The organism is Prodigiosinella aquatilis, from assembly GCA_030388725.1.
Taxonomy (GTDB): domain Bacteria; phylum Pseudomonadota; class Gammaproteobacteria; order Enterobacterales; family Enterobacteriaceae; genus Prodigiosinella; species Prodigiosinella aquatilis.
This window is the reverse complement of record CP128857.1, coordinates 1-57,671: the sequence shown is the minus strand read 5'-3', so window position 1 is coordinate 57,671 and position 57,671 is coordinate 1. Positions and strand designations below refer to the sequence as shown.

General features: G+C 48.3%; 46 protein-coding genes, 2 tRNA genes and 3 rRNA genes (1 of these 51 running past the window's edge). 24 read left to right on the top strand and 27 right to left on the bottom strand.

The genetic code is table 11. From position 1 onward, the window contains the following. Both PCO85_00255 and PCO85_00250 read right to left on the bottom strand, forming a co-directional pair. Nucleotides 1-1,720, bottom strand: partial view of a protein-disulfide reductase DsbD family protein gene (locus PCO85_00255; GenBank protein ID WJV53965.1) — the 5' portion only. It extends 305 nt beyond the left edge of the window; only the first 1,720 of its 2,025 coding nucleotides appear in the window; its start codon is at nt 1,718-1,720; its stop codon lies off the left edge, out of view. 47 nt (nt 1,721-1,767) lie between these two features. After that, nucleotides 1,768-2,133 carry a copper resistance protein gene (locus PCO85_00250; GenBank protein ID WJV53964.1) on the bottom strand — a complete coding sequence of 122 codons (366 nt, stop codon included), beginning with the start codon at nt 2,131-2,133 and terminating at the stop codon, nt 1,768-1,770. A gap of 288 nt (nt 2,134-2,421) precedes the next feature. Between PCO85_00250 and PCO85_00245 the strand changes: the two genes are divergently transcribed. Next, complete coding sequence (locus PCO85_00245; GenBank protein ID WJV53963.1) at nt 2,422-3,696, top strand: histidine-type phosphatase; 1,275 nt, start codon at nt 2,422-2,424, stop codon at nt 3,694-3,696. On the opposite strand, the gene PCO85_00240 is transcribed toward PCO85_00245, so the two are convergent. Then, on the bottom strand, nt 3,653-4,342 hold the full coding sequence (locus PCO85_00240; GenBank protein WJV53962.1) for a LysR family transcriptional regulator: 690 nt from the start codon (nt 4,340-4,342) through the stop codon (nt 3,653-3,655). The genes PCO85_00245 and PCO85_00240 overlap by 44 nt on opposite strands. Before the next feature lie 131 nt (nt 4,343-4,473). Between PCO85_00240 and PCO85_00235 the strand changes: the two genes are divergently transcribed. Genes PCO85_00235 through PCO85_00215 form a run of 5 tightly spaced genes read left to right on the top strand, consistent with a single transcriptional unit; the run spans nt 4,474 to nt 8,619 of the window. Further along, nucleotides 4,474-5,130 carry a thermostable hemolysin gene (locus PCO85_00235; GenBank protein ID WJV53961.1) on the top strand — a complete coding sequence of 219 codons (657 nt, stop codon included), beginning with the start codon at nt 4,474-4,476 and terminating at the stop codon, nt 5,128-5,130. After that, nucleotides 5,108-6,535 (top strand): AMP-binding protein, encoded by a 1,428-nt coding sequence (locus PCO85_00230; GenBank protein ID WJV53960.1) that lies wholly within the window; start codon nt 5,108-5,110, stop codon nt 6,533-6,535. The genes PCO85_00235 and PCO85_00230 overlap by 23 nt, the downstream gene beginning before the upstream one ends. Before the next feature lie 3 nt (nt 6,536-6,538). After that, complete coding sequence (locus PCO85_00225; protein WJV53959.1) at nt 6,539-7,189, top strand: iron-containing redox enzyme family protein; 651 nt, start codon at nt 6,539-6,541, stop codon at nt 7,187-7,189. Nucleotides 7,190-7,192: 3 nt separating this feature from the next. Next, a complete protein-coding gene (locus tag PCO85_00220; GenBank protein WJV53958.1) occupies nt 7,193-7,987 on the top strand; it encodes an SDR family oxidoreductase in 795 nt (264 codons plus the stop codon). Between the two features lie 14 nt (nt 7,988-8,001). Next, nucleotides 8,002-8,619 carry a hypothetical protein gene (locus tag PCO85_00215; protein ID WJV53957.1) on the top strand — a complete coding sequence of 206 codons (618 nt, stop codon included), beginning with the start codon at nt 8,002-8,004 and terminating at the stop codon, nt 8,617-8,619. 302 nt (nt 8,620-8,921) lie between these two features. Here PCO85_00215 and PCO85_00210 read toward each other — a convergent pair. The 3 genes from PCO85_00210 to ligB all read right to left on the bottom strand — a co-directional run bounded on the left by PCO85_00210 (nt 8,922) and on the right by ligB (nt 11,009). Continuing rightward, nucleotides 8,922-8,998 (bottom strand) — tRNA-Pro (locus PCO85_00210). Nucleotides 8,999-9,046: 48 nt separating this feature from the next. Then, nucleotides 9,047-9,226, bottom strand: coding sequence for a hypothetical protein (locus PCO85_00205; protein ID WJV53956.1), 180 nt, complete (start codon nt 9,224-9,226; stop codon nt 9,047-9,049). Between the two features lie 112 nt (nt 9,227-9,338). Then, nucleotides 9,339-11,009 (bottom strand): NAD-dependent DNA ligase LigB, encoded by a 1,671-nt coding sequence (ligB, locus tag PCO85_00200; protein ID WJV55947.1) that lies wholly within the window; start codon nt 11,007-11,009, stop codon nt 9,339-9,341. Between the two features lie 395 nt (nt 11,010-11,404). Here ligB and gmk point away from each other — a divergent pair, with 395 nt between their 5' ends. The 7 genes from gmk (at nt 11,405) to PCO85_00165 (ending at nt 20,410) form a co-directional block, all read left to right on the top strand. After that, nucleotides 11,405-12,028 carry a guanylate kinase gene (gene gmk / locus PCO85_00195; GenBank protein WJV53955.1) on the top strand — a complete coding sequence of 208 codons (624 nt, stop codon included), beginning with the start codon at nt 11,405-11,407 and terminating at the stop codon, nt 12,026-12,028. Nucleotides 12,029-12,081: 53 nt separating this feature from the next. Further along, on the top strand, nt 12,082-12,357 hold the full coding sequence (gene rpoZ, locus PCO85_00190; protein ID WJV53954.1) for a DNA-directed RNA polymerase subunit omega: 276 nt from the start codon (nt 12,082-12,084) through the stop codon (nt 12,355-12,357). 18 nt (nt 12,358-12,375) lie between these two features. Beyond that, nucleotides 12,376-14,478 (top strand): bifunctional GTP diphosphokinase/guanosine-3',5'-bis pyrophosphate 3'-pyrophosphohydrolase, encoded by a 2,103-nt coding sequence (spoT, locus tag PCO85_00185; GenBank protein ID WJV53953.1) that lies wholly within the window; start codon nt 12,376-12,378, stop codon nt 14,476-14,478. A gap of 6 nt (nt 14,479-14,484) precedes the next feature. Continuing rightward, nucleotides 14,485-14,904 carry a hypothetical protein gene (locus PCO85_00180; protein WJV53952.1) on the top strand — a complete coding sequence of 140 codons (420 nt, stop codon included), beginning with the start codon at nt 14,485-14,487 and terminating at the stop codon, nt 14,902-14,904. Further along, a complete protein-coding gene (gene recG / locus PCO85_00175) occupies nt 14,904-16,985 on the top strand; it encodes an ATP-dependent DNA helicase RecG (GenBank protein WJV55946.1) in 2,082 nt (693 codons plus the stop codon). Before PCO85_00180 ends, recG begins: the two co-directional genes overlap by 1 nt. Nucleotides 16,986-17,140: 155 nt before the next feature. Then, nucleotides 17,141-18,532, top strand: coding sequence for a uracil-xanthine permease family protein (locus tag PCO85_00170; GenBank protein ID WJV53951.1), 1,392 nt, complete (start codon nt 17,141-17,143; stop codon nt 18,530-18,532). A 159-nt stretch (nt 18,533-18,691) separates the two neighbouring features. Then, nucleotides 18,692-20,410: an AsmA family protein gene (locus PCO85_00165; protein ID WJV53950.1), complete on the top strand. Its 1,719-nt coding sequence runs from the start codon at nt 18,692-18,694 to the stop codon at nt 20,408-20,410. 154 nt (nt 20,411-20,564) lie between these two features. On the opposite strand, the gene fabY is transcribed toward PCO85_00165, so the two are convergent. From fabY to typA, 4 genes are all read right to left on the bottom strand, one after another. After that, nucleotides 20,565-21,506 (bottom strand): fatty acid biosynthesis protein FabY, encoded by a 942-nt coding sequence (gene fabY, locus PCO85_00160; GenBank protein ID WJV53949.1) that lies wholly within the window; start codon nt 21,504-21,506, stop codon nt 20,565-20,567. Between the two features lie 39 nt (nt 21,507-21,545). Further along, nucleotides 21,546-21,983, bottom strand: a complete 438-nt coding sequence (gene dtd / locus PCO85_00155) for a D-aminoacyl-tRNA deacylase (protein ID WJV53948.1) — start codon at nt 21,981-21,983, stop codon at nt 21,546-21,548. Between the two features lie 79 nt (nt 21,984-22,062). Continuing rightward, on the bottom strand, nt 22,063-22,674 hold the full coding sequence (gene yihX, locus PCO85_00150) for a glucose-1-phosphatase (protein ID WJV53947.1): 612 nt from the start codon (nt 22,672-22,674) through the stop codon (nt 22,063-22,065). 172 nt (nt 22,675-22,846) lie between these two features. Continuing rightward, complete coding sequence (typA, locus tag PCO85_00145; GenBank protein ID WJV53946.1) at nt 22,847-24,673, bottom strand: ribosome-dependent GTPase TypA; 1,827 nt, start codon at nt 24,671-24,673, stop codon at nt 22,847-22,849. Between the two features lie 372 nt (nt 24,674-25,045). Between typA and glnA the strand changes: the two genes are divergently transcribed. The 4 genes from glnA (at nt 25,046) to PCO85_00125 (ending at nt 29,396) form a co-directional block, all read left to right on the top strand. After that, nucleotides 25,046-26,455 carry a glutamate--ammonia ligase gene (gene glnA / locus PCO85_00140; GenBank protein WJV53945.1) on the top strand — a complete coding sequence of 470 codons (1,410 nt, stop codon included), beginning with the start codon at nt 25,046-25,048 and terminating at the stop codon, nt 26,453-26,455. A 200-nt stretch (nt 26,456-26,655) separates the two neighbouring features. After that, on the top strand, nt 26,656-27,705 hold the full coding sequence (gene glnL / locus PCO85_00135; GenBank protein ID WJV53944.1) for a nitrogen regulation protein NR(II): 1,050 nt from the start codon (nt 26,656-26,658) through the stop codon (nt 27,703-27,705). An 8-nt stretch (nt 27,706-27,713) separates the two neighbouring features. Continuing rightward, nucleotides 27,714-29,126 carry a nitrogen regulation protein NR(I) gene (gene glnG, locus PCO85_00130; GenBank protein WJV55945.1) on the top strand — a complete coding sequence of 471 codons (1,413 nt, stop codon included), beginning with the start codon at nt 27,714-27,716 and terminating at the stop codon, nt 29,124-29,126. 147 nt (nt 29,127-29,273) lie between these two features. Continuing rightward, nucleotides 29,274-29,396 (top strand): YshB family small membrane protein, encoded by a 123-nt coding sequence (locus PCO85_00125; GenBank protein WJV53943.1) that lies wholly within the window; start codon nt 29,274-29,276, stop codon nt 29,394-29,396. Between the two features lie 56 nt (nt 29,397-29,452). On the opposite strand, the gene hemN is transcribed toward PCO85_00125, so the two are convergent. Both hemN and yihI read right to left on the bottom strand, forming a co-directional pair. Beyond that, a complete protein-coding gene (hemN, locus tag PCO85_00120) occupies nt 29,453-30,826 on the bottom strand; it encodes an oxygen-independent coproporphyrinogen III oxidase (protein WJV53942.1) in 1,374 nt (457 codons plus the stop codon). A gap of 181 nt (nt 30,827-31,007) precedes the next feature. Then, nucleotides 31,008-31,532 carry a Der GTPase-activating protein YihI gene (gene yihI, locus PCO85_00115; GenBank protein WJV53941.1) on the bottom strand — a complete coding sequence of 175 codons (525 nt, stop codon included), beginning with the start codon at nt 31,530-31,532 and terminating at the stop codon, nt 31,008-31,010. Nucleotides 31,533-31,757: 225 nt separating this feature from the next. On the opposite strand from yihI, the gene yihA reads away from it, so the two are divergent. Then, nucleotides 31,758-32,393, top strand: a complete 636-nt coding sequence (gene yihA, locus PCO85_00110; GenBank protein ID WJV53940.1) for a ribosome biogenesis GTP-binding protein YihA/YsxC — start codon at nt 31,758-31,760, stop codon at nt 32,391-32,393. A 448-nt stretch (nt 32,394-32,841) separates the two neighbouring features. On the opposite strand, the gene polA is transcribed toward yihA, so the two are convergent. The 4 genes from polA to PCO85_00090 all read right to left on the bottom strand — a co-directional run bounded on the left by polA (nt 32,842) and on the right by PCO85_00090 (nt 37,968). Further along, nucleotides 32,842-35,631, bottom strand: coding sequence for a DNA polymerase I (gene polA, locus PCO85_00105; GenBank protein ID WJV53939.1), 2,790 nt, complete (start codon nt 35,629-35,631; stop codon nt 32,842-32,844). Nucleotides 35,632-35,998: 367 nt separating this feature from the next. After that, the gene (gene dsbA, locus PCO85_00100) at nt 35,999-36,622 is read right to left on the bottom strand and encodes a thiol:disulfide interchange protein DsbA (protein ID WJV53938.1); all 624 of its coding nucleotides are present in this window, start codon (nt 36,620-36,622) and stop codon (nt 35,999-36,001) included. 26 nt (nt 36,623-36,648) lie between these two features. Beyond that, on the bottom strand, nt 36,649-37,635 hold the full coding sequence (locus PCO85_00095) for a serine/threonine protein kinase (protein ID WJV55944.1): 987 nt from the start codon (nt 37,633-37,635) through the stop codon (nt 36,649-36,651). A 63-nt stretch (nt 37,636-37,698) separates the two neighbouring features. Further along, nucleotides 37,699-37,968: a YihD family protein gene (locus PCO85_00090; protein WJV53937.1), complete on the bottom strand. Its 270-nt coding sequence runs from the start codon at nt 37,966-37,968 to the stop codon at nt 37,699-37,701. Between the two features lie 121 nt (nt 37,969-38,089). On the opposite strand from PCO85_00090, the gene mobA reads away from it, so the two are divergent. Next, entirely contained in the window at nt 38,090-38,668 is a 579-nt protein-coding gene (gene mobA / locus PCO85_00085) for a molybdenum cofactor guanylyltransferase MobA (GenBank protein WJV53936.1), read from the top strand. Next, on the top strand, nt 38,658-39,182 hold the full coding sequence (gene mobB / locus PCO85_00080) for a molybdopterin-guanine dinucleotide biosynthesis protein MobB (GenBank protein WJV53935.1): 525 nt from the start codon (nt 38,658-38,660) through the stop codon (nt 39,180-39,182). The genes mobA and mobB overlap by 11 nt, the downstream gene beginning before the upstream one ends. A gap of 160 nt (nt 39,183-39,342) precedes the next feature. Here the strand turns inward: mobB and rrf are convergent. From rrf to kup, 11 genes are all read right to left on the bottom strand, one after another. After that, nucleotides 39,343-39,458 (bottom strand): 5S ribosomal RNA (gene rrf, locus PCO85_00075). A gap of 109 nt (nt 39,459-39,567) precedes the next feature. Next, nucleotides 39,568-42,576 (bottom strand): 23S ribosomal RNA (locus PCO85_00070). A gap of 224 nt (nt 42,577-42,800) precedes the next feature. After that, a tRNA-Glu gene (locus PCO85_00065) sits at nt 42,801-42,876 on the bottom strand. An 81-nt stretch (nt 42,877-42,957) separates the two neighbouring features. Then, nucleotides 42,958-44,503 (bottom strand): 16S ribosomal RNA (locus tag PCO85_00060). The 16S, 23S and 5S rRNA genes sit together here with 1 tRNA gene alongside, the layout of an rRNA operon. A gap of 436 nt (nt 44,504-44,939) precedes the next feature. Then, the gene (gene rbsR, locus PCO85_00055) at nt 44,940-45,932 is read right to left on the bottom strand and encodes a ribose operon transcriptional repressor RbsR (protein WJV56186.1); all 993 of its coding nucleotides are present in this window, start codon (nt 45,930-45,932) and stop codon (nt 44,940-44,942) included. A gap of 12 nt (nt 45,933-45,944) precedes the next feature. Next, nucleotides 45,945-46,871, bottom strand: coding sequence for a ribokinase (gene rbsK, locus PCO85_00050; GenBank protein WJV53934.1), 927 nt, complete (start codon nt 46,869-46,871; stop codon nt 45,945-45,947). A 64-nt stretch (nt 46,872-46,935) separates the two neighbouring features. Beyond that, nucleotides 46,936-47,823 carry a ribose ABC transporter substrate-binding protein RbsB gene (gene rbsB / locus PCO85_00045; protein ID WJV53933.1) on the bottom strand — a complete coding sequence of 296 codons (888 nt, stop codon included), beginning with the start codon at nt 47,821-47,823 and terminating at the stop codon, nt 46,936-46,938. 25 nt (nt 47,824-47,848) lie between these two features. Next, entirely contained in the window at nt 47,849-48,817 is a 969-nt protein-coding gene (rbsC, locus tag PCO85_00040) for a ribose ABC transporter permease (protein ID WJV53932.1), read from the bottom strand. Between the two features lie 7 nt (nt 48,818-48,824). Continuing rightward, complete coding sequence (gene rbsA / locus PCO85_00035; protein WJV53931.1) at nt 48,825-50,330, bottom strand: ribose ABC transporter ATP-binding protein RbsA; 1,506 nt, start codon at nt 50,328-50,330, stop codon at nt 48,825-48,827. Between the two features lie 7 nt (nt 50,331-50,337). Further along, complete coding sequence (rbsD, locus tag PCO85_00030; GenBank protein WJV53930.1) at nt 50,338-50,757, bottom strand: D-ribose pyranase; 420 nt, start codon at nt 50,755-50,757, stop codon at nt 50,338-50,340. A 277-nt stretch (nt 50,758-51,034) separates the two neighbouring features. Next, nucleotides 51,035-52,903, bottom strand: coding sequence for a low affinity potassium transporter Kup (gene kup, locus PCO85_00025; GenBank protein ID WJV53929.1), 1,869 nt, complete (start codon nt 52,901-52,903; stop codon nt 51,035-51,037). Between the two features lie 257 nt (nt 52,904-53,160). On the opposite strand from kup, the gene ravA reads away from it, so the two are divergent. The 4 genes from ravA to mioC all read left to right on the top strand — a co-directional run bounded on the left by ravA (nt 53,161) and on the right by mioC (nt 57,295). After that, nucleotides 53,161-54,657 (top strand): ATPase RavA, encoded by a 1,497-nt coding sequence (gene ravA, locus PCO85_00020; GenBank protein ID WJV53928.1) that lies wholly within the window; start codon nt 53,161-53,163, stop codon nt 54,655-54,657. 5 nt (nt 54,658-54,662) lie between these two features. Then, nucleotides 54,663-56,138, top strand: coding sequence for an ATPase RavA stimulator ViaA (viaA, locus tag PCO85_00015; protein ID WJV53927.1), 1,476 nt, complete (start codon nt 54,663-54,665; stop codon nt 56,136-56,138). Between the two features lie 161 nt (nt 56,139-56,299). Next, nucleotides 56,300-56,761, top strand: coding sequence for a transcriptional regulator AsnC (asnC, locus tag PCO85_00010; protein WJV53926.1), 462 nt, complete (start codon nt 56,300-56,302; stop codon nt 56,759-56,761). 90 nt (nt 56,762-56,851) lie between these two features. After that, nucleotides 56,852-57,295, top strand: a complete 444-nt coding sequence (gene mioC / locus PCO85_00005; GenBank protein ID WJV53925.1) for an FMN-binding protein MioC — start codon at nt 56,852-56,854, stop codon at nt 57,293-57,295. Nucleotides 57,296-57,671 lie beyond the last annotated feature (376 nt).

The window sequence follows — 57,671 nt, the reverse complement described above, 5'->3', positions numbered from 1 at the left end:
TCATCAGCGCCTGATTAATTGCCTCTTCACTCAACGGTTGCCAGGCAATTTTTTCCCTGGCCTCTTTTTGGGATACACCTGAACCGGAAACGATAAGTGATTTGGTCAGATAACCACTCACAAACATCACAAGAAGCAACGCGATGTAAAACATCCGGGCATAGTTTTGGGTTTTCTTGCCGATAAGGATCGCGGTAAGTAACACCATAAATACCGCAATCATAATGACGATGTCAGTGCCGACATAGACATTTATCAAACTCAGCAACCACAAGCATGAACCGAACATCATAAGGCCAAGACCGATGCGTAACCCGTTCATCCAGCGTCCTGGTCCGGGTAGCCACATCGCCATTGCCGGCCACAATGCCACCAGCAACCAGGGGAAACTCATTCCGAGCCCCAGCGCCAAAAACACGACCCACAGCTGCGTCAAGGGAGCTGCGAGTGCAAACGCTACCGCCGTTCCCAAAAATGGCGCCGAACAAGGCGTGGCGAGCAGTGTTGCAAAAACCCCCTCACAGAAGTTACCGGCGATGCCGCGTCCACCAACTGTGGCCAAACGGCTATTTAAGGCAGAAGGCAGGGCGAAATAAAAAACATCAAACAAGTTTAGGCTAAAGAGGAAAGTAATGAGCACCATGAAGGCAATAAACCACGGACTTTGAAACTGTAGGCCCCATCCGATAACCGAGTGACTTAAACGTAACGAGGTCATCAGTAGCGCCAACGCCATAAATGAGACCATGATTCCGGCGGCAGTGGAGAGAAACCTGATACGTATATTGCCTCGTACACGGTTATCCGCATGCAGTACCGAGCCGAGTTTCATACCCAGCACCGGCAGCACACAAGGCATCAGATTCAGGATCAACCCACCGGCAAGCGCCATGAGTAGAATGTTCCAGAAAGGCAGTACATTCCCCATCTGCGCTCGAGCGATTAAGGTTTTACTGTGCTGCGCCATACCCTGATCGGCAATGACCAGTGACAGGCTTTGTCCGGTCAGATCAGGTGGTGTGTCACCCCACGCATCAGTCACCGGAACCGTCACCTTCAGGTGATGTCCGTTAATATCGGTCACCGGTTTGCCCAGGCTGGCATCGCTTAGGGAATCCAGAAACACTTCCGGGGCTTTCCATCCGCGAGGGTTTTCCGCCGTAATGAGCAGCTTCCCATTGGTATAGGACGCTTTCACATCACTCATCATGCCACTTTGGCTGGGAACCCGGCCCATCGCGCGAGTAAAATCATCATCAAACGACTTATCATTCGGCAAAGACAAGTCAAGGCGGAATGGATAGTCAGTCAGAATACAGACGTTACTGCATGTTGGAAGCGTCAGTGTACCCGCAAGAACGGTGAGATTTTTCTCCGTCATGACCATCGGGATAGTAACGTGGTCATGGTATCCCTGAGTCGTTAACCCTGAAATATCGGAACGCGTCGGAACCGGCCAGAACCATTTGGCAGTAAGGTGATCCTGCCAGCTGATTTTTGGCGCCACACCACCATCACCAGGGGATCGCCAGTAGGTTTTCCAACCAGGCGCCAGTCTGACGTCAAGCAAAACACGTAGGTCGCTCTTTGACGTATCAGCGCGAACGCGTACCTGCGCATGGCTGTTCTGCGCATCTTGTAACCAGCCGGTATCCGCCGCCTGCGCAGCGGATATGCTGAACAACAACAGGAGAAAAAATCTCCTGATAAAAATGTACATAATTAATCTCCGTAAATGAGTAGTTCAGAACCGTCAGAAACGGTCTGTCATTCACGGAAAACGCAATTTTTAAGGTGTATTCGCAAAACCGGTGGCGGATGTTCACGCTCCGGTGGATAAGAGGTTAGTTGTTTTATTGGCTGGATGAAAAAAGCGAGGAAAGCCAGCAAACTTCCCAAAAAAAGGAGCGGACTCTCAAAAAAGAGTGGTTGTGTCATCAGCAGTGAATGAGCGCTCAACTGACAGGGGGAAACGGGCGCTATCTTGTCTGACTGGTCTGCAAGCGTCACCATCTCATGCGCATGGCTAAGGTACAAAGAATGCTGGTTAGCAATACGCTGCGCCATGCAGGCGAGGAGGATGATACCGGCCAGCACAAGAAAACCTTTTCCGATCTGATGACGTTTATGCATAGCGATATCTCTTACTACAGACCAGATGTATCGTAAAGGAACATAATCAAATTACAAGAAGACATAGTGTAAGGATCTGTTTTACATTTCATCCATGCGGGAATGACTGCCGGCATCAAAAACAGAGAAATAATAGATAAACGCGCAACGCCTGATTTTAAAAAAAACCGGGATTACCTGGGAAACAAACCTTTATTCAACTAGTAACAGAAAATCTATTCTTTGTTCATCATGCATGGCGTAGCGTTTCTCACCCTATGCGCACGCATCAGCATCCGAGGACAAATCATGACATTCAAGTGCAGGGCATTAGCAGGAATATTGCTGGCTTCTTTGCCTTTTGTGGCCGCACAGGCTGAGTCGTCACCATGGACATTGGAAAAAGTCGTTGAGGTCAGCCGCCATGGTGTCAGGCCGCCGACAGAGGGCAACGCCAAAGCCATTCAGGAAGGCACTGGACGTAAATGGCCCACCTGGCTGACCCCCTTTGGCGAACTGACAGGGCACGGCTACGCCGCTGCGGTACTGAAAGGTCAATACGAAGGGAATTATCTACGCCAGCATGGATTACTCAAACCAGGGTGTCCATCACCGGGAGAAGTCTTTGTCTGGTCCAGCCCATTACAGCGCACACAGGAAACCGCGCATGCGCTGATGGATGGTGTATTTCCGGGCTGTGGCGTCATGATTCATGCCACAACCAGTGAAAAACAGGACACGCTGTTTCATGCGGAAAAAGCGGGGCTGAGTGTTGATCCGGCCAAAGTACGTGCCGATCTGATGAAAACGATGGACGGCAAAACGGCGGAACAGATTCAATCCGCACTGAAACCGGAGGTTGATCGCCTGCAACAAGCGCTATGTCTGCCGGATAAGCCCTGCCCGGCATTTACTACGCCGTGGAAACTCCATGAAAATAAAAAGGGCAACATCGCGCTGCGTGGCCCCGACGTATTAGCCAATATGGCGGAAACCATTCGTCTGGCCTACAGCAACAATATGCCGCTGAGTCAGGTTGCTTTCGGCAACGTACATAACGCCGCAGATGTTGGTGCCCTGATGCCGTTACTGACCACCAATTACGATTTCACCAATGATCTGCCTTACGTGGCGCGCCGCGGCGGATCGACATTAATGAACCAGATTGCCCTGGCGCTTGAACCGGGTAAGCAAACCGGCGAACCGCCACAAGCGGCCTGGCTGCTATATGTAGCCCATGATACCAATATCGCCAAACTGCGTACCATGCTGGGATTTACCTGGAAAATGGCCAACTATCCGCGTGGTAACATTCCACCCGCTGGCAGCCTGATTTTTGAACGCTGGCGCAATAATCAGTCCGGACAGCGTTTCCTGCGCATCTATTTCCAGGCGCAGTCACTGGATCAGATTCGCTCACTGACACCACTGGATAACGCTCACCCACCGCTGCGTACCGAATTCCAGATGCCGGGTTGTCACCTGACGGACGTCGGCACGCTGTGTCCGTATCTTGCGACTATCAAGCGCATCAACGCATCTATCGATCCCACCGCGCTACTTGCTGTGCATTACACGATGTAACCGGAAACCAGCCCTTCAGACCATTGATAAACCTATGTACGGCGTCAAAACGGTGATAATAGGAGAGAAGTGTAAAGCATCCGCGCCAGTGATGGCGCGGCTTGAGCTTACAAGGAAGTACTTGCCGCGTCTTTACGCGCTCCTCATTATCGCCGCGATACACACTTTGCCATGAAGCTCCGGGCCGGTTTCTGGCCCTTTTCCCATTTCTAACACATGAACCGTGGCGCAGCGAAACGTCAATGCCTTCGGCAATCAGGTCTACTGGATGATCACCCAAAATCATGTCCACCTTAAAGTGTGGGTGCGCAGACATAAACTCATGCAAACGCGTCATGATATGCAATCGGGCAAACGTCACCAGCGCGCAAATGCGTAAACATCCGGACAACTGCGCGTCATGACGCGCGCGGTCTTCCGCCTCCCGGATCATATTGATGGCTGGCGCAATATGTTCATAGAACTGCTGTCCCGTTTCGGTTGGCGTCAGTCCGCGGGTAGAGCGCAGCAATAAGGTTGCTGCAAGCTGCCGTTCAAGCTGCATGACGACTTTAGAGATTACTGGTTGGCTAATCCCCAAACGTTTGGATGCCGCAGAGAACGCCCCGCATTCAAAGACACAAACAAACGTTTCCGGCGTACCCAAACGATCCGGTTTTCACCTTTTATCAACAAATAATTATCAACCACACAATAAATGGTTACTTTCCATTCTTCTTAAGTCTCTCTTAATGGTATGTGGCTAGCATGCAGCTATCACATTCAGAGAGATGCTCTATGACCGTTAACGCACCGTACCATTTATTCTGGGCTGACAACGCTACTCGTCAGGAAACCTGTCGTAAATTCATCCAGCATGAATATCAACGGGAGTTCAATGCGGTGATCCCTCACTTTCTGCCCTATCTGCTGGGGATGACCCAGGCGGACGGCACGCTGGTGGCTGCTTGTGGCATTAAGCCGGCCACAGAAGGGAAACTTTACCTGGAGAGCTATCTGGATGCACCAATCGAAGACGTCGCGCACCAGCAAAAAGGCATAGAGATTTACCGCAGCGGATTGGTGGAAATCGGCAATTTCGCCACCATTAATGGCAGCAGTAATGCCCGTATCATGTTTGCGGCGCTGTGCCTGGTATTAAACCAAAGCCACTTTCGGCACATCGCGTTCACCGGCACCCGAAAGTTGCGCAATATCTTTTCACGCCTGAGTCTGTCTCCGATTGAACTGATGGAGGCCAGACCAGAGCAATTGGATGATGCAACCTGCTGGGGCAGCTATTACACCCAGCATCCACAAGTCATGATGGGCGATCTGATCCAGGGTCATGAAGTGTTAAGTAAAAACAGTTTATTACTTTCACTTTTTGATTCGATTCCCTCGTTTCCCTTCAACACTCAGGAATTGAAACATGACGCTTTTTGCCGCAATTAAACACTGGGCCACGACGTCCCCTGAACGCATCGCATTAAATAACGGCGAACAGCAACTCACTTACCGCCAGTTGAATGAGAAAATTAATAATCTGGCGCAGTTATTGACGCAACAAGGCATCACCCGCCTCGCCCTGCAACTGGATAACAGCATCGAATGGGCACTGGTAGATTTAGCCTGCCTGAAGGCGGGAATTATCATCATTCCGATGCCGCTATTTTTCAGCCAGGAGCAGCAGACATGGTTGTTGGAAAACAGCGGTGCCGACGCGCTGATTGGTACGGAACGATCCGGCTGGGAAGCGACACCTATTGGTAGACTGCCCTTGTACCGATATCAACCACAGCAGGTGCCGACAGTACCGGCCGGCACCGCTAAAATCACCTACACCTCCGGCACCACGGGTCAACCCAAAGGCGTCTGTCTGAGCCTGCGTGGAATGGAACGCACCAGTCAGTCACTGGCCGAGCGTATTGACCATCTTCCGCTTCATCGCCACCTGACACTGTTACCTTTCGCCACCTTGCTGGAAAATATCACCGGGTTGTACGTTCCGCTGCTGCTAGGTGCGGAAAGTGTCATTCTTCCACTGCATCAGGTGGGGTTTACGGGTTCCAGTCAGTTCTCCATTGATGTTCTGGCGCAGGTATTGAGCCAGTGGCGCCCTCACAGTCTGGTACTGGTGCCCGAATTACTACGATTATTAACCAGCCTGGCAGGCAAAAATCGGGAATGTGTTTCCTCACTGTGTTTCGTCGCCGTAGGTGGGGGCAAAGTGGCTCCTGACCTGCTACTGCTAGCCCGTCAAAAGGGCATTCCGGTTTATGAAGGCTACGGATTATCCGAGTGTGGTTCTGTCGTTTCTCTCAATATTCCCGGTGACGATCAGCCTGGCAGCACCGGACGTCCGCTGCCTCACTGTGAAATCTCGTTCTCCGCGCAACATGAAATTCAGGTAAAAGGCGCGTCCATGCTGGGTTATCTCGGCGGTGATACCGTGCCGGAGAGCATTGCCACTGGTGATCTCGGCCGGCTGGATGACGCTGGTTTTCTGCATGTTGACGGACGTCTGAAAAATGTACAGATCAATGCATTCGGGCGCAATTTTTCACCGGAATGGATCGAGACTGAAGCCATGCTGTATTCCGCCATTTCCCATTTGGTGGTATTCGGTGATGGCCTGCCCGTCAATGTGGCGCTGGTACATCCTGTCCCCGGCAAAGAAAAAGATCTCTCAACCCAAATCGATACACTAAATGAAAAACTGCCGGATTATGCTCGTATCCACCATTTTATTGTCACCAACTTATCCAACTCTGCTTTGATGACCAGTAATGGCCGCCTGCGTCGTGCTGCTATTTATTTACGGTTTCAGGAGCAAATTCAACGTGCTATTCAGGAGTAAGACATGGGTTTCTATCAACAATTACAAACCAGTACGGCTTCATCGCAGCAGAAAATGATGTCCGCCCCGGTCATTGAAGCGTGTCGTTACGGCAATATCACCCGTGAAATGTATATCGCTTTCCTGACCCAGGCTTATCACCACGTCAGTCATACCGTACCGCTGTTGATGGCGGCAGGTAGCCGATTGCCCATGAGTTATGAATGGGTGCTCAGCGCCATCGCTGAATATATTGACGAAGAGTACGGCCATCAGGAGTGGATCCTGGATGATATCCAGGCCTGTGGCGGGGATGCGCAAGCGGTACGTCACGGTCATCCTCATCTCTCGATTGAATTAATGCTTTCTTTTCTTTATGACCGCATCAATCGCGGTAACCCGATGAGTATTTTCGGCATGATACACGTTCTGGAAGGAACCAGCGTCAATATCGCCACCAGCGTCGCCGAACAACTGGAGCAAGGTCTGAAATTACCGGCCAGCGCCATGAGCTACCTGCGTTCTCACGGTTCACTGGATCAGGAACATCTGAAGTTTTTCGCCTCGCTAATGGATAAGGTCAGCGAGCCACATGATCAGGAAGCCATCGTTCATTCCGCGCATGTTGTTTATCAACTGTATGGTGACATGTTGCGCAGCCTGACGGAGCGCTAACTTATGGATCTCAAAGACAAACGCATCATGCTGACCGGCGCCAGCGGTGGTATCGGTCAGGCATTGGCTCATGCGCTGGCCGCCAAAGGGGCGAAGCTTTATCTGGTTGGTCGCCATGAACAAGCACTGCTGACCCTGCAAAGCCAGTTACCGGAACCCAATCACCATAATATTCTGCTGGCGGACCTCTGTGACGAACAGGATCGTAACGCACTGGCGGAGTGTTTCCCCGCCCCCACGCGGCTGGATATATTAATTAACAATGCTGGTACATCCACCTTCAGCCTGTTTGAACATCAACGGCATGAAGACATCCAGCACCAAATCGCCCTGAATGTGGAAGGGCCGATGCTACTGACCCAATCCATGCTCAATAGCATGAGCTCGCCGGGTATTATCATGAATATTGGTTCAGCGATGGGTGGCATCGGTTACCCCGGCTACAGCGTCTATTGCGCAACCAAATTCGCTTTGCACGGCTTTAGCGAAGCGCTCCACCGTGAGCTCTCGCCACAGGGAATCAACGTGCTGTACCTGGCCCCTCGGGCTACAGACACCCCACTAAACTCCCCCGCCGTTAACGCCATGAATAAAGAACTGGGCAACAAAAGCGATCGTCCTGAATGGGTCGCGGCACAGATTGTCACTGCACTGGAAAAAGAGACAGTACGGCGCTGGCTTGGTTGGCCGGAAAAGTTTTTCGTCAAGCTGAACGCACTACTGCCATCACTGGTGGATGGCGCCATTATTCGTCAACTTCCGATCATTCGCCGTTACGCTCGCGGCAAGCATAAATAGAGAGAATGTATTGCATGAAAAAATTATTTATCTCCGCCTGTCTGCTGGTGCCAGGTCTGGCCCATGCGAGTGGTTCACTGCTGAACATTCAGAAACAGTGGGCGATATGCGAGTATAGAACCCTCAGTTCCCAGCAAGACAATTGCTTTTCCACACTGGGCTCAGAAGTGCAAGGTCTGGTGAGTAGCCAGCCAACAAATGCCAAATATCTGATCTGGTCTGCGATTGTAGACAGCAGTTGGGCTGGTACCAAAGGCGGTTTAGGTGCGCTGAGTTTGGTCAAAAAAGCCAAGGGTACTCTGGAAAAAGCAATCGCCCTTGATCCCAACGCATTGGAAGGTTCAGCTTATACCAGTCTGGGGGTCTTGTATTATCGAGTACCGGGTTGGCCGATTGGCTTCGGTGATGACAAAAAAGCGGAGCAATATCTGCAAACCGCGCTGAAAATGAACCCGAGTGGTATTGATCCCAACTATTTCTATGGTGATTACTTGCTCAAACAGGGAAATAAAAAAGAAGCGAAACAGTACCTTAGTATTGCACTGGCAGCGGCTCCCCGTGCAGGAAGAGAAATTGCCGATCAAGGGCGTAAAGACGATATTCAGAAAGATTTGGCGCTGCTTAAAAAATAGCGATGATACATCAGGGCATCGGCCACTCATGGCTGGTGCCCAGCTGAAAGAGAATGCAGCCAGTCCCCATCCATGCACTCCTCCTCGGCAGATTCCACAGCTTTGATTTCGATATCGGTCTGAGGGGTCGTTATACGGGCCATCGTGGTTATACGGCGTGGTATAACTAAATCTTCCAGCTGTAAACCGGTGATACCGATAGATAACAGGCAATAAAAAACCCGCTAATCCAAGCAGGATGCGGGTTTCTTTGTACTTTCCGGCGATATCCGTCTATTCCAGATGCCTGCCGAAAGTCGATTTGGTCGGTGAGAGAGGATTCGAACCTCCGACCCCTTCGTCCCGAACGAAGTGCGCTACCAGGCTGCGCCACTCACCGAATGCGGGGCGCATCTTACTGCTACCTCTGAAAGGCGTCAATCCCTTTTTAGCGAAAGCCACAACACAGCAGTAAAGTGCCTGAATCACCGATAATCAGCGCTATCAGCATGCTATTCCAGTGATTTTCATCAACGTGTTGGTTTCTCTTATCCTGCTTGGCTCTATTATTGCCACCGCCAGCTAATGTATCGACATCTGTGGGATCTGGTTCGAGGATATCTCTCACCAAGAATCACATCTTCATATACTGAGCATGACGCTTAAATGATCAGCACTGCCTCATGAGGCATGGTTTTAGCGCACTCGCTGTTTTTTGGGTCAATTCCTTTGTAAAAATGTCATTTTATACCCTGTTGTATGAGCCAGTTAATGAACCGCACAATTTCAGGATGATACAAAAACTCCCGAATCCTTTGCGCTCTTTTCACACCAATCCCTTGAAATTGCTGCCACTCTTCTGTTGTCCGACGTTGTAGCTGCTGCCATGAGCGTTCATCCAATGCCTTCAAGGCAGCCCGGGGGACAGGGATCCCTAACGCCTGTAACCACAGTTGTAGTGGCTGTTGTCGGGTCAATTGGAACCGCTGGTAAATCCTGGCTGCCTGTTTCTCACCAACGCCAGCAAAGCTGCCAATCTGTTGCTGACTCAATGTCAACCATGACAGAATATCCGGCAGTTTCCCCTGTTGCATGAAACGCCGCCACATACCGTTACTTACCCCTTTAATGTTCAAGCCGAAGTTCCCGCTTAACCAGACAAGGCGAGACAGGAACTGCGATTGACAGACAAGACTCCACTGAAAACAGCTAAAATCATTGAACAGTGATTGTTCTGGAGCCTCAACAGGCTGACGTACCGAACTCCGCCAAACGACCTTGTCCAACCGGGGAATACCTTGTCCCGCCAAACTGATACTCACTTGATCGCCCGGTAATACATCCCATTGTTGCCAGCGGGATACCGAACCCACGTTCACACGGCTGACAGATTTATCATCCAGGTGTAGTGGCTCAAGATTCAGCACGACCGTTATTTTCCCGGTGCGGCCAATCTCGAAATCGACACCATTTACATTCGTAACTTGGCTGACCAACGGATATTTCCAGGCAATTGCCCAGTCAGCAGGGGTATTCTGCCAGTAACGGCCTTGTGGTTCTTTCTCCTGACGGATTACGACACCATCGGTGACAAAAGGCAGCGGTGCCCGATACCAGTTATCACGCCATGTTTCCGCCTCGGACAACATTGATATTGCATGGGTATATTCTGCTGTCAGGCCGAAGCCCATCTGCCGTAGTTGCATAAGACGTTGCGGCATGGCATCAGGCCCATCAGGCCATTCCCAAATAAAAATCCCTATTTGCGATAACACTGCGGAAGTCTGTTTGCGACGCATTTCACCGGCCACAATCGAGCGGGCATTAATACCACCGGCTTGGGATTGTCGGTGTTCCTTCACCTGAAGGTACAATTCTCCCTGTAGCACCAGCGACTTCTGGGTATCCCCTACCTGCTGTGGAACCGAAGGCATTTGCCGCACTTTCTCCGTCCAATCTTCCCCTTTAAGCCCATTACCCCGACTAACGGCAGAGACCAGCCTTCCCTGGGCATAAACCAATGTCACCGCTACACCGTCTATCTTGGGCTGAATCCATAAATTATCGTGCTGCGCTATCCACTGTCGAAGCTCATTAACCTCCGTGAGTTTTTTCAAACCCGTATGAGCAACCGGATGTGACTTTTTACCATCATTCGGCAGGTGAACAGGAAAAGGTACGGCTTGTGGTTGAAAACAGCCTTGCCACACCGTCAGTTTTTTTCGCAGTTGATCATAAATCTCATCGTCCACCAGACTTTGGCCCGATTCATAGTAGGCTTTATCCCAGTGCGCTAGTTGCTGCTCCAGTATCTCAATTTCATGGTTGGCTTGCGTTGACCCCCAATCAGGACACGACATTGAAGCCATGGCAGACAGACTGAACAAACCGGTCAGCAAGGTAGTAACCATCCAATATCCATATTTCATCTTTCCCTCTCCCAGGCTGGATAACCGATGGCAGTAAAACGCAATCTGTAAAAAGGAACGAGCGGACCATAAGTAAAATGCAAAAGGGTTCGCAAAGTAGACAACGGATTTATGAAACAGAAAAAAAGATTGGGAAAAAGTACGCAGCAAACCAAGACAAGGCTTGGTGGCTGGGGTTTCTGGTGACAGAAGCTACAGACATACAGCAGGAATGGTTACATAACGCGACTGACGGCAGCACGATGTGTATAATACGATTAAGAGTCTTTCCATCAGACACTGGCACAACTACCACTGCTATTTGGAAATAGAGGCGATACAGTCGTTTTGCTGCATCGATTATCTCAACCACCGTAACCGTAATAGAAACATTCACTATGGTCCAAGGCACGTTATATATTGTTTCCGCACCCAGTGGGGCCGGGAAATCCAGTTTGATCCAGGCATTATTAAAAACACAGCCGCTGTATGACACACAGGTATCGATTTCGCATACGACCCGGGCGAAACGGCCAGGTGAGAATAACGGTGAACATTATTTCTTCGTTTCGACCGATGAGTTCAAACGGATGATCGAGAATAATGATTTTCTGGAGTACGCTGAAGTTTTCGGCAACTATTACGGTACATCTCGCATTACTATTGAACAAATTCTGTCAACCGGCGTCGATATTTTTCTCGATATAGACTGGCAAGGTGCACAGCAAATCCGCACCAGGATGCCGATGGCCCGTAGCATCTTTATTCTTCCTCCGTCCAAAGAAGAATTGGAACGCCGCTTACGTGGCCGCGGTCAAGACAGCGAAGACGTCATTGCCCGCCGCATGGCTCAAGCGGTTGCGGAAATGAACCATTACGCCGAATACGATTATTTAATTGTGAATGATGATTTCAATCTGGCCCTGATGGATTTGAAGACCATTATTCGCGCCGAACGCTTGCATTTGAGTCGGCAGAAAGTACGGCATGGCGCTTTAATCACCAAACTATTGGCAGACTGACGACACTTTCAGTATGATGCCCAGTCATTTTATTTCCTGTGGAGTAGCACATTATGGCACGCGTAACTGTTCAAGACGCTGTAGAGAAAATTGGTAACCGTTTTGACCTGGTGTTGGTCGCTGCTCGTCGCGCCCGTCAGCTTCAGATCGGTGGCAAAGATCCGCTGGTACCAGAAGAAAACGACAAATACACGGTTATCTCACTGCGCGAAATCGAAGAAGGATTGATCACCGCTCAGATTCTGGATACCCGTGAACGTCAGGAACAGCAAGAGCATGAGGCCGCAGAAATTCAGGCGGTTACCGCAATTGCTGAAGGTCGTCGTTAATTACAGAACGAGTCGCCCTTGTATCTGTTTGAAAGCCTTAATCTGCTGATTCAGCGTTATCTGCCACAAGAGCAGATAAAACGTCTCCAGCAGGCTTATCTTGTTGCTCGTGATGCTCACGAGGGACAGACTCGCTCCAGCGGTGAGCCCTACATCACCCACCCTGTCGCGGTTGCTTGTATTCTTGCTGAGATGCGTCTCGATTACGAAACATTGATGGCAGCGCTGTTGCACGATGTAATTGAAGACACCCCCGCCACTTATCAGGACATGGAACAGCTCTTTGGCAAGAGTGTTGCTGAACTGGTGGAGGGCGTCTCCAAGCTCGACAAGCTGAAATTCCGCGACAAGAAAGAAGCTCAGGCAGAAAACTTCCGCAAAATGATCATGGCGATGGTGCAGGATATCCGCGTCATTTTGATCAAACTGGCTGACCGAACCCACAATATGCGCACGCTGGGCGCCCTACGTCCCGACAAACGTCGCCGTATTGCCCGTGAAACGCTGGAAATCTATAGCCCACTGGCCCACCGCCTCGGTATTCACCACCTGAAAATCGAACTGGAAGAGCTGGGATTCGAAGCGCTTTATCCTAATCGTTACCGCGTGATTAAAGAGGTCGTCAAGGCCGCCCGTGGTAACCGTAAGGAGATGATCCAGAAAATTCTTGCTGAGATTGAAGGACGCCTGACAGAAGCGGGTATCACCTGCCGCGTCAGTGGGCGGGAAAAACACCTTTATTCTATCTACTGCAAGATGCATCTGAAAGAACAGCGCTTCCATTCAATTATGGATATTTACGCCTTTCGGGTAATCGTAAAAGAAGTCGATACCTGTTATCGCGTATTGGGTCAGGTGCATAGCCTATACAAACCCCGACCTGGCCGGGTGAAAGACTATATTGCCATTCCCAAAGCCAACGGCTATCAGTCACTACATACATCATTGATCGGGCCGCATGGCGTCCCCGTCGAGGTACAAATCCGCACCGAGGATATGGACCAGATGGCAGAAATGGGTGTCGCAGCACACTGGGCCTATAAAGAAGGTGAAAGCAGCAGTACCACGGCACAGGTTCGCGCCCAACGTTGGATGCAGAGCCTGCTGGAACTACAGCAAAGCGCAGGTAGCTCGTTTGAATTTATTGAAAGTGTGAAATCCGATTTATTTCCAGATGAAATTTACGTATTCACACCCGAAGGCCGTATTGTTGAATTACCCGCAGGTGCTACTCCGGTAGATTTCGCTTATGTCGTGCATACCGATATCGGTCATGCCTGCGTGGGTGCCCGAGTCGATCGTCAACCCTACCCGTTGTCACAGGCACTGGCCAGCGGGCAAACCGTCGAAATCATTACCGCTCCAGGCGCGAGACCAAATGCGGCCTGGCTGAATTTTGTCGTCAGTTCCAAAGCACGGGCTAAAATCCGTCAGATGCTCAAAAACCTTAAGCGTGATGATTCAGTCAGTCTGGGGCGTCGTCTGCTAAGTCACGCGTTAGGCAATGGGCGCAAGCTTTCCGATGTTCCGGAAACGAATATCCAGCGTGAACTGGAAAGAATGAAGTTGCCTTCACTTGACGATCTGCTGGCAGAGATCGGACTGGGTAACGCCATGAGTGTCGTAGTGGCGAAGAACCTGTTGGAAGAGCATTCGGAACTGAACGATGCTGGGATCCGCAAACTGCCAATTAAGGGTGCGGATGGTGTACTGGTGACGTTCGCCAAGTGCTGTCGTCCGATTCCGGGGGATCCGATCATTGCTCATGTCAGCCCAGGAAAAGGATTGGTCATTCACCATGAATCCTGCCGTAATATTCGTGGTTATCAGAAAGAACCCGAGAAATTTATGGCCGTAGAATGGGACAAAGTGACCGAGCAGGAATTCATGACGGAAATCAAGGTGGACATGTTCAACCATCAGGGTGCGCTGGCCAACCTGACAGCAGCTATCAACGCCGAAAATTCCAACATCCAGAGTATTAATACAGAAGAACGAGATGGCCGGGTATATAGCGCCTTTATCCGTCTCACAGCGCGCGACCGTATTCATCTTGCGAACATCATGCGTAAAATCCGCGTGATGCCTGATGTAATTAAAGTTAACCGTAACCGAAATTAACCTGTTATGACCTCAGAACGTTATGCGCGCATCCGAGAAATGTCCAACCACCACCAGCCTGATCTGATGGTATATATGGAGCCGGTGCATAGACCACATAATGTTTCAGCCTTTATCCGTGTCGCTGATGCTGTTGGCGTACACCTAATGCATACGGCATGGCCGACCAACCGCATTTCTGCCAAAACAATAGACTTTCGTTATGTCGATTACACCTGCCCAACGTGCATCTTGTTAAGCCAGAGAAAGACCAGCATATCTTCCGCACGGGCTGAAAAAGAGCAACAACGACTGTTATTTGAAGGCGATTATCCGGCTTTAGCCTGCGTGGCGAAACGCAAAGGATTTCCTCGACCATATATTGGCCATCACGGTCAGGTCATTGCCGACTCGCCTTGGTCAGCCATGCAATCGACGAGGCAATGATGCACGGCCGCCTGCTGAACGCCCAACCGCTGAGCACCCTTGCCGGCGTAGGAGCAACCCAGGCAGCGAAACTTGCCCGTATCGGCCTGGAAACAGTAGAAGATCTGTTACTTCACTTACCGTTACGCTATGAAGACCACACTCATCTTTATCTCATCAATGACCTGCTGCCGGGTATTTATGCCACAGTAGAGGGTGAAATATTACGTTGTGATGTGACTTTTGGTCGCCGCCGAATGCTGACCTGCCAGATCAGCGATGGCAGTGGCATGCTGACATTGCGTTTTTTCAATTTCAATGCGGCAATGAAAAATAGCCTGTCACCAGGACAACGGGTGCTGGCTTATGGTGAAATTCGACGCGGTAAACTGGGTGCCGAAATCATTCACCCCGAATACCGGGTTCAGGGTGATAACACACCGGTAGAATTGCAGGAAACCTTGACGCCGGTGTATCCCACCACCGACGGTATTCGTCAGGCCACGCTGCGCAAACTGACAGACCAGGCACTCTCACTGCTGGATACCAACCCGATTGATGAGCTACTGCCGCAGGAGCTCAGTCACACGCTTATCGGCTTACCCGACGCACTGCGCATATTGCACCGACCACCGCCAGACATGCAATTAAGCGAACTGGAGCAAGGCAAGCATCCGGCTCAGCAGCGATTAATAATGGAAGAACTGCTGGCCCACAATCTGAGTATGCTGGCGGTACGCGCAGGTGCGCAACGCCACCAGGCATTACCACTACCGCCCGATAACAGCCTCAAGCTGCGTCTGTTAGCCGCCTTGCCATTCACACCCACTCAGGCACAGGAACGGGTGGTGGCAGAAATAGAAAACGATATGAGCCGGCCATTCCCGATGATGAGACTGGTTCAGGGGGACGTTGGTTCTGGCAAAACCCTGGTCGCGGCCCTCGCAGCGCTAAGAGCGATTACCCACGGTAAGCAGGTGGCGCTGATGGCCCCGACCGAACTTCTGGCAGAACAGCATGCCAATAATTTCCGCCACTGGTTTGCACCATTGGGTATTGAGGTAGGTTGGCTGGCGGGTAAACAGAAAGGCAAAGCCCGGCAAAACCAACAGGATGCCATTGCCAGCGGTCAGGTTTCCATGGTGGTGGGAACGCACGCGATCTTCCAGCAACAGGTGCAGTTTAACGGACTGGCACTGGTAATTATTGATGAACAGCACCGTTTCGGCGTGCATCAGCGGCTGGCATTGTGGGAGAAAGGTGAAGAGCAAGGATTCCATCCTCATCAACTCATCATGACCGCTACACCCATTCCGCGCACGCTGGCAATGACAGCTTACGCTGATCTGGATACGTCGATCATTGATGAGCTACCTCCCGGCCGGACACCAGTGACCACCGTGGCAATTCCTGATTCCCGACGCAGTGACATTGTTCGACGAGTTGAACATGCCTGCCAGCAGGAAGGTCGCCAGGCCTATTGGGTTTGTACGTTGATTGAAGAATCCGAACTGCTGGAAGCACAAGCAGCAGAAGCCACCTGCCAGGGGCTACGGGAAGCGCTTCCTGGACTGACTATCGGACTCGTGCATGGCCGAATGAAGGCACAGGAAAAACAGGATGTCATGGCGGGTTTTAAGCAAGGCAACATCCAACTGTTGGTGGCCACGACAGTAATCGAAGTAGGGGTCGATGTTCCCAATGCCAGCCTGATGATTATCGAAAACCCGGAACGACTGGGACTGGCACAGCTTCATCAGTTGCGGGGACGTGTAGGTCGTGGGGCCATCGCGTCTCATTGCGTCCTGCTTTATAAATCACCGCTGAGCAAAACAGCCCAAAAGCGCTTACAGGTACTACGCGACAGCAACGATGGTTTTGTGATTGCACAACGGGATTTGGAAATCCGTGGCCCTGGCGAGCTGCTAGGTACCCGGCAAACCGGTAACACCGAATTCAAAGTAGCTGATTTACTGCGCGACCAGGCATTGATCCCTCAGGTACAACGGACTGCACGACATATCCACGAAAACTATCCAGAACACGCCAAAGCGCTAGTCGAACGCTGGCTGCCAGAACGAACGCGTTATACCAACGCGTAAACACGTTCTCGTTAACGGCCATCGCTATCCCTATTAATTATAATGAAATTGTTGACGCCCTTCCTTTCAAGATAGAAACACCGTTCCGCAAACGATTGCTTTTGTGAAGCAGATCATTAAAATGCGCTTTTTGTCGTTCAGGAGTGCCAGCCGCCATGAGTACCACCACCACCGAGCATCTTCAGGCAGAATCAACCGCCGCAACCCAGCACAGTGAACTGATTTACCGTCTGGATGACCGGCCTCCTTTGCCGCAAACCTTATTTGCTGCCTGCCAGCATCTGCTGGCGATGTTTGTAGCCGTGATTACACCTGCATTGCTGATTTGTCAGGCACTTGGTTTACCCGCACAGGATACCCAGCACATTATCAGTATGTCGTTGTTCGCTTCCGGTCTGGCCTCCATTTTACAAATCAAAACCTGGGGACCGGTAGGTTCTGGCCTGCTATCAATCCAGGGCACCAGCTTTAACTTTGTTACCCCGCTGATTATGGGGGGAATGGCGCTGAAAAATGGCGGAGCGGATGTGCCCACCATGATGGCAGCCCTGTTCGGCACACTGATGGTGGCATCTTGCACCGAAATTCTGCTTTCCCGCGTACTGCATCTGGCACGCCGCATCATTACCCCGTTGGTTTCCGGTATTGTAGTAATGATTATCGGTCTGTCTCTGATTCAGGTCGGCCTGACGTCCATCGGGGGTGGCTTTGCCGCCATGAGCAATCACACATTTGGTGCTCCCAAAAATCTGTTACTGGCGGCCATTGTGCTACTAGTAATCATTCTGCTTAATCGCCAGCGCAACCCATATCTGCGTGTTGCATCGCTGGTTATTGCGATGGCTGTAGGCTATATCGTGGCCTGGCTGATGGGGATGTTGCCTGCCGCCGCACCCGCTGGCCAGAGCACACTCATTATGGTGCCAACGCCACTCTATTACGGCCTGGGTTTCGACTGGAACCTGTTGATTCCACTGATGCTGATATTCATGGTGACATCACTGGAAACCATCGGCGATATTACCGCCACCTCCGACGTATCAGAACAACCGGTAAGCGGCCCGCTGTATATGAAGCGTCTGAAAGGCGGCGTATTAGCCAATGGACTGAACTCCATGCTTTCCGCCGTATTCAACACCTTTCCCAACTCCTGTTTCGGGCAAAATAACGGGGTTATCCAGCTCACCGGTGTCGCCAGTCGCTATGTCGGTTTTGTTGTTGCACTGATGTTGATCGTCTTGGGACTGTTTCCGGCGGTGAGCGGCTTTGTGCAGCATATTCCAGAGCCAGTACTTGGCGGAGCAACCATTGTCATGTTTGGTACTATCGCCGCTTCTGGGGTACGCATTGTCTCTCGTGAACCACTGAACCGTCGCGCCATTATGATTATTGCACTGTCGCTGGCAGTCGGTCTCGGCGTATCTCAGCAACCATTGATTTTACAATTTGCACCAGACTGGCTGAAAACCCTACTCTCTTCGGGTATCGCCGCTGGGGGAATCACCGCCATCGCGCTGAATCTGGTGTTCCCGCACGAGAAAGAATAAGCGCCAGCTTCCAGAAATTTTTCATCTAACATTATAATAGGGGTCGATGATGCAACATCGGCCCCTATTTATTGTCTGTAAGATGATTATCTATTGAGCCTACCGGGTAATTACGGCATAAAGCATATATATACCTGACGACTGGCATGGACTTACGCAATGAAATTTATCGGGAAATTATTTCTCACTCTGCTGTTATTGGCCTTGTTGTTACTGGTGGTGTTTTACGTATTAATGCAAACCGCATGGGGAGCAAACTGGGTCACCAAGTGGGTGAATCAGCACACCGAGTACCAATTATCATTAGGCAAAATCGATCATAATTGGTCTTCTCCCAGCCATATTCTGTTGCAGGATGTGATTTTTGGTCATAAAAATCAGCCAGCTACAATAGTCGCAAAACAGATCTCCATCGGACTAAGCATCCGCCAGATTACTGACCCCAGTCACATTACCAGCCTGCAACTGAAAGGCGGAACCCTCAATCTGGATCAGACCAACATCACACTACCAATCGATGCCGATACGCTGCAACTAACCGATATGGCACTACATGCGCAGGATAGCAACTGGCAATTGAATGGACAGCAGATAAACGGCGGTATTATGCCGTGGAAACCGGAAGCCGGTTACTTGCTGGGTAAAAAAGCCAACTTTCAGCTCAGTGCCCGCTCTTTGATACTGAACAACATTCCGGCCAGTCAGGTACTGGTGCAGGGAGAAATCAATGGCAATCAGTTGGCACTGAACAACTTTGGTGCGAATGTCGCCCGAGGTGAACTCACTGGCAACGCTATTCGTACCGAAGATGGCAGCTGGCAGATCAACAATTTGCGACTTAGCAATGTGCGTTTGCAAACTAACCAGACACTGACTGATTTCTGGCAGCCCCTGACTCAACTTCCAGCACTGACAGTTAACCGTTTTGATCTCATTGGCGCCCGTATGGAAGGGAAAAACTGGGCCTTTAACGATTTGGATGTCACCTTGCAGAATGTAACATTCAAACAGAACGACTGGCAGAGTGAGGACGGTTCGCTGTCGTTCAACGCCACTGACATCATCAATGGCCAAATGCATTTGGTCGACCCCATTGTCAGCCTGGATCTATCCCCTCAAGGGCTGGCAATCAAGCAATTTTCTACTCGCTGGGAAGGTGGGCTATTACGTACTGACGGCACCTGGCAACGTAGTAACCACCGGTTGGATTTAAATGAATTTATTGTAGCGGGTATGGAATATACCTTGCCTGGCGATTGGCGCCAGCGCTGGCAGCAGGCATTACCTTCCTGGTTGTCGGAAGTGTTTATTAAAAAGTTTTCAGCCAACCGTAACTTACTAATTGATATCAACCCGGATTTCCCATTTCAGCTTACCGCACTGGATGGCTTTGGTAACAACCTGCTGCTGGCGCGCGATCATCAATTGGGAATATGGGGTGGCTCACTGAACCTTAACGCCAGTGATGCCACATTCAACAAGATAGATGTCCGCCACCCGTCGTTGGTACTGAATGCCAATAATAACCAAATCACACTCACTGATTTGAGCGCGTTTACCCAGACCGGACTGCTGGAAGCCAAAGGTATTATCAATCAGCAACCGACCCGGAATTTTACGCTGGAGTTAAATGGCAAGGCCGTTAATTTTGGCATTCTCTCCCATTGGGGATGGACAACACCGCCTGCGCTACCGGCAGGTAATAGCAATTTTCAGTTGCACCTGACGGGCAAACTGGACGCCAGCATGCCATTGAAACCTACACTAAATGGCATGTTACAAGGAATGGATGGAAAAGGACTTCCGATTCGACAGGAAATGCATCAAGGTACAGTTTTAGAAAACACACCGACAGAACAAAACAATAACCAACAATAAAGCTATCACCAATAGAGTGACGCTGGGTTGGTTGATTTTCACTGCCAAGTGGATTCCGGTAATCGTGGGGGGGATTCACTTGGTTATAACACATTGATTAAATTTATTTTATTGTGAAAATAATCATCGGGTAGTTAAAGGTTGAGCATTTACTTTAACGAATGGCTGAGCCCCCTTCCTCCAGCGGCTCATCCGGCATCGCGGGTAACACGATGTAAACCCCTTGGAACAAAGCACCTTTGTTCTCGTTTCCAAATAGTTCAACATCCAGCTGTACTCGTGCCTTGCGCCCTCTGGCCAGTCGATCCAAATTGCCACTCAGTGAACCCAGATCAGCAACAGCACTTGGCCTGCCAGTTACCGGGGTACTATAACGGATATGCGCGTCTGCCAAAATAATGGTCCCCCCCAATTGTCTCTCACGTAGTAACAGCCAGATCAATCCCCACCCTGTCAGGGTTGCCAGTGAAAACATACTGCCAGCAAATAGTGTTTGATGCGGATTCTGATTACCAACCTCCGGCATGGTGGTAATAAATTTCTGCCCGGTATACTGACTGATGCGCACACCCATTTTTTCACTTAACGGAATATGTTCATACCAGGCCTGCTGCAACTGACCACACCAATCGGGACGGTGCAAAATATCATCCAGCGTCTCCACCGGTTTAATCATCAGAAAGTGGCGCACTGGTGTAGTCAATGGTGTCGTAATTTCGCCCTGATTGATGAATCCCAGTTTGGCAAAAAAATCCACAGCATCTTCACGAGCGCTACACACGACACGCTTAACCCCTTCCTGACGCGCCACCGACTCCAGCGCCATTGCCATCAACGTCCCCAGACCTTTACGGCGTACCCCTGGATGAACAGCCAGAAAACGGATGGAAGCCTCATTGTCAGCATTAATAGACAGTCGTCCCACCGCTACCAGTTGCCCTTGCTCATCAACAATCGTCTGATGATGCGCTAGCGCGTCATAAGCATCACGCTCAGAGCCCAGTGGCTGATGCAACGGTTTACGCAGCATTTCCCAGCGAAATTGATAGTAGGCATCAAGATTTTCGGCGCTTTCAGGCACTCTCAGGTGATACATAAACACAGCCTCGCTAAACAAAGAATTTCTATATCTGGCCTAAACCTGTAACCAGAAGGTTACTGGTCCATCATTCACCAGCGCGACTTTCATATCTGCAGCAAAACGTCCAGTTTCGGTAGCAATACCACGCCCACGGCATTGCCCGATAAAATACTGATACAGGCGGTTCGCCTCATCCGGCGATGCCCCACGGGAGAAACTGGGGCGCATCCCCTTTTGTGTATCCGCTGCCAACGTAAATTGAGAAACTACCAGCAAACTACCGCCAGCCTGTTGAACATTCAGGTTCATCTTGTCATTTTTATCGCTGAAAATGCGATAACCAGCAACTCGCTCACAAAGTCGGGCCGCCTTTTTTTCATCATCCCCTTGTTCAACAGCCAGTAACACCAACAATCCCGAATCAATTTCACCAACCACCGATTCATCAACCGTAACACTGGCACCAGATACCCGCTGAATTAACGCGATCATAGAAACGTTGCAACTCCTGTTTAAAACACCTGAACGGCAGCGCATACCTCCGCGCAGGCAGCAGAATCAACAATATGAGTTATTTACTAAAAACGTTATGTTTTTGGGCAAAAAAATAGGGGATTACCTTTCGGTCACTCACCAGTATCGACTGAATGCCAAGTTCAGAAGCCGCCGCCACATTAGCAATATTATCATCAAAGAAAATGGCATTATCCGCCGTGACAGCTTCCTGGCGCAGTACATGGTGGTATATATCCGCTTCTGGTTTGCGAAATCCGATTTCCTGAGAAAGGTACAGATGATCTACGGCTTGCTGTATTTGCGGATATTGAGTTGGCCAGAAATCACAATGTAAGCGGTTGGTATTGGAAAGGATGACCACCCGGTGCCCTTCCTGACGCAAACGCTGCATAATCTCCAATACTTCAGCTCGCAGAGAAACAAATATCGCTTGCCACCCCGTCGAGAACTGCTCAAAGCTAAGGCTCATACCCATTTCATGACACAAGCGGGATGCGAATTCCTCATCACTGATCTCGCCACGCTCATGCTGCTCAAAGGTGTCCCCCATAACGAAACGTTCGCGTAACATTGCCAGCGGTACGTTACCAAGATGGCTCCACTCACCGAAAACCCGATTAAAATCAATATCGATGATGACGTTGCCCAAATCAAATATATACAGCATGTTTCCTCCCGATTTAACCATAGATTCTCACTGTAATGGGAAAAATCAGAACTGAACAGCATAGATGATCAGGATAATAATGAGATTGAAAATGGTGCAACATGCAGAGAACTAACCTAATAAAGAAAAAAGGCCCCGAAATGGGGCCTTCTGGCGAAGCAAAATAAGATGATTAATCTTCTTTTGTGGTGCGATTAGCGCGACGGCGATCGTTTTCCGTCAAATGACGTTTGCGAAGACGGATGGAGTGCGGAGTCACTTCCACCAGTTCGTCATCATCAATAAATTCAAGCGCCTGCTCCAGAGACATTTTAATCGCCGGTACCAGTGTCGTGGCTTCATCAGTACCGGAAGCACGCATGTTGGTCAGCTTCTTACCCGTCAGACAGTTCACTGTCAGGTCGTTAGAGCGGGTGTGAATACCGATAATCTGGCCTTCATACACTTCAGCACCATGGCCCAGGAACAATTTACCGCGATCCTGCAAGCTGTACAGCGCATAAGCAACGGCTTTACCCTGTCCATTGGAGATCAATACGCCATTCTGACGCTGGCCAATTTCCCCCGGACGCACATCATCATAATGGCTAAAGGTGGAATACAGTAGACCCGTACCCGACGTCATGGTCATAAAGTCGGTACGGAAACCGATCAATCCACGGCTTGGAATCACGTAGTCCAGACGCACACGGCCTTTACCATCAGGGATCATGTCTCGCATGTCACCTTTACGTATACCCATGGCTTCCATCACGGAGCCCTGATTCTGCTCTTCGATGTCCAACGTCACTTGCTCAAATGGTTCCTGACGACGACCATCAATAGTACGGAAGATAACTTTCGGACGGGATACCGCCAGTTCAAAACCTTCGCGACGCATATTTTCAATCAATACAGACAGATGCAGTTCACCACGGCCTGAAACACGGAATGCATCTGGATCTTCTGTTTCTTCCACGCGCAGTGCTACGTTATGCACCAGCTCTTTGCGAAGACGGTCCAGAATCTGACGTGAAGTCACAAACTTACCTTCTTTACCGCAGAACGGTGAAGTATTGACGCAGAAGAACATGGTTACTGTCGGTTCGTCTACCGTTAACGGTGGCAACGCTTCAACAGTAGAAGTATCGCAGATGGTGTCGGAAATATTCAATTCACCCAGGCCGGTAACCGCCACAATGTCGCCCGCTTCTGCCAGCTTACTTTCAATACGTAGCAGGCCCATATGACCAAGTACCTGGCCCACTTTACCGTTACGTACTTTGCCCTGGCTGTCGACAATACTGACCTGCTGGTTTGGTTTCACCACACCACGCGAGATACGACCGATACCGATAACACCAACATAGTTGTTGTAATCTAACTGGGATATCTGCATCTGGAACGGGCCGTTGAGGTCGACTTTGGGTGCTTCAACGTATTTTACGATGGCCTCAAACAGCGGAGTCATGTCGTCCGCCATATCATTATGATCCAGACCCGAAACACCGTTCAGTGCGGATGTATAAACAATCGGGAAATCCAGTTGCTCATCAGTCGCGCCAAGGTTAACAAACAGGTCAAAAACCTGATCGACAACCCAATCTGGACGCGCGCCCGGGCGGTCAACTTTGTTGATCACCACAATGGGTTTCAGGCCATAGGCAAAAGCTTTCTGAGTCACGAAACGCGTCTGCGGCATCGGGCCGTCCATCGCGTCCACCAGCAGCAGAACCGAGTCAACCATGGACATCACGCGCTCAACTTCACCGCCGAAATCGGCGTGACCTGGCGTATCCACAATATTAATACGGTAGTTATTCCAGTTGATGGCGGTATTTTTAGCGAGGATAGTAATTCCGCGCTCTTTTTCCAAATCATTGGAGTCCATGACACGTTCGGTAGGATCATTACGATCATCACCCAACGTACCGGACTGTTGCAGCAACTTATCGACCAGGGTGGTTTTCCCATGGTCAACGTGCGCAATAATAGCGATGTTACGCAAATTTTCGATCACAGCTTTGCCTCAGGCATTTTAGAAATAGCGCGCTATTGTACACGTATTAATCGAGGGACTAAACAGGATCACAAACATCTACCCTAAACAACCTGCCGTTGCCGGGTTTGTGATCACTTTCACGGTGCAATTACGCTACAAACGAGTTGTAACGCACCAAAATAGAGCATTGAGTTTAAAATAAAGCTCCATTTTGGTGCATTACACTATAATAGTGCAAAGGGGTATGACACAAAAAGCCAGCAGGAATGCCCTTTAGCACGAATTAAAAAAGTTGGCACACTTTTAGCTTTAGTTTACTCACGGTAACAACATCATTCCACAACGATATTCGTTCCACGACGATAAATGACACAATCGGGAGAACCAAGTATGTCTGCAGAAAATGTTTTGACGATGCTGAATGAACATGAAGTGAAGTTTGTTGATCTTCGCTTCACTGATACCAAAGGTAAGGAACAGCACGTCACTATTCCAGCACATCAAGTCAATGCTGACTTTTTTGAAGACGGCAAAATGTTTGATGGTTCTTCGATTGGTGGCTGGAAAGGTATCAACGAATCAGACATGGTATTAATGCCCGATCCGACGACTGCAGTTCTGGATCCTTTCTTCGAAGAAACCACACTGAACATCCGTTGCGACATTCTGGAACCAGCCACAATGCAGGGCTACGATCGTGACCCGCGTTCTATCTCTAAACGCGCCGAAGATTTCCTGCGCTCTTCTGGTATCGCGGATACCGTACTGTTCGGGCCTGAGCCGGAATTTTTCCTGTTTGACGATGTCCGTTTCGGCAGCAGCATTTCTGGTTCACACGTATCTATCGATGACATCGAAGCGGCGTGGAATAGCAGCAAACAATATGAAGGTGGCAACAAAGGCCATCGTCCGTCAGTAAAAGGTGGTTACTTCCCGGTTCCACCAGTAGATTCATCACAGGATCTCCGTTCGACCATGTGTCTGACTATGGAACAGATGGGCCTGGTTGTTGAAGCTCATCACCATGAAGTAGCGACTGCCGGACAGAACGAAATAGCCACCCGCTTCAATAGTATGACCAAAAAAGCTGACGAAATTCAGATTTACAAATATGTCGTACATAACGTAGCTCACGTGTTTGGTAAAACGGCAACCTTCATGCCAAAACCAATGTTCGGTGACAACGGCTCGGGTATGCATTGCCATATGTCTCTGTCCAAAGACGGTGCCAACCTGTTCTCTGGTGATAAATACGGCGGTCTGTCTGAAACAGCGTTGTACTACATCGGTGGTATCATTAAACACGCGAAAGCCATTAATGCCTTGACCAACCCAACAACCAACTCTTACAAGCGTCTGGTCCCAGGGTATGAAGCACCAGTCATGCTGGCCTACTCAGCCCGTAACCGCTCTGCTTCGATTCGTATTCCAGTCGTTTCCAGCCCGAAAGCACGCCGTATTGAGGTCCGTTTCCCGGATCCTGCTGCCAACCCGTATCTGGCCTTCGCAGCTCTGCTGATGGCTGGCCTGGACGGTATCATCAACAAAATCCATCCTGGTGATGCCATGGATAAGAATCTGTATGATTTACCGGCAGAAGAAGCGAAAGAAATCCCAACTGTAGCGGGTTCACTGGAAGAAGCACTAAATGCGCTGAATGCTGACCGTGAGTTCCTGACCCGGGGTGGCGTGTTCACTGAAGACTCAATTGATGCTTACATTGAATTGCGTAAATCAGAGGATGACCGTGTTCGTATGACACCACATCCGGTCGAATTCGAACTGTACTACAGCGTTTAATAATCACGCGTCGACGGCAGGAGAGATACGATGATGTTTAAACTGCCGTCACACAAAAGTTTTATGTTTTGTTTTTGTTGCCGTGGAAACTTTTCAGCCCATCTTCGGATGGGTTTTTTTCTCCACCGGCGTCATATTGTCGCCACATAATATCTATCATTCAGAACATAATGCACTGACATAGTGCGGGAGTCTGCGTTATGGCAACAGGCACGCTGCCCGATGCTGGGCAGATCCTCAATTCTTTGATTAACAGCATATTACTGCTGGATAAAGATCTGGCAATTCACTACTCCAACCCAGCGGCACAGCAACTTTTAGCACAAAGTTCCCGAAAGCTGTCAGGGACACCGCTGCCGGAGCTACTGGGCTATTTCTCGCTGAATCTCGACCTGATGCGCGAAAGCCTCGACTCAGGACAGGGCTTTACCGATAACGAAGTTACCATTGTGGTAGATGGTAAGGCTCATATCATGTCGCTCACGGCCCAACGGATACAGAACAATTTCATCCTGTTGGAAATGGCGCCAATGGATAACCAACGTCGTCTAAGCCAGGAGCAACTACAACACGCCCAGCAACAAGCAGCTCGTGATCTGGTGAGAGGCCTGGCACATGAGATCAAAAACCCGCTTGGTGGGTTACGCGGGGCAGCACAGTTACTTTCCAAAGCACTGCCAGATCCTGAGTTAAGGGAATATACCAAAGTCATCATTGAGCAAGCAGATCGTCTGCGTAATCTGGTAGACCGGTTATTAGGGCCACAACAACCAGGCTTGCACGTTACGCAGAGCATTCATCAGGTTGCCGAACGCGTATTCCAACTGGTATCTCTGGAAAAAACAGACAATGTTACGCTGGTCAGGGATTACGACCCCAGCCTGCCAGAACTGACACACGACCCGGATCAGATTGAGCAGGTATTACTTAACATTACCCGCAATGCACTACAGGCTCTGGGGGAAGAAGGCGGCACCATCACTATCCGTACCCGGACTGCGTTTCAATTGACGCTACATGGTGTGCGTTATCGTCTGGTAGCCCGTATTGATATTGAAGATGATGGCCCAGGTGTTCCGGCTCAACTACAGGATACGTTGTTCTATCCTATGGTTAGTGGGCGGGAAGGAGGAACCGGCCTGGGATTGTCGATAGCCCGGAATCTTATCGATCAACATTCCGGTAAAATTGAATTCAACAGTTGGCCAGGTCATACCGAGTTTTCGGTTTATCTGCCCATTCGCCAGTGAGGTTCATGATGCAACGAGGGATAGTCTGGATTGTCGATGACGATAGCTCCATCCGTTGGGTGCTTGAACGCGCACTGACCGGCGCTGGTTTAACATGCGCCACCTTTGATAATGGGAATCAAGCCTTAAGTGCGCTGGCAACCCAAACACCGGATGTCCTGCTTTCCGATATCCGCATGCCCGGCATGGATGGTCTGGCATTGCTTCAGCAGATAAAGCAACGCCATCCGATGCTGCCGGTCATTATTATGACTGCACATTCCGATCTGGATGCGGCAGTCAGCGCCTATCAGCAAGGTGCGTTTGATTATCTACCCAAACCTTTTGATATTGATGAAGCTGTCGCGCTGGTGGAGAGAGCCATCAGCCACTACATGGAACAACAACAACCAGTTCGTAGTCAGCCCATTAGCGGACCAACAGCAGATATTATCGGCGAAGCTCCGGCCATGCAGGATGTATTTCGTATCATTGGCCGCCTTTCCCGATCATCTATCAGCGTTCTGATTAATGGTGAGTCAGGAACCGGTAAAGAACTGGTCGCTCACGCGCTGCATCGCCACAGCCCTCGCACCAAGGCACCATTTATTGCTCTGAACATGGCCGCTATCCCTAAAGATCTCATTGAATCTGAGCTTTTTGGTCATGAAAAAGGCGCGTTTACTGGTGCCAACCAGATTCGGCAAGGTCGTTTTGAGCAGGCTGATGGTGGGACACTGTTTCTCGACGAAATTGGTGACATGCCACTGGACGTACAGACCCGTCTACTGCGCGTACTGGCCGATGGACAATTCTATCGCGTTGGAGGTTACGCCGCTGTAAAGGTGGATGTCCGCATTATTGCCGCCACCCACCAAAATCTGGAGTTGCGGGTACAGGAAGGCAAGTTCCGTGAGGATCTATTCCACCGTTTAAATGTTATTCGTGTCCATTTACCTCCACTGCGCGAACGCCGGGAAGATATTCCCCGGCTAGCCCGCTATTTCCTGCAAGCCACAGCCAAGGAGCTTGGTGTTGAGCCTAAAAATCTTCATCCGGAAACAGAAGCAGCGCTGACCCGCTTACCCTGGGGGGGTAACGTGCGCCAGTTGGAGAATACCTGTCGCTGGCTTACCGTTATGGCTGCTGGCCAAGAAGTCTTGATTCAGGATCTGCCGCCAGAACTATTTGAAACTACCGCGCCAGATTCCACTGTGCATGTGTTACCTGATAGTTGGGCCACGTTGTTGGCACAATGGGCTGACAGGGCATTACGTTCCGGCCATCAAAACCTGTTGGCAGAAGCTCAACCTGAAATGGAGAGAACGCTGCTAACCACCGCACTGCGTCATACCCAAGGTCACAAACAGGAAGCTGCTCGTTTGTTGGGATGGGGTCGAAACACTCTCACCCGGAAACTCAAAGAGTTGGGAATGGAATGACCATTATTGCCACGTTTTATTGTGCCAAAACGAATCAATTCAACTGGTGATAAAAAGTACAATACAACGCACAAAATTGTTGGTAATTTGTACTTTACATGGTTCATACCCGCAGTATGATCGTGTCGCTGACAGGAGAGGGGAACCATGCTGGAATCACTTATTCATATAGTGACACATGGCGCAGAAATCAGCAGTACGGTGGGCAATACACCGGAAACTGCTATTGCTGCTGTTTTATGTGCCGCACTGATCAATTTCTTTAGCTAGCAGACAAGTAAGTTAAGGATATAACGTAAAAACAGCCGCTAAAGGCTGTTTTTGTTTTAAATAACCCGAGAAAATTGCTGCGTTCGCATCTTGTTACGCAGATAAATATCAAAGCACATACAGATATTGCGGATCAGCAATCGTCCTCTAGCCGTAACAGTGATACCTTGTTCTTGGATTTCTACCAAGCCATCTTCCGCCATGGGTGCCAACAAACGTAAATCGTCAGCAAAATAGGTACTAAAATTGATACCGAACTCTGCTTCAATGACTGCGTAACTCAACTTGAAATTGCAAATCAGCGTTTTAATCACATCACGACGGATACAATCGTCTCGAGTCAATGTCAAACCACGCCACAGCGCATTACCCGTCTGTTCCACTTGTGAATAGTAAAGCTTCAGCTCTTTCTGGTTCTGAGCATAACTATCGCCAATCATGCTAATAGCCGAAACGCCCATGCCAAGCAAGTCGGTATTCCCCTGCGTGGTATAACCCTGAAAATTACGGTGTAGTACGCCTTCCCGCTGGGCAATCGCTAATTCATCGTCTGGTCGGGCAAAGTGATCCATACCGATAAACTGGTAGCCTGAGCTGGTCAGGGTTTCTATGGTTTGCTGAAGAATATCCAACTTCTGCTCAGCACTGGGAAGATCAGATTCTTTAATTTTACGTTGAGCAGCAAATAAGTCCGGTAGATGCGCATAATTAAAAACACTGAGTCGGTGTGGATTCAGTTCGATAACACGCTGTAACGTAAAAGAAAAACTTTCCGGAGTTTGTTTAGGTAATCCGTAAATCAAATCAATATTGGTGGAAGAAAAACCCAACGCTTTGGCTCGATTGATTAGGGCAAAAATAAAGGACTCATCCTGCTCACGGTTCACCAACCGCTGAACATCCTTATTGAAATCCTGAACGCCCATACTCAGGCGGTTAAAACCTTCGCTATACAGATGATCCAGAATATCCAGTTCAATTTCACGTGGATCAATTTCCAGCGATATTTCTGCCTGCTCAGAAAATGCAAATTGCTCTCTCAGCAATCCCATCAGCCTGCTAATCTGATTTTTATTCAGATAAGTTGGTGTGCCTCCGCCCCAGTGCATCTGTGTAACCGTACGACCAGCAAACAACTTCGCACGATGTCGGATTTCTTGTTCCAATACATCCAGATACTCATCTGCTTTATGCAACTGGCGAGTCACTAGTTTATTGCAACCGCAGAAATAACACAGACGATGGCAAAAAGGGATGTGCAGATACAGTGACAATGGCCGTTGAGGATAACGCTTAGTGGCTCGTTGAAAAGCGGATTCATCGTAACTTTCGCTAAATTCCAGCGCCGTGGGATATGAGGTGTAACGTGGCCCAGAATAATTATATTTTTGTATCAGGGCCAAATCCCAGTCAATCGTCTGCTCAAACATGCTACTCACTCCTTTCGGTATCGTTTACTGCGCGATTGTCTTTGCGGCATTAACCGCCGTTTGGAAAAAACTGCCGCATGCAGCCGATGTTTCCGTTTTGACAGGCACCACAGTTTAACTAACAGACTCAGCAAAAAACATGTAGCCAGAAAGGTTATAAGTAGAAATAGTCCTTTTATCATTAATTATCTTTCGGGTTATTACGCTTAAGTAGCTGAAGCATATCCTCTTCCGGCTCCTCTTCGTCGTCATTCCCTAATTCAATCCCTAATAGCTCCATCAATATGTCGATGCGGTCCAGTTTCTCATCAACCCAGGATTGATCTTTCGCGCTGAGTGTTTCACCTTTTTCCAAACGATCCAGCAGATCATCCAGACGCGAATCATTTTCCAACATGCCTAATTCTTCTTCGGGAGAAAGCTTCTCTAACTTTTCAGCTTTTGGTGCTATCACCTTCATTGGTGCAGCAGTATTGGCAATCAACGATACCGGTTTTTTGCTGCCAATGCGCGGGTCGACTATCTTACTCTGACCAGATGATTTGCTGGCGTTACTACCTTCCTGAGTACGGTTACCAGAAGTATGGCCTCGATGCTTTTTCTGGCGCTTACGTTCGCGGGCTTCGATATTCAATTCTTCACGACTTTTTCTCTTTATTTTTGGCTTGGTGGATTTATCACCCGGCCCTTTAACTGGCTGTTTCATAGCTTCGCTCTCAAATTCTGAAATACATATAATGTAGGAGATTGCGGCGGAATCTAGCAGAAAGTGTATCAATAAAACAGTATTCAACTTCATTGAAGATACTTTTCTTCTCTCAACTCATTTCACCTACTGGTGTAAATGAACCAGTACGGATAAACCCCGTCTTTTATTGTCAGTTACAGGTATAATCTTCACCTATTATTGATCCAGACAGAGACGAAGATTGTGACCCACCAATATAACTACCATGTGACCCGTTTCGTCATCAGTGCCCCTGATATCCGCCATCTGCCCGCCGATAGCGGTATTGAAGTCGCCTTTGCTGGACGCTCAAATGCCGGTAAATCCAGTGCACTCAACACATTAACCAATCAGAAAAACCTGGCCCGTACCAGCAAAACCCCAGGTCGGACTCAATTGATTAATCTATTTGAAGTAACCGAAGATGTGCGCTTGGTCGATCTGCCCGGTTACGGCTATGCCGAAGTGCCGGAAGAAATGAAACGAAAATGGCAGAACGCTCTGGGTGAGTATCTGCAAAAGCGTAACTGCCTGAAGGGATTAGTGGTATTGATGGATATCCGCCACCCACTGAAAGATCTCGATCAACAAATGCTGGAGTGGGCTGCTACTGTCCATCTTCCGGTTTTAGTGTTACTGACCAAAGCCGATAAACTGACGTCTGGAGCCCGCAAATCACAGTTAACAATGGTACGAGAAGCCGTATTGCCGTTTATGAGCGATATCCAAGTAGAAACCTTCTCTTCCCTGAAGAAAACAGGTGTAGATAAATTACGTGAGAAATTAGATAGCTGGTTCAGCACATTGGACTCTGCGACAGAAGAAATACCAGCCGAATAATACTGATTATTGCCAGTCGATGGCATTAACGACATTTTCTGGCAAACGGCGATAGCATCTGCATCTACTACATTACCACTATCGCCAGCTATTCCACATAATTCCCATAAAAAACGCCCCGGTCAGAAAACTGACCGGGGCGGCTAACATTCAGCCAAATCCGATTACGTGAAGTAAAAGGTCTGAAAGATAGAACATCTTACCTCTGTACCCTACGCCTTTAACTCTACCCTATTTTTTCACTGGAACAAAGGATTTTTTGTTGTTTAATTTCATAAAAAGTGACTACCATTTAAACAAAACCAAACTTGATCACACTATCCTGTAGCTTAATTACATAAAGGCCACATTTTTACGATGTAACTGTTTGATACAAAAATACACAAGAAGCAATACCGTACTCTTTGTCATCAAGCTCTGTATAAACAAACAACATCAGCAATGCAGGTTAATGCGCCTGATCCCAGTTTTGACCAGTACCAACAGCTACCAGCAAGGGCACGTCTAATTGCATACTCCCTTCCATCAGCGCTTTAATTTGCTGCCTGGCCACATCCAATACGGAATCATGCACCTCAAAAACCAGTTCATCATGGACCTGCATTATCATTTTGATTAACGGTTCCTCTTGCTGCTGTAACCAATCGTCAATCGCGATCATCGCTTTTTTAATAATATCCGCAGCGGTCCCTTGCATAGGCGCGTTAATCGCCGCTCGTTCAGCCGCTTTACGGCCCATAGCGTTACGGGAGTGAATATCCGGTAAATAGAGACGTCGACCGTCCAGCGTCGACACATATCCTTGTGCGGCCGCCTGCTGACGTGTCCGTTCCATATAATGCTGTACCCCTGGATAACGCTCGAAGTAAAGATCCATGTAACGCTGAGATTCTTTACGCGGAATATTTAGCTGGCGCGATAACCCAAAGGCACTCATACCATAAATCAAACCAAAGTTAATTGCCTTGGCACTTCGCCGCTGTTCGCTGGTGACATTATCAAGTGGGATACCGAACACCTCAGAGGCCGTTGCGCGGTGAATATCCTTACCTTCTGCAAATGCCTTAAGCAATCCAGCATCCTTAGAAAGGTGCGCCATAATCCGCAATTCAATCTGAGAGTAGTCCGCCGCCATAATGCTGTATCCTTTCGGCGCAATAAATGCCTGACGAATACGACGACCTTCATCATTACGGACTGGAATATTCTGCAAGTTAGGGTCACTGGAAGACAAACGCCCCGTTGCTGTTACTGCCTGATGATAAGAGGTATGTACTCGCTTAGTTAGCGGGTTAATCATCAACGGTAATTTATCGGTATAAGTGGATTTCAGTTTTGCCAGCCCACGGTGTTCCAAAAGAAGTTTTGGCAAAGGGTAGTCCAGCGCTAACTCAGCCAACACTTCTTCATTGGTGGAAGGTGCGCCCTTCGGGGTTTTTTTGATGACCGGCAGTTGCAGTTTTTCATAAAGAATAGCGCCTAATTGTTTGGGGGAAGATAAATTAAATTCTTCTCCTGCCAGCTCATACGATTTTACTTCCAACTCCGCCAGGCGTTGTGTCAGTTCCCGCGAATGCTCTGCCAGAATAGTAGTATCAATCAGCACCCCAGTGCGTTCCATTCGGGATAACACCGGCACCAGTGGCATATCTATATCCTGAAAAACTTTGCGCAATTCAGGTTGCTGCTTCAGCTGTTCCCATAGTTTCTGGTGCAGATACAAAGTGACGTCAGCATCCTCAGCAGCATAGGGTGCAGCCTGTTCCAATGCAATCTGATTGAAAGTTAGCTGGTTTTTCCCTTTTCCGGCAACTTCTTCAAAACTAATAGTTTTGTGGTTTAAATAACGCGCAGACAGACTGTCCATATCATGACGGCCAGCAACACTATCCAACACATAGGATTCCAGCATGGTATCAAAAGCAATACCACGTAGCTCAATACCGTGGCGCATCATCACACCCTTATCAAACTTTAGATTCTGACCAATCTTCAGTAAGCTGGCATCTTCCAGCAGCGGTTTGAGTGCTGCCAATACCTTTGTACGATCGAGCTGTTCAGGTGCATCCAGATAGTCGTGAGCCAAGGGCAGATATGCAGCCTCACCCGGTTTAATCGCGAATGACATCCCTACCAGATTAGCGGCAAGGGTGTCCAGGCTGTCTGTTTCCGTATCAAAAGCAAACACCTCAGCGGCCTTTAAACGCGCTATCCAGTCCTGTAAGGTTTTTTCATCCAGAATAGTGACGTAATTGTCCTGAGACAGGACGCTTACTTTTTCTTCTTGCGTCTTTTCTTCTATCTTTTTTATTACTGTCGGCACGGCCAGGTTACTTTTTTTATCCTGTAACCATGTTCCGGATTCAATATCAATTAACCAACGCTTAAACTCGTAATGACCAAACAGATCTCTCAGTTCAACAACATTTGGCTCATTAACAGTTAATTGATCGCAATTCAATTCAAGTTCAACATCCGTTTTGATAGTGGCCAATTTATAGGAGAGATAGGCGATCTCTTTGTGTTGTTCCAGCTTGGCCGCCATGGTTTTCGCCCCGCGAAAAGACAAACCAGCAATTTTATCCAGATTTCCGTACAGTGAATCCAATCCGCCCAATCCTTGTAACAACGCCTGCGCGGTCTTTTCACCGACCCCAGGTACGCCAGGAATGTTATCGGAAGAGTCCCCCATCAGGGCAAGAAAATCGATAATCAACTCAGGAGGAATACCATATTTATTGCACACCTCTTCAGGACCAAGAATGCTATTGGTCATCGTATTGATCAGCGTGATATTGGATGTAACCAACTGAGCCATATCTTTATCACCGGTACTAATCAATACCGGTATACCGGCTCGTTCTGCTTGTAAAGAAAGAGTGCCGATAACATCATCTGCCTCTACACCAGAAACCACCAACAAAGGCAATCCCATCGCCGTCACCATACGGTGTAAAGGCTCTATCTGTTCGCGCAGATCGTCTGGCATCGGAGGACGGTGAGATTTGTAATCTTCAAATAGTTCATCACGAAACGTTTTACCTTTAGCATCAAACACCACCGCCACATGGCTGGGATGATACTGGAGTAATAAGCTTCGCAGCATGTTAAGTACACCATACATCGCCCCAGTAGGTTCACCTGCGCTATTGGTTAACGGGGGAAAAGCATGATAAGCACGATATAAATAGGATGAACCATCCACCAGGATCAAAGGGTTTTCAGTAATCTGAGCCATAATTTGTAGCGATCATTGTGTTTTTTGTCATGGGTTAAGCATGCCATAGGTGACGGCAAGAAACGAATGTTAACGCGTTATTGTGAAGATTTTTGCATAATACTTCGCAAATCAAAGCTGTGGATAAGTTTGTGAATAGAAAATGAGTAAATAATTTCACAGTACATTATTAGTTTCGGTTATATTAATTAATTATTTAAAATCAATAAATTAAAAACAACACTCAGTTTACATGTGAGGAGATTATTTTTGTGGATATATATAATCAATAGACAGATGTGAATAAAAATGTTTTTTAGATATAACTGCGGTGTTAAAAACAAATAACGGCCACACCAGGTTCAAAGGTGTGACCATTATATTAAGATTATTTTTTGGTGAGCAAATATTTCACTACATCGGCATATTGCTTCACGTAAATATCCATTGAACTGGTATCCAGTCCGTCATTTTTTATCATGTATTTGCCATTAACAAATATGGATGGGACACCACGTAGCTGTAAATCTGCGGCCGCTTTTTCCTGTTGGACAACCAAAGATTTCACCACAAAGCTATTTAATGCACTGTCATACTCTTCCCCTGTTACACCGGCATCGATGAAAACCTGACGAATATCTTCCGGTTTCTCTACGGTTTGCGTTTTTTGAACAGCATCAAACATCAGTGGGCCAATCTTATCCTCTATACCCAAGGCAATAGCAACAGCCCAGGCTTTAGTCAATTCTTTTCCTAAGGGCCCTAGAAAATCAACGTGGTATTTAGTGATTTTAATACCGGCTGGCAGCTCTTTTTGTATTGCACCAGGAATATGATAAATCCGAGCAAACTGATAACAATGAGGACAATAAAACGAAAAAAACTCCAGAACCTGTGGCTCCTGAGTTTCAGGCCTATCCAGCGTAACATATTGCTTGCCATTACTAAAATCAGCAGCTGATGCACTAAATGCCATTATGACACCAATCAGTAAAAGCCATATATTCTTCATATCAGTTTTCTCTCTATTTAATAACTTCAGTACATCGTCATCAGTTGCAAAGGTGGTTCCTGCAACAGTTTAACCTGCTCAGTAAAGGTAATTACCTGTTTTGACCAAAAATCAGCGTCCTGCATCCACGGAAAGCTCCGGGGGAAAGCAGGATCTAGCCAACGACGGGCCACCCAGGCCAAATAATGAACCATTCGCATCGCTCGTAATGGCTCAATAAGCGCAAGTTCTGTTTCATCAAAAGACGCAAATTCGCTATAAGCCTCTAGCAGAATATCCAACTGAATACGCTGCTCACGACGTTCACCATGCAAGAGCATCCATAGATCCTGAATGGCCGGTCCATTTCGTGCATCATCAAGATCCACAAACAATGGCCCATCGCGCCATAGAATATTTCCTGGATGGCAGTCTCCATGCAGACGCTTGGCTACCCAGTCAGTACGCCAGTACCGCTTTACTTCATTGATTAAACGATCGGTCGCCAGCAGAAACACGTCACGCAGAGCAGCCGGAATAAGAGGGCATTGTGCCAACGTATTACGTGGTTCATACAAATATTCATCCAAACCAATAGTCGGACGTACTTTAAACAGTGATTTATTCCCGATTTGATGGATACGCCCTAAATAACGACCAACACCTTCCAGTTGCTCATCATTATCCATTTCGTATTGCCGCCCACCAATGCTTGGAAAAACCGTAAAAAAGAAGCCTTCATGTTCATTAAGCATCTTTTCCTGCAAAGACAATGGTGCAACAACGGGGATGTCATCCTCCGCTAACTCACAAGCGAATGCATGCTCTTCAGTAATTTGCTCAGCCTTCCAGCGTTGAGGACGGTAAAACTTCACAACGTACCTTTTTCTGTTCTCATCGCTGAATTGGTATACTCGGTTTTCATAGCTATTTAGCGCGGTTAAACCAGAGTCAACTCGCACCCCAACAGACCACAACGCATCCATGATCAAATCAGGAGATAGTGTCTGAAAATTAAAAACTGAATCGCTTATCACTGCCATTTTAGGGGACTCAACTCCGATCAATAAACAACATGGGATAAATACCCCGATATATCAATCCTTAATAACGCCACGGGCTCGCAGTAATGCCGTTTTGAAATCAGCCTCATAATCCTTCTGCAAACCAGGAATAGGCTGCGTTTCGTTCGTGTCACGCATCTTTAAATGATAAATAAGGATATCATCAGTGAGATCGCTAAGCCCCCCTTCAAACCCGGCTTCATGTGCAAGTTTTTGTAAAAATTGCACAAGATTCATATCCGGCTCTTTTTGCCAGGCCGAATGCAACAATTCGATTAATTCATTTACACGATGACATTTCATGGTGGACTCCTGAAAATTAAACCGCCGAAAATAGTAAGTCTTAGTAGTATGAAGAAAGCACTTGGCCTTTAGCCATACTTTTTCGAAAATAACACATCATTTACTTATAGGCTGAGACAACATGATCACAGGTGTAATTCTGGCCGGGGGCCAGGCAACCCGCATGGGGGGGAAAGACAAAGGGCTAATGGAGCTTGATGGCAAACCTTTGTATCAACTTGTTCTCTCTCGATTAGCACCGCAAGTTGATAAAATAATTATCAACGCTAATCGTAATCAGGTTATTTATCAGCAAAGCGGGTATCCGGTTGTCAATGACATAAACAAAAATTATGCAGGTCCTTTGGCCGGAGTACTGACTGGCTTGGTAACGGTGAAAACGGAGTGGGTGATATTTGTCCCTTGTGACGTTCCGGCTTTACCACTGGATTTGGTCTCACGCCTTTGGCAAGGTCGTGGAGATAAAAAGGCAGCCTATGCAACTGATGGCAACCGTGCACACCCTACATTACTGCTAATCCATACTAATCTCGCATCAGCCCTTGATGAATATCTGGCAAAGGGTGATCGTAAGTTAATGTTATTCCTTAATGAAATAGACGCCCAATCTGTTTCTTTTTCTGATCAGCCTCAGGCTTTTCGTAATTTCAATACCACCGATGACCTGCAACTGTGGCATAAGGATCGTTATGATATTTAAACATCCTCCATTATTGGCTTTTGCTGCTTACAGTGGCACAGGGAAGACAACGCTGCTTAAACAACTTATCCCATTACTGAAAAACTCAGGTATACGTGTGGGCCTTATTAAACACACTCATCATAATATGGACATCGATACCCCGGGAAAAGATAGCTATGAATTGCGTAAAGCAGGAGCAGATCAAACGCTCATCGCCAATACCGAGCGCTGGGCATTAATGACAGAAACACCGGAACAACAAGAACCTGATTTACATTATCTGGCCAGTCGAATGGATACATCAACGTTGGATTTGATTCTAGTTGAGGGTTTCAAACAAGAGAAGATAGACAAAATAGTTCTGTTTCGCCGTGCAATAAATCGATCTTTTACCGATATTATAGATAGTTTTACTCTCGCGGTAGCCAGTGACGAAAAACTGAATACCACGCTCCCTCTGCTTGATATTAACCAGCCAACACATATTGTCAGTTTTATTTCCCACTGGCTTGAAGCAAAAAAGAATAATTAACACAAAAACCCGCGGTATCCACTGAAGGTTTACCGTTATTTGATAGTGGCCCGGCGGCGACATGCTGGGCAGATATCCCTCCGTGCCTCCCGACTGCATCAACACGACAGACGTGAAAAAGCCCTCTGCTTTCACAGAGGGCTTCGTCTACTAGTTGAATGCCTGGCAGTTCCCTACTCTCACATGGGGAGACCCCACACTACCATCGGCGCTACGGCGTTTCACTGCTGAGTTCGGCATGGGGTCAGGTGGGACCACCGCGCTATCGCCGCCAGGCAAATTCTGTTTCGTTCCAACCGTCACACTTCCGCGCAACCATCAGAACCAATACCGGAACATCACTGAAAATATCTCGTCTCTCATTCCAAAACACCTTGGGTGTTGTAAGGTTAAGCCTCTCGGGTCATTAGTACTGGTCAGCTCAACGCATCACTGCGCTTACACACCCAGCCTATCAACGTCTTCGTCTTAAACGTCCCTTCAGGGGCCTTGAAGGCCCAGGGAAGACTCATCTCGGGGCAAGTTTCCCGCTTAGATGCTTTCAGCGGTTATCTCTTCCGCACGTAGCTACCGGGCAATGCAATTGGCATCACAACCCGTACACCAGTGGTGCGTTCACTCCGGTCCTCTCGTACTAGGAGCAACCCCCTCAATCTTCCAACGCCCACGGCAGATAGGGACCGAACTGTCTCACGACGTTCTAAACCCAGCTCGCGTACCACTTTAAATGGCGAACAGCCATACCCTTGGGACCTACTTCAGCCCCAGGATGTGATGAGCCGACATCGAGGTGCCAAACACCGCCGTCGATATGAACTCTTGGGCGGTATCAGCCTGTTATCCCCGGAGTACCTTTTATCCGTTGAGCGATGGCCCTTCCATTCAGAACCACCGGATCACTAAGACCTGCTTTCGCACCTGCTCGAGCCGTCACTCTCGCAGTCAAGCTAGCTTATGCCTTTGCACTAACCTCCTGATGTCCGACCAGGATTAGCTAACCTTCGTACTCCTCCGTTACTCTTTGGGAGGAGACCGCCCCAGTCAAACTACCCACCAGACACTGTCCGCAACCCGGTTCACGGGCCCACGTTAGAACATCAAACATCAAAGGGTGGTATTTCAAGGTTGGCTCCACGCAGACTGGCGTCCACGCTTCGAAGCCTCCCACCTATCCTACACATCAAGGCTCAAGGTTCAGTGTCAAGCTATAGTAAAGGTTCACGGGGTCTTTCCGTCTTGCCGCGGGTACACTGCATCTTCACAGCGAGTTCAATTTCACTGAGTCTCGGGTGGAGACAGCCTGGCCATCATTACGCCATTCGTGCAGGTCGGAACTTACCCGACAAGGAATTTCGCTACCTTAGGACCGTTATAGTTACGGCCGCCGTTTACCGGGGCTTCGATCAAGAGCTTCGCCTTGCGGCTTACCCCATCAATTAACCTTCCGGCACCGGGCAGGCGTCACACCGTATACGTCCACTTTCGTGTTTGCACAGTGCTGTGTTTTTAGTAAACAGTTGCAGCCAGCTGGTATCTGCGACTGCGCAACGCTCCGTCCGCAAGGGACTTCACCTCGCACAGCGTGCCTTCTCCCGAAGTTACGGCACCATTTTGCCTAGTTCCTTCACCCGAGTTCTCTCAAGCGCCTGAGTATTCTCTACCTGACCACCTGTGTCGGTTTGGGGTACGATTCGATGTTACCTGATGCTTAGGGGCTTTTCCTGGAAGCGTGGCATTTGTCACTTCGACACCGTAGTGCCTCGTCATCACGCCTCGGTGTTGACAGCGCTCCGGATTTGCCTGGAGCACCCACCTACACGCTTAAACCGGGACAACCGTCGCCCGGCCAACATAGCCTTCTCCGTCCCCCCTTCGCAGTAACACCCAGTACAGGAATATTAACCTGTTTCCCATCGACTACGCCTTTCGGCCTCGCCTTAGGGGTCGACTCACCCTGCCCCGATTAACGTTGGACAGGAACCCTTGGTCTTCCGGCGTGCGGGTTTTTCACCCGCATTATCGTTACTTATGTCAGCATTCGCACTTCTGATACCTCCAGCAATCCTCACAGACCACCTTCAACGGCTTACAGAACGCTCCCCTACCCAACAACGCCTAAGCGTCGCTGCCGCAGCTTCGGTGCATGGTTTAGCCCCGTTACATCTTCCGCGCAGGCCGACTCGACCAGTGAGCTATTACGCTTTCTTTAAATGATGGCTGCTTCTAAGCCAACATCCTGGCTGTCTGGGCCTTCCCACATCGTTTCCCACTTAACCATGACTTTGGGACCTTAGCTGGCGGTCTGGGTTGTTTCCCTCTTCACGACGGACGTTAGCACCCGCCGTGTGTCTCCCGTGATAACATTCTTCGGTATTCGCAGTTTGCATCGAGTTGGTAAGCCGGGATGGCCCCCTAGTCGAAACAGTGCTCTACCCCCGAAGATGACTTCACGAGGCGCTACCTAAATAGCTTTCGGGGAGAACCAGCTATCTCCCGGTTTGATTGGCCTTTCACCCCCAGCCACAGGTCATCCGCTAATTTTTCAACATTAGTCGGTTCGGTCCTCCAGTTAGTGTTACCCAACCTTCAACCTGCCCATGGCTAGATCACCGGGTTTCGGGTCTATACCTTGCAACTTGACGCCCAGTTAAGACTCGGTTTCCCTGCGGCTCCCCTATTCGGTTAACCTTGCTACAAAATATAAGTCGCTGACCCATTATACAAAAGGTACGCAGTCACCCCACCCCAAAGCACTCACCGCTTGTTTTGTGTGTTGGGCGTCGCAAAAGACGCGCCGCCACCGCGATGCTGCTGTTGCGGTGCCTTCATCACCAGAGAATGCTTTGGTGGTGGGGCTCCCACTGCTTGTACGTACACGGTTTCAGGTTCTGTTTCACTCCCCTCGCCGGGGTTCTTTTCGCCTTTCCCTCACGGTACTGGTTCACTATCGGTCAGTCAGGAGTATTTAGCCTTGGAGGATGGTCCCCCCATCTTCAGACAGGATATCTCGTGTCCCGCCCTACTCGTCGAACTCACAGCACGTGCATTTTCGTGTACGGGACTGTCACCCTGTACCGTGCGACTTTCCAGACGCTTCCACTGATGCACAAACTGATTCAGGTTCTGGGCTCTTCCCCGTTCGCTCGCCGCTACTGGGGGAATCTCGGTTGATTTCTTTTCCTCGGGGTACTGAGATGTTTCAGTTCCCCCGGTTCGCCTCATGCCACTATGTATTCATGTCATGATAGTGTGTCGGAACACACTGGGTTTCCCCATTCGGGTATCGTCGGCTATAACGGTTCATATCACCTTGCCGACGCTTTTCGCAGATTAGCACGCCCTTCATCGCCTCTGACTGCCTAGGCATCCACCGTGTACGCTTAGTCGCTTAACCTCACAACCCGAAGGTGTCTTTTTCATGAAGAGCAAGACCACCTCGCGCTGCAATTATTTGAGAGACTCTGATACAGCAACATCCCCGCCATCAAGGCCAGGTTTCGCTGTATCGTTTCAATTTTCAGCTTGTTCCAGATTGTTAAAGAGCAAATAACATAAACCTGACTATCGCTAATCAGCTTTAGGTTATCGTTGACCGTGCCTTTCACCCACTGTCATTTTTGGCGTCCCCTAGGGGATTCGAACCCCTGTTACCGCCGTGAAAGGGCGGTGTCCTAGGCCTCTAGACGAAGGGGACACATCATGTCGGCTTCGCAGACGCGCGCTCTGTTTTCATCAGACAATCTGTGTGAGCACTTCACATTACCACTATCTTTGGTAAGGAGGTGATCCAACCGCAGGTTCCCCTACGGTTACCTTGTTACGACTTCACCCCAGTCATGAATCACAAAGTGGTAAGCGCCCTCCCGAAGGTTAAGCTACCTACTTCTTTTGCAACCCACTCCCATGGTGTGACGGGCGGTGTGTACAAGGCCCGGGAACGTATTCACCGTAGCATTCTGATCTACGATTACTAGCGATTCCGACTTCATGGAGTCGAGTTGCAGACTCCAATCCGGACTACGACGCACTTTATGAGGTCCGCTTGCCCTCGCGAGTTCGCTTCTCTTTGTATGCGCCATTGTAGCACGTGTGTAGCCCTACTCGTAAGGGCCATGATGACTTGACGTCATCCCCACCTTCCTCCGGTTTATCACCGGCAGTCTCCCTTGAGTTCCCGCCATTACGCGCTGGCAACAAAGGATAAGGGTTGCGCTCGTTGCGGGACTTAACCCAACATTTCACAACACGAGCTGACGACAGCCATGCAGCACCTGTCTCTCAGTTCCCGAAGGCACGAGTCTGTCTCCAGTCTCTTCTGAGGATGTCAAGAGTAGGTAAGGTTCTTCGCGTTGCATCGAATTAAACCACATGCTCCACCGCTTGTGCGGGCCCCCGTCAATTCATTTGAGTTTTAACCTTGCGGCCGTACTCCCCAGGCGGTCGACTTAACGCGTTAGCTCCGAAAGCCACGGCTCAAGGCCACAACCTTCAAGTCGACATCGTTTACAGCGTGGACTACCAGGGTATCTAATCCTGTTTGCTCCCCACGCTTTCGCACCTGAGCGTCAGTCTTCGTCCAGGGGGCCGCCTTCGCCACCGGTATTCCTCCAGATCTCTACGCATTTCACCGCTACACCTGGAATTCTACCCCCCCTCTACGAGACTCTAGTCTGTCAGTTTTGAATGCAGTTCCCAGGTTAAGCCCGGGGATTTCACATCCAACTTAACAGACCGCCTGCGTGCGCTTTACGCCCAGTCATTCCGATTAACGCTTGCACCCTCCGTATTACCGCGGCTGCTGGCACGGAGTTAGCCGGTGCTTCTTCTGCGGGTAACGTCAATGAAACACTCTATTAAAGTGCTCCCCTTCCTCCCCGCTGAAAGTACTTTACAACCCGAAGGCCTTCTTCATACACGCGGCATGGCTGCATCAGGGTTTCCCCCATTGTGCAATATTCCCCACTGCTGCCTCCCGTAGGAGTCTGGACCGTGTCTCAGTTCCAGTGTGGCTGGTCATCCTCTCAGACCAGCTAGAGATCGTCGCCTAGGTGAGCCATTACCTCACCTACCAGCTAATCCCATCTGGGTTCATCCAATGGCGTGAGGCCCTAAGGTCCCCCACTTTGGTCTTGCGACGTCATGCGGTATTAGCTACCGTTTCCAGTAGTTATCCCCCTCCATCAGGCAGATCCCCAGACATTACTCACCCGTCCGCCGCTCGCCGGCGGGGAAGCAAGCTTCCCCCCCCGCTGCCGCTCGACTTGCATGTGTTAGGCCTGCCGCCAGCGTTCAATCTGAGCCATGATCAAACTCTTCAATTTAAGATTTGTTTGATATGCTTCTGAAGAAGCGATGCTCAAAGAATTTATAACTGTTTATTCGTAATGAATTTACTGTCAGTCACTCTTCAAGTCTTTTCGTATTGATTACGATAGGGTCCTGTGAGTGCCCACACAGATTGTCTGATTATATTGTTAAAGAGCGTTCGTCGCGGCACTGCCGCTGACGTGAGGTCGCGTATATTACGCTATCCTCTTGCAGAGTCAACGAATAATTCGTTTTTCCCCGCCTGACTCGGCGTTGTGTTGTCCACCAGCACCGGGTCAGTGGAGGCGCATTATAGGCACTTCTCCTGGCCTGACAAGGGGTAATTGCAAAAAAAATCACAAGTGCGTTTTTTTTTCACCGATACGCGGGAATAAACCACGTTATGCTGATCTTTTCGGTGCTTATAGCGGAGTATATGCGGAGAATGACTTACCGTTTACCAACGGATTCCCGAACTATCAATTCTGGTGTAAGAACCAGGACATTCGGCTCAGTATCAGGATGTTCCAACCGATGTAGTAGCGTATCTATCGCCAGTTCACCCAGCTCATCCTTTGGCTGATGAATCGTCGTCAAAGGCGGTGACATATAACGGGCCAGCTCAATATCATCATAACCTACGACAGACATATCATCAGGAACAGAGAGCCCCGCCTGATACAAAGCATGGTAAACACCAACAGCCATTGCATCATTACTGGTAAATACGGCATCAGGTCGATCTTTTAACAGCAGCAGTTGCTGCATAGCGCGAAAGCCAGTTTCGAACTCAAAATCACCAACCATCACATAGTCATCAAAAACGGATAATCCAGCCTGATTCATCGCATTGCGATACCCCACAAGTCGGTTATAGGCGGTTGTCTTATCTTGTGGCCCGGCAATACAGGCTATTTTCTGGTAGCCTTGCGAAATAAGATAGTTTGTTGCCATCTCTCCACCCTGTAGAGAGTTGTCCTTAATGACGTCACTGCTCCCTTCAAAAGGTGCCCAGTCCATCATCACAGTAGGTATTGACGGGTAGCGGCGAAGAATGTCCGGTGACGGCATATAACTTTCAGTGCACATAAGCAGTAATCCATCGACCCGCTTTTGCAGCAATGTTTCTAAACTGCGGCTCATGCGGTCATGATCACCTTCGGTATTACATAGAATCAGACTATATCCGCGTTCATAACAACAACGCTCTACGCCACGCACTACTTCAGCATAAAACGGGTTGCTACTGGCGGTGAGTAACATTCCAATAGTTCTGGTCTGATTGATCTTAAGACTGCGAGCCACCGCCGACGGCGCATAATTCAACTGATCGACCACATTCATCACTTTGTTACGAATTGCATCGCTGACAAAGCGATTGTTATTGATAACGTGGGAAACGGTTGAAGTCGAGACCCCGGCGAGACGGGCAACATCTTTCATTGTGGTCAAAGATCACCCCTGTGCTTGCAAGAAAGCATCGATCTCTTCACGCCATGGTACTGAGGGTTGCGCGCCATAACGTGTCACGGCAATAGCGGCAGCAGCATGAGCAAACCTCACCGCGGTCGCCATAGGCTGTTTTTCCAGTAACGCAGTCACTAACGCACCGTTGAACGTATCACCAGCGGCGATAGTATCAACCGCTTTCACGCGGAAACCAGGAATACGTTGTCCCTGCCCCTGTTCACTCAACCAGACGCCACGACTTCCTAATGTGATCAGTACCGTTTTAATACCTTTACCGTGCAATACCTGGGCAGCTCGCTGAGCGTCTTCTTCCGTTTCAACAGCAACACCAGTCAGGATCTGCGCTTCAGTTTCATTAGGCGTAATCATATCCACCAGCGATAACAACTCGTCTGGAAGATGACAAGCAGGTGCAGGGTTAAGAATAACCTGCGTTCCCTGTTCATGTGCCAGCCTGGCAGCGGCAGTAACAGTTTCCAACGGAGATTCCAACTGCATTAACAACGCCGATGCATCAATGATTTTTTGCTGATACAACTTGAGGTACGCTGGTGTGACGGCAGCGTTGGCTCCGGCATGAATACCGATCATATTCTCAGCTTCGCCATTAACGAAAATCAGCGCGACACCTGTCGTCTCTCCGGATATCTTTTCTACAGCAGAAACATCAATATTGTCGCTGACAAGCTGCTGACGAACGCGAGTACCAATATCATCATCACCCACGCAGGCGATAAAAGAAATAACTGCTCCACTACGTCCGGCAGCTACAGCCTGATTGGCACCTTTACCACCAAATGCCACACCATATTGCTTACCGATCACCGTTTCACCCGGCCGGGGAAACTGCTCGAGATTCAGAATATGGTCCGCATTGATACTGCCCAATACTACCAGCTTGCCTGATTTCATTACGTAAAACCCCAAAGTTAATCGTGTGCCACTCAGTCAGAGTGGCACACCGCACCGCTTTTTATTATTTGGTAACCAATTTCAGATCAACAGGAATGATGGCCTGTACTTTTTCGCCTTTCAGCACTCTATCCGCAGTTTCAACACCGATCACGCCGATCTGATCCGGACGTTGAGCTACAGTCGCTGCCATTTTGCCACTTTCAACCGCTTTAATGCCGTCTGCCGTACCGTCAAAGCCAACAACCATGACGCCATTTTTACCCGCAATCTGCAACGCACGAATTGCACCCAATGCCATTTCGTCATTCTGAGCGAATACAGCTTGTACATTAGGATGCGCCGTCAGCAAGTTCTGCATTACATTCAGACCTTTGGTACGATCGAAGTCAGCTGGCTGGCTGGCCAGAATGACAAACTTGTTTTTCTCGGCTGATTTCATAAAGCCAGCACCACGTTCACGTGCGGCAGAAGTCCCGGCAAGACCTTCCAGTTGAATAACTTTGGCACCTTCGCCCAGTTTTCTAGCGATAAAATCGCCAGCAATTTTACCGCCGAATGTGTTATCAGAAGCGACATGACTCACGACTTCACCACTGGCAGCAACACGGTCTAGCGTTATCACTGGAATCTTGGCCTTATTAGCCATTTTAACGGCGTTGCCCACGGCGTCAGAATCAGTCGGGTTGATCAGTAACACTTTGGTACCACGCACGGTTAAATCCTGCACGTTGGCCAGTTCTTTAGCTGGATTGTTTTGAGAGTCCAGTACAACCAGGTTATAACCCAGTTTATCCGCTTCTTTTTGCGCTCCGTCTTTCAATGAAACAAAGAAAGGGTTATTTAACGTAGAAATCACCAGGGCAATAGTATCCTTTGCCATAGCGTTGGTACTGACCGTAGCACTCAGAGCAATAGCGGAAACTAGAGTAGCAAGCTTCTTTAAATTCATATCTCAATTCCTGTGTGAATGAAGGTTATTTACTGCTTTTGTTATCTACCAAAACCGCCAGCAAAATAACGACTGCCTTGACGATCATCTGATAGTAAGAAGAAACACCTAATAGATTTAGTCCGTTATTCAAAAACCCTAAAATCAGGGCACCAATTAACGTTCCAAAGACACGCCCTTTACCACCAGACAAACTGGTACCACCCAGCACAACCGCCGCAATGGCGTCCAGCTCATAACCCGTCCCTGCCGTTGGCTGAGCCGAAGACAAACGAGCAACTTCGATGATACCCGCCAGCGCCGATAACAGACCGCACAATGAATAGACGACAATTTTAACCTTGTCGACACTGATCCCTGAAAGACGGGTCGCCGCTTCATTACCACCCAACGCATAGATATAACGCCCAATGCGGGTATGGTGCAGCATGTACCAGGCAGCAAGGAATACCACCGCCATAATCCAGATTGGCGTAGGTACACCTAAAGGACGTCCGATGCCAAACCAGCCTAACGCATCTGCTTGTGCAGAAAAACCGGTATTAATAGGACTTCCACTGGTATACACCATGGTGACACCACGCAGCAGCATCATCATCACCAGCGTAGCGATAAACGCCTGAACCCGACCTTTGGCGACAATAACACCAGTACCGGCACCAATCACTGCCCCGAGTGCCAACGCACTGAATATAGCAACCAGTGCATTGATTTCCATCCCGACAATTGAAGCGGCAACAGCGCCAGTCAGCGCCAATAGCGAACCGACGGAAAGATCAATACCCGATGTCAGGATAACCAGCGTCATTCCCACAGCCATGATGGCGTTAACAGAAGTTTGCTGCAGAATATTGAACAGATTATTCAGCGTAAAAAAATTGGGACTCATCGAAGAAACCACAGCGATAAGAATCAACAGGGCAATCAACGATTTTTGTTCCAGCAGCCACTCTTTGCTGAACCAGCGTTTTGCTGTAACAGATTGGGAATTCATATGTGATTTACTCCTGCTTTGCGCCGTATTGCTTACCAACAGCCGCAGCCATCAGCGTTTCCTGGGTAGCTTGCTCAATCGGGAATTCACCGCTCAGGCAGCCTTCATGCATAACAATAATGCGATCGCTAATACCTAAAATTTCAGGCATTTCCGATGACACCAGAATGATACTCAGCCCTTCTTGTTTGAATTGATTGATTAGCTGATAGATCTCCTTCTTTGCCCCAACATCCACACCGCGGGTTGGTTCATCAAGGATCAAGATTTTCGGTCGCGTCATCAAACCACGGGCAATGGCGACCTTCTGCTGGTTACCACCGGACAACAGACCGATAGTCTGCTCCATTGTCGGCGTACGAATATTGAACATCCGGATAAAATCACTGACCGCCTGTTGTTCCTCGGCATGCTTGAGTGAACCACCTTTTCGGCTAAAGTAACGTAATGCCGTCAACGACATATTCTCTTTCACCGACATGCCTAACACCAAACCATCACGTTTGCGGTCTTCAGAAATGTAGACGATCCCATTTACCAACCCATCTTGTGGCGAATGGGTAATAATTTCACGCCCATCAAGGAACACAGAACCGTGGGTACGGGGTAATGCGCCATAAAGAATTTTCATCAACTCGGTACGGCCGGCACCCATCAATCCCGCTACACCAAGAATTTCACCTTTACGCAGCGAAAAGCTTACATTTTTTGCGCCGGGACCAGAAAGCTCAGTCACCTGCAAGCGCACGTCACCGGGTGCCTGATCAAGCCGAGGATATTGATCTTCCAACTTGCGGCCCACCATCATTTCGATAAGAGCGTCTTCCTGTAAATCATTGACCGGGCTCTCCCCGATAAACTGACCGTCACGGAATACCGTGACGTCGTCGCAGATTTCAAAGATTTCTTTCAGGCGATGAGAGATGTAAACAATGCCGCAACCATGGGACTGAAGCTCTTTAATCACTTTGAACAGCGAGGCCGTTTCAGTATCCGTCAACGCATCGGTCGGTTCATCCATAATGATGACTTTGGATTCGAAGCTTAATACCTTGGCAATCTCCACCATTTGTTGCTCACCAATGGAGAGATCTCCCACCAGACGACGGCTGTCATAACGCAGATTAAGACGCTGAAGCAGTTTATTTGCCTCAGCGTACATCTGCGCCCAGTCGATACGACCAAAACGATTAGTAAATTCACGACCCAAAAAAATATTTTCTGCAATCGTCAGTTGAGGAATCAGGTTTAACTCCTGATGAATAATCCCTATACCCGCTTCCTGAGATGCTTTAGGGCCGCTGAAATCCACCTCCTTGCCCAGAAAATGAATACTACCCGCATCTTTACGATAGATACCGGTCAGTACTTTCATCATGGTGGACTTACCGGCGCCATTTTCTCCCACCAACGCCATTACTTTACCGGGATAGACATTCAGGGCTGCGCCTGAGAGTGCCTTCACACCGGGGAAGGTTTTGGTGATGCCTTGCAATTGCAGTAAAGGTTCCATCTATGCCTCAGAACGTTACGCCAGCACAAAGGATCACATTCGCATAGGGAGAGCACTCTCCGCTGCGAATGATAGCCCGGCTTTTTCCACTTTGTTTTTTAAAATCTTCATGGCTTATGTAATGCAATGAAATTAAGTTTCCCTGGTGTAGCTCAAGTTGTTTTAAATGATTAAGCAATGCGTCATGGAGTTGTGGATTTTTCTCGATAATTTCTTCGGCCAGAATGGCTGCCTCAACCTGCATCTCTGTTGTTACCACTTCAAGTATCTGCAAAAAAGTAGGTACATTGTGGGTTAATGCCAGATCGATACGGGTCGTTATTTCCGGAATGGGTAAACCCGCGTCCCCAATCACAATTTGATCGGTATGCCCAAGCCGGGAAATCACAGAAGAAACTTCGGAATTTAGCAACGCACCTTTTTTCATATTCTCATCCTAACAGCGAAACGTTTCGCTTTCAGGATAGTGTAAAAAAACATCGCAAGAAGGCAACGATAATATTATCAAAATGTGATCATCATCGAAACGTTTCGCTTGTTCAACAAAAGTAAGAACTGTAGCGTCTGAATATGAAAAGTGATGCGTTAATCGTCTGGTAAGCAGTAAGACTGATAATTATGGATTAATAAAATAACCGTGCCGGGGATGGCACGGTTCGCACAGATAGGGTGTATTCACATCATTTTTACGTTCGACTTACTTATCATATTTCCACCTGAATACCCAATTCAATCAATCGGTTAGGTGGTATTTCAAACTGATCAGCAGCGCGTAGCGCATTACGGCTCAGCATCATGAACAATTTACCACGCAAGCGCAGATACCATGGACGTTTCCCCATACTCAACGATTCATTAGACAGGAAAAAAGTGGTTTCCATCATTTGACAGGTTAAGCCATCTTGCCAGCAACGGTGGAAGACCTCTTCCACATTAGGTGTTTCACGCCAACCGTAACTGGCAATCACACGCCAGAATGAGGCGGACAGCTGCTCCACTGATACCCGTTTGGCATTATGTACATAAGGCGCATCTTCCGTCCTGATGGTCATCAATACTACGCGTTCATGCAATATCTTGTTATGTTTCAGGTTATGCAACAGTGCAAAAGGAATCACATGAGTAGCGCGGGAGAGATAGACAGCGGTTCCTGGCACGCGCACTGGCGGATTCTTCTCCAGTGAAACAATCATCGCATCCAGTGAGTTTCCATGCTCATGAATACGACGCAACAAGCCAAAGCGTTCGCTTTTCCAGGTCGTCATGATGATAAACATCACCAATCCCAACGTCAGAGGTAGCCAGCCACCGGAAATAATCTTGCTCATATTAGCCAGGAACATAGGCAAATCGATCATCAATAATACGACAAGTAACAACCACACCAGATAGCGATACCAGTGCCAGTTTTTGATTGCCACGGTACAGGAAAGAATACTGGTCAACACCATCGTACCCGTCACCGCGATACCATATGCGGCCGCCAGATTACTGGAGTGTTCAAAGCTGACAATCACAATGACCACAGCGATATATAACAACCAGTTAACTGCCGGAATATAAATCTGCCCGGATTCCATGTCAGAGGTATGAACAATACGCATTGGTGGTAAATAGCCAAGTCGAACCGCCTGACGAGTTAAGGAAAACACGCCGGAAATAACTGCCTGAGATGCAATGATGGTTGCCAAGGTTGCCAGAATCAATAACGGTATCAATGCCCAGTCAGGTGCCAGAAGGAAAAATGGGTTTTTGATGGCATCAGGGTCTTTCAGCAGTAACGCCCCTTGCCCGAAATAATTCAACACTAGTGAAGGCAGCACCGCCGAAAACCAGGCAATTCGAATGGGTAATTTACCAAAGTGCCCCATATCGGCATAAAGAGCTTCCACCCCGGTAATAGCAAGTACCACGGCACCAAGCGCGAAAAAAGCCACCAACTTATATTCAATAAAAAAGTTAATCGCCCATTTAGGATTCAGCGCCTGTAACACTTCCGGATTGGCGATAACACCGCGGGCACCAAGAATTCCCAGAGACAAAAACCACAGTAACATCACTGGGGCAAACAATTTTCCCACGCTTCCTGTTCCATGTTTCTGAATCATAAACAACAACGTCAGTACAACAACGGAAATGGGGATAATGTAAGAATCCAGAGAAGGGGCAGCAATATCCAGACCTTCAATCGCTGACAGCACTGAAATAGCCGGTGTAATAACAACCTCTCCATAAAAAAAACTGCCACCGATCAAGCCCATGATCACTAGCACAGAGGTCATTCGATCTGATGTGTTTCGCCCGGCGAGAGACATTAACGTCAGTATGCCACCTTCACCCGCATTATCCGCACGCATCACATAGGTGAGATATTTCAGGGACACGACCAGAATCAAAAGCCAAAAAATCAGAGAGAGAAAACCGAATACGGAATCAGGTTCGACCCCAAAACCAAATTGTCCGGACAGACACTCTCGAAGCGTATACAGAGGGCTGGTACCAATATCACCATAGACCACCCCAATCGCAGCCAGCGTTATTGCCGGAAGTGAACGTTTATGTTCAGAACTCATAAACCTTGTCTTCTGTTATTAATTTATTAACGAATCGGACCATTCCTGGTTGCACTAGCCCGAAAACGCACAGTATGCACAAATCGCCGCAAAAACCTATTTTTTAAATTACCGTTTGCCTATTTGGTAAGGAACCTTTATTGATTAACATCACTAACAGTGCCAATAATCAACAAACAGAGTATGAGTAAAAAGTAGTCTTTTGACGTTTATTTTTGCACTTCCTGGCTGCAACACACGGGAACGATGGATTAATTATGATACAGCCCACAGCACTGGCTGACAGAATTGCTCGACTCAGCCACGCCCTTGAACACGGTCTTTATGAACGGCAGCACGCCATTCGTCTATGCCTTCTGGCTGCGCTAAGCGGCGAGAGCGTCTTTTTATTAGGCCCTCCCGGGATAGCAAAGAGTCTGATAGCCAGGCGTCTTAAATATGCCTTTAAACACGCTATTGCCTTTGAATATCTGATGACTCGCTTCTCTACACCAGAAGAAGTATTCGGTCCGCTATCTATTCAGGCATTGAAAGATGAAGGACGCTATCAGCGTTTGACTACCGGTTATCTGCCGGAAGCTGAAATCGTCTTTCTGGATGAAATATGGAAAGCGGGCCCCGCCATTCTAAACACCTTACTAACAGCAATAAATGAACGCCGTTTTCGCAATGGTAATAGTGAAGATCCCATTCCTATGCGTTTATTGGTTACCGCATCCAATGAATTACCTGAAGCCGACAACAGCCTGGAAGCATTGTATGACCGCATGCTCATCCGCCTGTGGCTTGATCGGGTGCAGGACAAACATAATTTCCTCGCATTACTCACCAGCAACAGTAATGACAACGAAAATCCGGTCAGCACTGGGCTTAGCGTCAGCGATGAAGAATACCACCAATGGCAGTCCGATATCGATAACATCCCCTTACCGGGGATTTGTTTTGAGCTGATTTACCAATTACGCCAACAACTGGAAACGCAGGAAAACGCCCCTTATATCTCTGATCGGCGATGGAAAAAAGCAATTCGCCTGTTGAAAGCCTGTGCCTTTTTCAGTGGTCGTGAATCAATTACATCTGTGGATATCATCCTGCTAAAAGACTGTTTATGGCACGATCTTGACTCACTCCATCTAGTGGAGCAACAGTTAGAGTTGTTGATGACTGAACAATCCTATCAACAAAGGACACTATTGTTCCGGTTGCAGCAATTAAATACAAAGCGTCAGCAATACCAGCAACAACAGAGTGAGTTGCAGGCATTCAGAGTTGAAAAACAAGGTTCTTTCTTTGGCAGAACACCACATTACACGCTACCTGATAGCATAACAACGCCGACACTCACGTTGGTACTGCAAAAACCGTTGATTATCAAGGATCACACCGTAACCCATGTGATTATAGACAGAGAAAAATTAACCAGTTGGTTGCAAAAAGGTGGCGAAATCCGCGGTAAACTGAATAACGTAGGGTTTAGTCAGCCGTTGGATATGCTGGTGGACGAACATCAGTATCTGATCATCAGGGATATCAGCTTACAAAGTTCAATTTTATCGCTACCAGATAAAATAAATTGTACTCTGCCGGAAGATATCGCTCAGGAATACGAAACGCTGAAAATTCAATTACAGGAACAACGGCGACTATTTGAACGACATCAACCTTGTTTGTTTGTCCCTAAAGAGTGGTTGGCAAAGATTGAAGAAAGTCTGCAACAGGTCAATGAACAGATAGAACAGTCACAACGGGAGTAAAAACAATGCTGACGCTGGAATCTTTAGAGATGCTATTGTCCATTGATGAAAACGATCTGTTGGATGATCTCATTGCCACACTGCTGGCTACGCCTCAGTTTGTGATGTATTTCGAAAAGTATCCTCGTCTGAAAAAAGCACTATTGAACGACCTTCCAATGTGGAAGGATAACCTCAAACAACGGTTGCGCAGCACTCAGACGCCTCCAGATCTGGAAAAAGAGTTCAATTGTTATCAAAACACTCGGTTAGCCAGCAGCCAGACATTTCAAGCCAGTCTACCTAAAATAATGTCTATGCTGAACACGGTAGATTCACCGTTTTTCTCTCCAGCAGATAAACTGATTAACACACCCGAACGCCAGATTGAACAAAAAATAACCAGTGGTTTGCACTCCTTATTTATGCAGCGATGGCATGTCAGTCTGACATTGCAAACACTGACCCTGCACCAGCAGATAATGGAACAGGAACGGGATAATCTGCTGGATGAACTACAGCGGCGTTTAACACTGAGCGGAGCGCTAGAACCCATTCTGGCTGAAAATGAAACAGCCGCTGGTCGGTTGTGGGATCTCAGTGCCAGTAAGCTGATAAAAACCGATCTCAAAGCGCTGCTGGATATTGGCAACTTCCTGAAACAACAGCCTGAACTACAACGTTTGGCGGAAAGACTGGGTCGCAGCCAGGAAACCAAATCTATCCTGAGTCACGATGCGCAAAAAGAGGAATTCCGAGTGATGGTTCGGGAACTCGCCACCCTGCCCGAACAGGTGAACGGTATTCATCAGAGCGACGATATTCTGCGGCTATTACCCACCGAACTCTCCACCGTGGGTATCGACGAACTGGAATACGAATTTTACCGGCGACTCATGGAACACCAACTATTGACCTATCGCCTGCAGGGCGAAAATTGGCGTGAAAAAACAGTAGAACGACCCGTAACCCATCAACAGAATGAACAACAACCTCGAGGGCCATTTATCGTCTGTGTCGATACTTCTGGTTCTATGGGGGGATTTAACGAACGCTGCGCAAAAGCATTTTGTCTGGCTTTGATGCGAGTGGCTCTGGCGGATAATCGCCGTTGTTATATTATGTTGTTCTCTAACGAGATAATAAGTTATGAATTGACTTCAGCAGACGGAATTGAACAGGCAATTCGTTTTCTTAATCAAACATTTCGCGGCGGTACTGATCTAACGAACTGTATAACAACACTAATGGATAAAATGAACGATTCATCATGGCGGGATGCCGATGCCGTCGTTATTTCTGATTTTATTGCTCAGAGACTGCCTGACGACGTCATCAATAAGGTCAGACATCGCCAACAACAACTTCATCACCGTTTCCACGCTGTCGCTATGTCCGATCACGGCAAGCCCGGAATATTACGGATATTCGATCATATCTGGCGCTTCGATACCGGCTTGAAAAGCCGTCTTTTGCGTCGTTTCCATCATGAAAAAAAATAATTCGTTGCTTATTACTTATAAACAAGTTTCAGCATTTATTGTGCTTATTGTTTAATGGACTCACTCTTTCTTTAACGAAAAAAAAATTATTCGCTATAAACATTGATCAATCATACTGTAAGCAGTAAATGCACCCAAACAGTAAGCAAAGAGTCTATTTCATGGCCGACACTTATTCCCTTGATGACCTTGATCGCGGCATTCTTAGTGTATTAATGGATAATGCCCGAACACCTTATGCCGAACTGGCAAAGCAGTTTGCCGTCAGCCCGGGAACCATTCACGTACGAGTAGAAAAGATGAAACAGGCTGGTATCATTATAGGTACCCGACTTGATGTGAACCCTAAACAGCTGGGGTACGATGTGTGCTGTTTCATCGGCATTATTCTGAAAAGTGCCAAAGACTATCCTTCAGCACTGGAAAAACTGAACAATCTGGAAGAAGTGGTAGAGGCTTATTACACCACGGGTCATTACAGTATCTTTATTAAGGTCATGTGCCGTTCCATCGACGCCTTACAACATGTACTTATCAACAAGATCCAAACAATTGATGAAATTCAGTCCACAGAAACACTGATCTCACTACAGAACCCGATCATGCGCACCATTGCTCCTTGATACTTTATTCTTATCCCCCGATTGTCCACAGGTAGATCCCACAAAAATCACAGCGTACAATGTCTCGTCTTTAATCAGGTGAGATCATGTATGACTGACATAACCCTTATCAGCGGCAGTACACTCGGTAGTGCGGAGTATGTAGCCGAACATTTGGAAGAGTTATTGAAAAAAAAGGGGTTTTCCACCGTTATGCTACATGGGCCTGATCTGAATGAAATTCCGGACAACGGTTTGTGGTTGGTTGTCACATCGACTCATGGCGCAGGTGATATCCCTGATAACTTACAGCCGCTGTTTGAAGCACTGGAAGAACAAAAACCCGATCTGTCCCAGGTTCGTTTTGGTGCCATTGGTATAGGCAGTAAAGAATATGACACATTCTGCGGTGCGATAATCACCGTTGATCATCTATTACAGGATCGAGGCGCAAAAAGGATCGGTGATCTCCTGATGATCGACATAACCCAACATGAAATTCCGGAAGATCCCGCAGAAGAATGGTTGGGATCATGGGTTAATTTACTCAGATAGCTTATTTATACAGCAGTTAACTGTGGATAAAACACTTAAAAAGCAGGGTAAAACCCGTAGTTATCCCAATAACAACGTTAGATTGTTTTTTAATCTGTGCATAACTAGAGGTTTAGATCCCAGCTTATACTGTCTGGGATCACCGATCATTCACAACTAGTGATCAACAGTAATCGATTGATCTCATTAAAGGATCATGCCTTATCCACAGAACATGTCGATCCTAATAAGAGATCTAATAAGAAGATCTTTAAATAAAAAGATCTTTCTTTAATTACACGACGATCCAACACATTTGGTCATTAGCATAAACTTGAGTAGAATCCCTCACCCAAGGTTAGTAACGATCATTCGCAACCACTCGAGGTGTAGTACC

Bases quoted from the DNA above. Each gene is read 5' to 3' on its own strand.
- mobA (WJV53936.1), top strand. From the start codon at position 38,090: ATGATCACAGGTGTAATTCTGGCCGGGGGCCAGGCAACCCGCATGGGG.
- rpoZ (WJV53954.1), top strand. From the start codon at position 12,082: ATGGCACGCGTAACTGTTCAAGACGCTGTAGAGAAAATTGGTAACCGT.
- fabY (WJV53949.1), bottom strand. From the start codon at position 21,506: ATGTATCACCTGAGAGTGCCTGAAAGCGCCGAAAATCTTGATGCCTAC.
- mobB (WJV53935.1), top strand. From the start codon at position 38,658: ATGATATTTAAACATCCTCCATTATTGGCTTTTGCTGCTTACAGTGGC.
- ligB (WJV55947.1), bottom strand. From the start codon at position 11,009: ATGGTTACTACCTTGCTGACCGGTTTGTTCAGTCTGTCTGCCATGGCT.
- viaA (WJV53927.1), top strand. From the start codon at position 54,663: ATGCTGACGCTGGAATCTTTAGAGATGCTATTGTCCATTGATGAAAAC.
- PCO85_00245 (WJV53963.1), top strand. From the start codon at position 2,422: ATGACATTCAAGTGCAGGGCATTAGCAGGAATATTGCTGGCTTCTTTG.
- glnL (WJV53944.1), top strand. From the start codon at position 26,656: ATGGCAACAGGCACGCTGCCCGATGCTGGGCAGATCCTCAATTCTTTG.
- PCO85_00215 (WJV53957.1), top strand. From the start codon at position 8,002: ATGAAAAAATTATTTATCTCCGCCTGTCTGCTGGTGCCAGGTCTGGCC.
- hemN (WJV53942.1), bottom strand. From the start codon at position 30,826: ATGTTTGAGCAGACGATTGACTGGGATTTGGCCCTGATACAAAAATAT.
- PCO85_00165 (WJV53950.1), top strand. From the start codon at position 18,692: ATGAAATTTATCGGGAAATTATTTCTCACTCTGCTGTTATTGGCCTTG.
- recG (WJV55946.1), top strand. From the start codon at position 14,904: ATGCACGGCCGCCTGCTGAACGCCCAACCGCTGAGCACCCTTGCCGGC.
- PCO85_00235 (WJV53961.1), top strand. From the start codon at position 4,474: ATGACCGTTAACGCACCGTACCATTTATTCTGGGCTGACAACGCTACT.
- dtd (WJV53948.1), bottom strand. From the start codon at position 21,983: ATGATCGCGTTAATTCAGCGGGTATCTGGTGCCAGTGTTACGGTTGAT.
- yihX (WJV53947.1), bottom strand. From the start codon at position 22,674: ATGCTGTATATATTTGATTTGGGCAACGTCATCATCGATATTGATTTT.
- PCO85_00230 (WJV53960.1), top strand. From the start codon at position 5,108: ATGACGCTTTTTGCCGCAATTAAACACTGGGCCACGACGTCCCCTGAA.
- rbsC (WJV53932.1), bottom strand. From the start codon at position 48,817: ATGAATTCCCAATCTGTTACAGCAAAACGCTGGTTCAGCAAAGAGTGG.
- mioC (WJV53925.1), top strand. From the start codon at position 56,852: ATGACTGACATAACCCTTATCAGCGGCAGTACACTCGGTAGTGCGGAG.
- PCO85_00180 (WJV53952.1), top strand. From the start codon at position 14,485: ATGACCTCAGAACGTTATGCGCGCATCCGAGAAATGTCCAACCACCAC.
- rbsR (WJV56186.1), bottom strand. From the start codon at position 45,932: ATGAAAGATGTTGCCCGTCTCGCCGGGGTCTCGACTTCAACCGTTTCC.
- kup (WJV53929.1), bottom strand. From the start codon at position 52,903: ATGAGTTCTGAACATAAACGTTCACTTCCGGCAATAACGCTGGCTGCG.
- dsbA (WJV53938.1), bottom strand. From the start codon at position 36,622: ATGAAGAATATATGGCTTTTACTGATTGGTGTCATAATGGCATTTAGT.
- PCO85_00225 (WJV53959.1), top strand. From the start codon at position 6,539: ATGGGTTTCTATCAACAATTACAAACCAGTACGGCTTCATCGCAGCAG.
- glnG (WJV55945.1), top strand. From the start codon at position 27,714: ATGCAACGAGGGATAGTCTGGATTGTCGATGACGATAGCTCCATCCGT.
- rbsA (WJV53931.1), bottom strand. From the start codon at position 50,330: ATGGAACCTTTACTGCAATTGCAAGGCATCACCAAAACCTTCCCCGGT.
- PCO85_00220 (WJV53958.1), top strand. From the start codon at position 7,193: ATGGATCTCAAAGACAAACGCATCATGCTGACCGGCGCCAGCGGTGGT.
- yihI (WJV53941.1), bottom strand. From the start codon at position 31,532: ATGAAACAGCCAGTTAAAGGGCCGGGTGATAAATCCACCAAGCCAAAA.
- rbsB (WJV53933.1), bottom strand. From the start codon at position 47,823: ATGAATTTAAAGAAGCTTGCTACTCTAGTTTCCGCTATTGCTCTGAGT.
- polA (WJV53939.1), bottom strand. From the start codon at position 35,631: ATGGCTCAGATTACTGAAAACCCTTTGATCCTGGTGGATGGTTCATCC.
- PCO85_00170 (WJV53951.1), top strand. From the start codon at position 17,141: ATGAGTACCACCACCACCGAGCATCTTCAGGCAGAATCAACCGCCGCA.
- asnC (WJV53926.1), top strand. From the start codon at position 56,300: ATGGCCGACACTTATTCCCTTGATGACCTTGATCGCGGCATTCTTAGT.
- rbsK (WJV53934.1), bottom strand. From the start codon at position 46,871: ATGAAATCAGGCAAGCTGGTAGTATTGGGCAGTATCAATGCGGACCAT.
- PCO85_00250 (WJV53964.1), bottom strand. From the start codon at position 2,133: ATGCATAAACGTCATCAGATCGGAAAAGGTTTTCTTGTGCTGGCCGGT.
- gmk (WJV53955.1), top strand. From the start codon at position 11,405: ATGGTCCAAGGCACGTTATATATTGTTTCCGCACCCAGTGGGGCCGGG.
- glnA (WJV53945.1), top strand. From the start codon at position 25,046: ATGTCTGCAGAAAATGTTTTGACGATGCTGAATGAACATGAAGTGAAG.
- PCO85_00125 (WJV53943.1), top strand. From the start codon at position 29,274: ATGCTGGAATCACTTATTCATATAGTGACACATGGCGCAGAAATCAGC.
- ravA (WJV53928.1), top strand. From the start codon at position 53,161: ATGATACAGCCCACAGCACTGGCTGACAGAATTGCTCGACTCAGCCAC.
- rbsD (WJV53930.1), bottom strand. From the start codon at position 50,757: ATGAAAAAAGGTGCGTTGCTAAATTCCGAAGTTTCTTCTGTGATTTCC.
- PCO85_00090 (WJV53937.1), bottom strand. From the start codon at position 37,968: ATGAAATGTCATCGTGTAAATGAATTAATCGAATTGTTGCATTCGGCC.